We start from the raw sequence: 55,589 nt of genomic DNA on the forward strand, positions 1-55,589 counted from the left end.
ATGGGCCACAGGGCGTGGGGTACGGGACGCGGGGTCGACCGCGACCAGACTAGCCGGGCCTTTCACCACGAATACCGGCAGTGGGGAGGGACCGCGAACTCCCACGTCCTCGTGAACTCCCGGGCGCTCCCCGGCGCTCCCCGGCGCTTCCGGACTCCCGGACGTCCCCGCGGACGACGGCGGCGGAGGCCGTACCCCGCGGAGGTCCCGCGGAGGTCCCGGGCCCCACACCGGAAGGAAACGGGAAGGACCGCCCCGGCGGTCCCGGACCAAAAGGACGAGCCGGGCGGACAGGGTGCCATCCCGCTACACCGGAAATGCCTTCGGAAACAAATTGTCGCGGGCCGGAAGGAAAACATTCCGGCCCGCGCGGGCGATTTCCCGTACATCGGGAAAGGGGTTGATGAATTGCTGGGACGCCGAGCCCACCAAGGTTCGAACAGGTACAACGCGGCCCGTGCGACGGGGATGGGAAATTTTCGTTTACCCTTTTAAAAACACGATCGCTCACCCGCCGAATGGATGGCTTATATATTTTTCATGCCGTCAAGATCGCACCGCGGGTGGAAATGGCGACGAAGTCCTCCCGTGGCGCGCTGCTTTGATAAGGAGCATGCCGCATGTCATTGAAGAACCGTTTCACCCGGGTCACCTCCAGCTGCGCCGTCGCGGTCGCGGCCGTCCTGACCCTCGGCGCCTTCTCCCCGGTTCCGCCCATCGGCCCGGACGGCGCGTACTCCCCGCAGGCGGGGATCTCCCGCCCCTCCTGGGACGGCGCCTCCCAGGCCGCCGCCCGGAACACCCCCCAGGACGCCCCCGAGGACACCGGCCTGGCCACCGACCGGGTCACCGGCCAGATCGCCTCCCCCGCCGACCGTTCCGCCCGTTCTCCCCGCCCGGACCGGCCGGCGTGGAACGCCCCCCCGTGGGCCACGTCCACCCGCCCGGCGTGGAGCCCCGACCTGCAGGCCGCGGTGCCGCCCCCGACGCCCAGGGTGCGTTCCCTGACGGCCGGGGAGATCCGGACGAGGGGCCTCGACAGGTACATCGACATGTCGCGTCAGCGCCAGACCGCCCCCCGGGTGATCGACGCCTCGCGGGGTGCGTTCGCCGGGAGCGTCCCCACCCCCTCCAGGCGGCTCGCCGGCAGCGCGATCAGCGCCGGCCCGTCGGGCTGCTGGTACCTGACGACCACGTACGGCCCTCCCTCGATGCGCGGGGCGGCCCACCACACCTGGTGCGGTGACGGCGTCCGGGTCACGTACACCTCGGCGGGCTGCACCGGGAGCACGGGCGTTCCCACCTACCTGTACGAGGGATGCCAGACGATCGAGGCGTACGGGGTCGGCTGGAACATCTGGGACGTCACGGACAGGTGGCGTTTCTGCACCTCCTACAACCCCTACGGCGGCACGTGCGGCTCGCGGATCCATCCGTGGCAGCAGAACCGCTACGGCGCGAACGGCCAGGTCTGGCTCCTGGCCTGGGGCGACTAGGGGAACGCCGCGGCACCGGACGGGACCCTCGGTCCCGCGGCCGCGGCACGCGTACCGGCACCGCCGGTGACGCGAGCAGGACGGGGGCGGCCATCGCGCGACCACCCGGGTTCCAGGAACCGGGCCGGCGCGGTGGCCGTCCGCCGTCGTACCCGACCCCGAGGGGTTATTTCATCAGTTGTTGATTTATTCGTCACCGCGGCCTATCGTCGTCCCAGCCATGGCGCTCTTCGTCGAGGCCCCAAGGAGACGCAACCGATGCCCACCCCACTGGTCCTGCGATTCGACGACCCGCGAGCCCGCTCGCTGTCCCTGGCCGGCGGGAAGGCCGCCAACCTCGGCGTGCTCACCGCCGCCGGGCTGCCCGTCCCGGTGGGCGTCTGCATCACCACCGAGGCCTACCGCAGGGTGACCGAGCGGGCCGGTCTGGAGGAGGTGCTCGGCGCGCTGGCCACCACGCCCGCCGGGGACGTCCCCGCCCTGAACGCGCTGGCCTCCCGGGCGCGCGAGCTCGTGCTCGCCGCCCCGGTCCCCGGTGACATCGCGGACGCCGTACGGGCGAGCGCGGACGGCCCGGTCGCGGTGCGCTCCTCGGCGACGGCGGAGGACCTGCCGCACGCCAGTTTCGCCGGTCAGCAGGACACCTACCTCAACGTGATCGGCGCCGACGCGGTGCTGGACGCGGTACGGCGGTGCTGGGCCTCGCTGTGGACCGACCGGGCCGTCGCCTACCGGGCGGCGAACGACATCGACCACGGCTCGGTGCTGCTGGCGGTGATCGTCCAGGAGATGGTCCGGTCGCGGACGGCCGGGGTGATGTTCACCGCCAACCCGGTCACCGGACGGCGGCGCGAGGCGGTGATCGACGCCGCTCCCGGGCTGGGCGAGGCCGTGGTCTCCGGCGCGGTCAACCCCGACCACTTCGTGGTCGACACCGCCACCGGACGGATCACCGAACGCCGCCTGGGCGACAAGCGGCTGGTCGTACGGCCGCTGGCGGGCGGCGGGGTCGAGCACGTGCCGGCCGGCACCGGAGGCACCGGAGGCACCGGAGGCACCGGAGGCACTGACGGGACCGGCTCGGCCGCGGGCGCCTGTGTCACCGACGCGCAGCTGCGGGCGCTGGCGGCGCTCGGCGACCGGGTCGAACGGCACTACGGGGCACCGCAGGACACCGAGTGGGCGATCGACGCCGACGGTGTCCTGTGGCTGACCCAGGCGCGTCCCATCACCACGCTCCACCCGATCCCGCGGCACGCGGAACCGCCCACGTGGACCACGACGGCGGCGGACGGGCCGGGCGAGCCGGACCGACGGGACCGGCCGGGCGAGCGGGACGAGCCGGAGGGACCGGGCGGCACGCGGGTCTACTTCTGCTTCAGCCTGGCCCAGGGCCTCTACCGGCCGATCACCCCCATGGGCATGTCGGCCTTCCGGCTGCTGTCGTCGTCGGTGTACCGGATGCTGGGGATCCCGGTGCCCGACGGCCCGGCCGGGGCTCCCGTCGTCGCGGAGGCGGGCGGGCGACTGTTCTTCGACGTCACCGGCCCCGTACGCGGCCGGGTGGGGCGCGCGCTCTTCCCGCGGATCCTCGACGTGATGGAGGCCAGGTCCGCCCGGGTGCTGCGCGGCCTGTTCGACGATCCCCGGTTCGGCGTCACCCACACCTCACCCCTGCCCGCGCTGCGCCGGGCGGCCCGGCTCGCGTCCCGCTTCCACATCCCGAGCCGCGCCGTACGGGCCCTGCTCGCCCCGGCCTCGGCGCACCGGGACGTGCGGACGGTGACCCGGCTGATCAGGAGCCGCCTGGCGGCGCCGGAGGGTGCCACCCCGCTGGAGCGTCTCGACCACGTCGAACAGGTGCTCGGTCACCGCGTCATGCCGCTGCTGCCGTCCGTCGCGCCTTCGGCGGCGGCCGGGTTCGTCATGCTCGGCCTGGCCGCCAAGGCACTGGGCGGCCGGGCGCGCCCCGGTGAGCTGCAGACCGTGCTGCGCGGCCTGCCGCACAACGTGACCACCGAGATGGACCTGGCGCTGTGGCGGCTGGCCACCCGCATCCGCCGGGACCCCGAGAGCACCGCCCTGCTGCTGGGCACTCCCGCGGCCGAGCTGGCCGGGCGCTTCGCCACCGGGTCGCTGCCCGGCGTCGCGGGCGACGGCCTGGCGGAGTTCCTCTCGGTCCACGGCGGCAGGGCCGTCGCCGAGATCGACCTGGGACTGCCGCGCTGGTCGGAGGACCCGACGCACATCATCGGCGTCCTCACCAACTATCTGCGGCTGGAGGACCCGGCTCTGGCCCCCGACGTCCTGTTCGCCAGGGGGGCCGCCGAGGCCACCGCCATGATCAGGACGCTGGGCCGGCGCGCCGGGGGCCTTCGCGGGCGTTTCGTCCGCTTCGCCCTGGGCCGGGCCCGCGCGCTGGTGGGGTTGCGTGAGATGCCCAAGTACATCCTGGTGACCGCGCTGGCCGTCATGCGGGCCGAGCTGCTCGTCGTCGGGGCCGAGCTGGCCGCCCGGGGCGTGCTCGACGACGCCGACGACGTGTTCTTCCTGACCGTCCGCGAGGTCAGGAGGGTCCTGACCGGCCCGCCGCCGTCCGGGGAGGGCACGCCCGCGGCCCTGGTGGCGCGGCGGCGCGCGGAGGCCGCCCGCGAGCTGCGCCGCAGGCACGTTCCCCGCGTGCTGCTCTCGGACGGCACCGAGCCGGAGGCCGTCGCCGTACGGGCACCGGTGGAAGGCGCGCTGACCGGTACCCCGGCGTCGGCGGGCACCGTCACCGGTGTCGCCCGGGTCGTCCTGGACCCGGTCGGCGCGCACCTGGAGCCCGGGGAGATCCTGGTCTGCCCCTCCACCGATCCCGGCTGGACCCCGCTGTTCCTGACCGCGGGCGGCCTGGTGATGGAGATGGGCGGCGCCAACTCGCACGGCGCCGTGGTGGCCCGCGAGTACGGCATCCCGGCCGTCGTGGGGGTGAGCGGCGCGACCGAGCACATCGTCACCGGCCGGTCGGTCACCGTGGACGGCACCTCGGGCAGCGTCCTCACCGCCCCGACCGACGGGGAGCATGTCGTGGCCCCGTCATGAGCCCGACGGGGAGCCCTGGCCCCGTCGTGAGCCCGACGGGGCCTCGTGGTGAGCCCGGCGCGGCCCCGTGGTGAGCCCGTCGTGAGTCCGTCGCGGACGCCGTCACCCCCGGGGGCCGTCACCCGGGAGGCGCCGGGGGCTGACGGTCCTCGCCCGGAGATCGCGGTGACCGCGATAATGCCCGCGACGACGTGACCCATCGGCGACGCGGCCGGGCATCCGCCGCGTCCCTCCCCGGAAAGGCGACGATCATGCCCTCCAGCCAGGTCGCCGTGCTCGGCGAGTGCGTCGCCGACGCCTTCGTCACGAACCCCCTCGCCGCCCAGGACGGGCGGGACGGCGGGCCGGGCGGTGAGCTCCTGCTGCGGGTCCTGCCCGGCGGCGGCCCGGCGAACACCGCGGTGGCGCTGGCCCGGCTCGGCACCCCGACCCGTTTCCTCGGACGGCTCTCCGGCGACACCTTCGGCGCGCTCTTCCGCTCCCACCTGGCCGCCTCCGGGGTCGACCTGACCGGCTGCGTCGACGCGGCCGAGCCGAGCACGCTGGCGGTGGCCACCCTGGACCCCGCAGGACAGGCCCGGTACTCCTTCCACGCCGACGGCTCCGCCGACTGGGGATGGAGCGTCGCGGAGCTGACGGCCGGGCGGATCGGCGACGTCGCCTGCCTGCACACCGGCTCGCTGGCCCTGGTCCGCGCGCCGGGCGCGGAGGCCGTCGAGGAGGCGCTGTCCGCGACCGCCGCCCGCGCCACGATCTCGATCGACCCGAACGTACGGGCCGCGCTCGTCGATCCGGCCGTCTACCGGGAGCGGATGCCCCGCTGGTGCGCGGTGGCCGACATGATCAGGCTCAGTGACGAGGACCTGGAGCACATCCGGCCCGGCGAGCCGGTCGAGCGGGTCTGCGACGCCTGGCACGAGGCGGGTGTGCGCCTGGTCGTGGTGACGCGCGGCCCGCTGGGAGCGCTGGTCTCCGTGGACGGCGAGCGCGCCTCCGTGCCCGCGCCGCCCACCCGGGTCGTCGACACCGTCGGCGCGGGGGACTCCTTCACCGCGGGGCTGCTGCACCGGCTGCGCGCCGGCGGCCTGCTCGGCGGCCGGCTCGACCGGCTCGACCTCGAACGCGCGGCCGACGCCGCCGCCTTCGCCGCCCGGGTGGCCGCGCTCACCTGCTCGGCTCCGGGGGCCGACCCGCCCTGGGCCCGTGACCTGGGTGAACCCGATCCGCGCTGATGGGCACGCGACCTGGACGAACCCGATCCGCGCTGGCGGGCACGCGACCTGGGCGAACCTGATCCGCGCCAGGCCGTCCGCAGAGGCGCGTCATCCCGTACCGGTCGTGACCTTGTCGTCGAAGTCGATGCGGTGGTCGTACAGCCAGCTCAGGGCCTGTGGGCCGCCGAGCCGCTTCATGAGCACCGGGAACATCGCGTCGCGCAGAACGCGGCTCAGGCCGGTGGCGGACTTGCTCCGGTTGACCTGCCGGGCGCCGGCGTGCACCTTGCGCAACCGTCCTTCACGCAGGCGCTGGTAGGCGGGGAACGCCTGGTCCGGAGGCAGGTTGCGAAGGCATCGGGCGAGCTCGACGGCGTCCTCCACGGCCATCGCGGCACCCTGCCCCGAGCTGGGGGACGTGACATGGGCGGCGTCACCGATCAGTACGGCCCGGCCCCGGTGCCAGGTCTTCGGCGCCCTCATCTGATGGGAGACGAACCAGTCGTGACCGGGCGGCGAGGCCTGGACGATCCGGGCGGCCGGGGAGGTGTCCACCGCGAGGAGCTCGTGCAGCCGGTGCCGCCACCGCTCGGCGGGGATCGCGGCGAGTTCGGCGGGCGTGGGCTCCCTGGAGGAGGGGATGTTGACGAACCACCACACCTGGCCGTCCTCACGCCGCACGTAGCCGAAGAACGCCCGCCTGCCGAACACCATGTGGAAGGTGCCGCACTCGTCGTCGAGGCCGAGGTCGCCGAGGTCGCCGAGGTCGAGGTCGCGCGCGAACCCGTTGGTGCCGACGATGCCGCAGTAGCGGGGGTGCGGGCCGTCGGGAGCGACGAACCGCCTGGTCGTGGAGCGCATGCCGTCGGCGCCGATGAGCACGTCGCCCGTGGCCTCGCCGCCGTCGGCGAAGTGTGCCACGACCTGGTCCCCGCGGTGGTCGATCCGGACGAGACGCCTGCCGTACTCGGTGGGCACGCCCCTGGCGGTGGCCTGCTCGTGCAGTGCGGCGTACAGATCGGCGCGCAGGAGCTGGACGGCCGTCGTGCCGTCCGGCAGCGGGGTCGGGACGTCCTCGCCGAGCCGCCGGCCGTTCCCGAGCCACATCACCCCCCGGGGGCAGGAGAACCCGGCGGCGGCGACGGCGCGGTGCGCGTCGAGGACCCGCAGTGCCGCCAGCCCGTTGGTGGACAGGCCCATCGTGGCGCCCGCACCGTACGCCCCCGTGGGATGCGCCTCGTAGACGACCGAGTCGATGCCGGCCTTTCGCAGTGCCATGGCCATGGCCGGTCCGGCGATGCCGCCACCGATGATCAGAGCTTTCATGGTCTACCCTTCAGCCGAATCCACGCCTCAAGAAGTAGCTTCTTCAAGAAGTTACTTCTTCTAGAAGCTAAACCGGAGGGGATCGGATGTCAACGGAACGAGGGGAGCTGGAGGCCGCCGCCTTCGCGGAGATCCCGCAGTTCGTCAGTGCGACGACGCTGTTCCAGCACGCCGTGGCCGACCAGCTCGGCGTACCCGTCAACGACCTGCACTGCCTGAACCTGGTGAGCTCGGGCCGGGCCGTGACGCCCACGCAGCTCGCCGAGTACATGGGCATGACCACCGGCGCCGTCACGAAGATGCTCGACCGGATGCAGGAGCAGCGGCTGATCCGGCGCGAGCACGACCCCCGCGACCGCAGGCGCGTGGTCGTCGTCCAGCTGCCCGACAGGCTCGCCGAGATCGCCGAGTTCTACCGGCCCATGGCCGCCTTCCTGCAGGAGCGGCTGGCCGCCTGCACCGTCGACCAGCTCCGGTTCATGGCCGAGTTCGCCGGCGCGGCCGGGAACGTCGCCCTCGGCCAGACCGCCCAGTTGCGCAGGAACGGCAAGCCGCACGCCACCCGCAGGAGCGCGCGCGAGAGGCAGGCGCGACCGGAGACCCCCGGCTGAAGCCCGCCGGGCACCTCCGCGACCAGCCGTTACGCCATCTGACGCACAGCCGGCGTTCATCTTCCGTTCCGGTGTTCCCTCCCGGGCGGGGTAGGGGGACCGGATGCGATATCACGTTCTGGCATGTGACTACGACGAGACCCTGGCCACCGACGGCCGGGTCGACGACGACACCTTGGCCGCCCTCGAACGTCTCGTCCGCACGGGACGCCGGCCGGTCCTGGTCACCGGCAGGGAGGTCGGCGACCTCACCGCGGACTTCCCCCGGCTCGACCTGTTCGACCTGGTGGTCGCGGAGAACGGGGCCGTCCTCTACCGGCCCGGCGAGCAGGAGACCACCTCTCTGGCCGAGGCGCCGCCCGAGGCCCTCGTCGAGCGGCTGCGCGAGCTGGGCGTGGAACCGCTCAGCGTCGGCTCGGTGATCGTGGCCACCCGGGAACCGCACGGCGAGACCGTGCTCGGCGCCATCCGCGACCTGGGCCTGGAGATGCAGGTCATCTTCAACAAGGGCGCGGTGATGGTGCTGCCCTCCGGCGTCAACAAGGCGAGCGGCCTGACCGCGGCCCTGGCCGAGCTCGGCGTGTCCGAGCACAGCACGGTCGGCGTGGGCGACGCCGAGAACGACCACGCGTTCCTGTCCCTGTGCGAGTGCGCGGTCGCGGTGGCCAACGCCCTGCCCGCCGTCAGGGAACGCTGTGACCTGGTGACCGGGAACGAGTGCGGCGCCGGGGTCGTCGAGCTGATCGACCGGCTCGTCGAGAACGACCTGGACGACGTGGACGTGACGCGCCGCCACCTGCTGCTGGGCACCACCGGCGAGGACGACGACAAGAAGGAGGTGCGCTTCCCGCCGTACGGGACGCGCATGCTGATCGCCGGGCCCTCGCACAGCGGCAAGTCCACCGTCACCGCCGCGCTGCTGGAGCGGATCACCAAGGCCGGGTACCGGTTCTGCCTGATCGACCCCGAGGGCGACTACACCGAGGGCATCGAGGGCGCCTCCGTGCTGGGCGACGTCACGAGCGCCCCCACCGAGGAGGAGATCCTCCAGGTGCTGCAGGACGCCGGGCAGAGCGTGGTGGTCAACCTGCTGGGCGTGCCCATCGACGACAGGCCCGGGTTCTTCCAGGACTTCCTGCCCCGCCTGTCGGCGCTGCCGGCCCGCTACGGGTACCCGCACTGGCTGGTGGTCGACGAGGCCCACCACATGATGCCCGACGGGTTCGGCCTGCAGTCGGTGGAGCTGCTGCGCGAGATGGGCGGGCTGGTGCTGGTCACCGTGCACCCCGACGCGGTCAGCGAGCCGGTCGTGCAGACCCTGAACGCGGTCGTCGTGGTGGGCGACGGTCCCGGAGGGGTGCTGGAGGCGTTCGCCGGTGCCGCCGGCATCGACGTCCCCGGCGGTGACCTCTCCGACCTGCCGACCGGGGACCTGCTGTTCTGGCGGGTCGAGGACGAGCCGATCCGGGTACGGCTGGCCCCGCCCGAGGAGGAGCGCCAGAGGCACCGCCGCAAGTACGCCGCCGGTGAGCTCGGCGAGGAGAGCAGCTTCTTCTTCCGCGGCCCCGAGAACATGCTGAACCTGCGGGCCGGGAACCTGACCTCGTTCTGCCGCATGGCCGAGGGCGTCGACGAGGGGACGTGGAACTACCACCTGGAGCGGGGCGACTACTCGCGCTGGCTGGCCGGAAGCGTCAAGGACGAGGAGCTGGCGGCCGAGGTGGCCGAGGTCGAGCAGAGTTCGGGCGACGCGGCCGACGAGACCAGGCGCCGGGTGCGCGAGCTCATCGAGGCCCGCTACACCGCGCCCGCCGAGCCGAGCGGGCTCGTCTGAACGCGGAGGGCCGCGCCACCGGGCCGGGCGGATTCGCCCGGGTGCGTCGCACCGGTGTCGCGGCCCGGGCGTCAGGCGGACGCCGCGAGGATTTCACCCCGTTTTTGGCGATCTTTACCTTTACCTGACCCGGCTTGACGGTGATCCTGACAGGGTTCGACATCTCGGCACCCCTCACAAGGAGACCCCGTGCGCGCTTCCGAACGTTCCCGGCCTTCCTGGGCGGCACGACTCGCCCTCGTCATCGCCGTCGTCACGTCCATGAGCGGCGTGGTCACCGTCACCCCCGCCGACGCGGCGGTCCACGGCTCCTGCACCGTCTCCCGCTGCGCGGACGCGCGCTCGGCCAGGTCGATCTGGTCCGGGAAGGGCTACCCCACCGACCGCGGCTGGTACTCCTGGCCGGACGGCAGGTACAACTACACCGGCGGGCGCTTCTACAACCGGGAGGGCCAGCTGCCCGCGGGCGCCACCTACCAGGAGTACGACGTGTACTCCCGGGCCCGGGGCGCCGCGCGTGACGCGTACCGGATCGTCGTCAACCGGAGCACCGGCGTGGCCTGGTTCTCCCCCAACCACTACACCGACTTCTACCGCCTGTAGGGGCCCGTGGCGTCCGCCGCAGGCCCGGGCGGTGGCATCTCCGCCCCGGCCTGACCGGCGGGCCGGAAGGGGATCTCGACCGGAGGTCCCGGGGAGAGCATGATGGCCTGATGCCGTACGCCGACGCCTTCGCCCGCAGCATCGCCGATCCCGAGGACTTCTGGGGCGAGGCTGCCGAGGCGGTCACCTGGATCAGGCCCCCGCGCGAGGTCCTGGACGCCGGAGCGCCCCCCTTCTACCGCTGGTTCCCCGACGGGGAGCTGAACACCTGCCACAACGCGCTGGACCGGCACGTCGAGGCCGGTCACGGCGACCGGCTCGCGCTGGTGTACGACAGCCCGGTGACCGGCACCGGGCGGTCGTACACCTACGCCGGGCTGCGCGAGGAGGTCGCGAGGTTCGCCGGGGCGCTGCGCTCCCTCGGCGTGGAGCAGGGCGACCGGGTGGTGGTCTACATGCCGATGGTGCCCGAGGCGGTCGTCGCGATGCTGGCGTGCGCGCGGCTCGGGGCGGTGCACTCGGTGGTGTTCGGCGGGTTCGCACCCAAGGAGCTGGCGGCCAGGATCGACGACGCGCGGCCCAAGGTGGTGGTCTCGGCCTCCTGCGGGATCGAGCCATCGCGCGTGGTGCCGTACAAGCCGATGCTGGACGCCGCGCTGGAGCTGGCCGCGCACGCGCCCGCGCACTGCGTGGTCCTCCAGCGCGAGCAGGCGCCCGCCGGGCTGGTGCCCGGGCGCGACGTCGACTGGGCGGACGCGCTGGCGAAGGCCGAACCGGCCGGGTGCGTGCCGGTCAAGGCGACCGACCCGCTGTACATCCTCTACACCAGCGGCACCACCGGCACGCCCAAGGGCGTGGTGCGCGACAACGGCGGGCACGCGGTGGCGCTGCTGTGGAGCATGGCCAACGTCTACGACGTCGCGCCGGGCGAGGTGTTCTGGGCGGCCTCCGACGTCGGCTGGGTGGTCGGGCACTCCTACATCGTGTACGGCCCGCTGCTGCGCGGCGCCACCACCGTGCTGTACGAGGGCAAGCCGGTCGGCACCCCGGACGCGGGCGCGTTCTGGCGGGTGATCGCCGAGCACCGGGTGAACGCGCTGTTCACCGCACCGACCGCGTTCCGGGCGATCCGCCGGGCCGACCCCGAGGCGCTGCTGCTGCGCGACCACGACGTCTCGTCGCTGCGGACGCTGTTCCTGGCCGGGGAGCGCCTGGACCCCGACACCTACCACTGGGCCGCGGGGAGACTCGGCGTCCCGGTGGTCGACCACTGGTGGCAGACCGAGACCGGCTGGCCCGTCGCGGCCAACCTGCGCGGCCTGGAACCCATGCCGGTCAAGCCGGGCTCCCCCACCGTGCCCGTCCCCGGCTACGACGTGCGCGTGCTGCGCGCCTCGGGCGAGGAGTGCGCGCCGGGCGAGGAGGGGGCGATCTGCATCCGGCTGCCGCTGCCGCCCGGCACGCTCCCCACGCTCTGGCAGGACGACGAGCGCTACGTGCGGTCCTACCTGTCGGCCTTCCCCGGCCACTACCTGACCGGCGACGGCGGCCACCTCGACGAGGACGGCTACCTGTACGTGATGGGCCGCACCGACGACGTGATCAACGTGGCCGGTCACCGGTTGTCCACCGGGTCCATGGAGGCGGTGCTCGCCGCGCACCCGGCGGTGGCCGAGTGCGCGGTGATCGGGGTGGCCGACGAGCTGAAGGGACAGGTCCCGCGCGGTTTCGTGGTCCTCAAGAGCGGGGTGGCCATCGACCCGGAGACGCTGCGCGCCGAGCTGATCTCGGCCGTACGCGACCAGGTGGGCGCGGTGGCGGCCTTCCGGCAGGTGGACGTGGTCCCGGCGCTGCCGAAGACCAGGTCGGGGAAGATCCTGCGCAAGACCATGCGCGGCATCGCCGAGGGCGCCGACGAGCCCGTCCCGTCGACCATCGAGGACCCGGCGGTGCTGGAGGTGCTGCGTCCCATCATCGGGCGCCCCGCCGTGGACGGACCGCTCACCGAACTCCCCACCACGGACGAACCGCTCACCGGACTCCCCGCCGTGGACGGGCCGCCGCGGTGACCCGCCCGCCGCCGGGGAGCGACGCCCGGCATCAGGACGGTCACGATCGGTTCCGCGCCGGAGCTCGCGGGGTCATACCGTCATTAAGGTCGTGTCGTGGCGAATGACACCGGAAGGCTGATCTCCGGCCGATACCGGTTGATGGAAGTGCTCGGCCGTGGCGGAATGGGCACGGTGTGGCGGGCGCGGGACGAGAGCCTGCACCGCGAGGTGGCGATCAAGGAGCTCACCCTCCCCGATCAGCTGGACCTTCCGGAACGCGAGATGCTGCACAAGCGGGTGCAGCGTGAGGCGCGGGCCGCGGCGCGGCTGAAGCACCCGTCGATCATCACCGTCCACGACCACGTCGTCGAGGCCGACGGCAGCCCGTGGATCGTGACAGAGATCATTGACGGGCCGTCGCTGGACGGGGTGCTGAGGACCCGCGGGCGACTGCCCCCCTCGGAGGTGGCGGAGATCGGGACGCGGATCCTCTCGGCGCTGGAGGTCGCGCACGCCGCCGGGATCACCCACCGCGACATCAAGCCCGCCAACGTCCTGCTCGAAGGCGAACGGGTCGTGCTGACCGATTTCGGCATCGCCGCCGTCGAGGGGGACGTCGCCCTCACCGGCACCGGCGTCACCCTGGGCACCCCGGCCTTCATCTCCCCCGAGCAGATCAACGGCCACCGGGCCACCGCGGCGTCGGACCTGTGGTCGCTGGGGGCCACCCTGTACGCCGCGGTCGAGGGCCGCCGCCCGTTCACCGGCACGACGGCCGGTTCGATATACGTCGCGATCGTCACCCGGCCGCCCGACCCGCCCGTGCACGCCGGCCCCCTGGCCCCCCTGCTGGAGGGGCTGCTGCGCAAGGACCCCGCCCGCCGTCTCACCGGCGCCCAGGCCGCCGGGATGCTCGCCGAGATCACCGCCACCCCGGTCTCCGGCGTGCCCTTCACCGGTACGTCCGCCTCCGGCGCGCCTTCCGGTGGCGGGCCCTCCTCGGTCACGCCTTCCAGCGGTTCGGGAGACGGCAGGCCTTCCGGGGGGACGCCTTCCGGAGGAACGCCTTCTGGGGGAACGCCTTCCGGGGGGACGCGACCGCAGGGCACCACCCCGGCCGACGTCCGGTCCGGCCCCGGCGAACCGCCCCCCGCGCCGACGGCCGCCCTGCCCGCCGTCGAACACCACCGGGTCCCGCCGCCCGCCACCGTGCTCCCCACCGTCCCGTCGCCCGGGACCCCGTCGTCCGGAATCGAGCCGTCGAGGATCGAACAGGCCGGGATCGAACCGGCCACCGCCGCCGGCGTCTCGCCGACCGTCGTCGCCCCGCCCGGCGTCTCGCCGACCGTCGCCGCTCCGGCCGGGACCGCCTCGCTCGGCACCGCTCCTGCGACCGCCCCCGCCGCCCTCGGGGACACGCAGGTCGCGGTTCCCGCCCCCCGGCGCGGACGCGGATCCCGTACGGCGATCGTCGTGGCCGTGGTGCTCCTGGCCGTCGCGATCACGGGCTACCTGCTCCGGCCCATGACCGACACCGCCGGGGACCCGATGCGCGTGACCGCCGTCGCCCGGCTCGGCGGCCACACCGAGACGGTGAACGCCGTGACGTTCAGCCCGGACGGAAAGACCCTGGCCAGCGGTGGTGGTGACGGCTCGGTCATCCTGTGGAACGCCGAGACCCGGAAGCCGATCGGCAAGCCGCTCACCGGCCACACCAGGGCGGTGGAGTCGGTGGCCTTCAGCCCGGACGGAAAGACCCTGGCCGCCGGTGGCAGCAACGCGCAGGGGACCGACTCCGGCGACCACACCGTGGTCGTATGGGACGCGGCGACCCGCGAGGCGACCGGCGGCCCGCTCACCGGCCACACCGACTGGGTACGGTCGGTGGCCTTCAGCCCGGACGGGAAGATCCTCGCCAGCGGAAGCGCCGACAGCTCGGTGATCATGTGGGACACGGCGACCTGGGAGGCGACCGGCGACCCGCTCACCGGCCACAGCGACTGGGTGCAGTCACTGGCCTTCGATCCCGACGGCAAGACCCTGGTCACCGGAAGTGACGACAACACGGCGATCGTGTGGGACGTGAAGACCCGGCAGCCGATCGGCGACCCGCTCACCGGGCACACCGGGCTGGTGCGCTCGGTGGCGTTCTGCTCGGACGAGAAGATCTTCGCCACCGGGGGCGAGGACAGAAAGGTGATCGTCTGGGACGCGGAGACCCGCCGCCCGGACGGGGCCCCGCTCACCGGGCATCCGGGCGAGATCTACGCTCTCGCGTTCAGCCCGGACGGCGACACCCTGGCCGTGGCCACCGGCTCCGCCGTCCGGCTCTGGGACATGCGGACCCGGAAGACGATCGGCGGCCCGCTCACCGGCCACGCCGACTCGGTGTGGTCGCTGGCCTTCAGCCCGGACGGAAAGACCCTCGCCACCGCCGGCGCGGACCGCCAGGTGATCCTGTGGAAGGTCTCCTGACCGCCGGCACGGGCATGGTCAGGGACGGCCGGCCCCGGCGACGGTGATCCGGATCGAGTACAGGTCGCCGCCGGAGTTGGTGATGAACAGGTTGTTGCGCCGGAGACCGCCGAAGGTGAGGTTCGACGCCGACTCGGGCAACGGGAGCCTGCCGATCAACGTGCCGTCCGGGTCGTAGCAGTGCAGGCCGTCGAGGGCCGCGGCCCAGACCCTGTCGTGACTGTCGACCCTGATGCCGTCGAACCAGGCGCCGGCGAACACCTCGCCCCCGGACAGTCCGCCCTCCGCGGTCACCTCGAACACCCGCATGAGGCGCCTGCGGGTGTCCACGACGTACAGCCGCCTCTCGTCGGCGGAGAAGGCCAGGCCGTTGGGGCGGACGAAGTCGTCGGCGACGATCCTCAGGTCGCCGGTGCCCGGGTCGAGCCGGTAGACGTGGTCGGCGCCGATCTCGCTCTCGGCCGGGCTCCCCTCGTAGTGGTCGCTGATCCCGTAGCGCGGGTCGGTGAACCAGATCGAGCCGTCCGAGCGTACGACGACGTCGTTGGGGCTGTTCAGCCGCTTGCCGTCGTAGGTCTCCGCGAGAACGGTGACGGAGCCGTCGTGCTCGGTCCTGGTCACCCGCCGGGCACCCTGCTCGCAGGTGACCAGCCGGCCCTCGCGGTCGACGGTGTTGCCGTTGGCGTGACCGGAGGAGTGGCGGAACACCCCGACCGTCCCGGTCGTCTCGTCCCAGCGGAGCAGCCGGTCGTTGGGGATGTCGCTCCACACCAGGTAGCGACCGGCCGGGAAGTAGGCGGGCCCCTCGGTCTTACGGCTTCCCCGGTGCAGCACCTCCACGTACTCGTCGCCGGAGTACACGGAGAAGCGGTCGTCCAGGACTTCGAACTCCGCCTTGAACCTGTCGATCATGACAAGACCTCCTTTGGCGAGAGAATATCTCGATCGAATGAGATATGGTCAAGTTCGACTTTTGCAAGTTGTCGTTCAGAGGAGGACGAGGCGTGGACAGGATCGACCGGGCTCTGGTCTCCGAGCTGCAACGGGACGCGACCCGGTCCTACGCGGCCCTGGGGCAGATCGTCGGGCTGTCCGCCGGCGCCGCTCACGAGCGGGTCCGCAAGCTCCGCGAGCGCGGCGTCATCCGGGCCACCACGATCGACGTCGATCCGGCCGCGCTCGACCGGCGCGTGCTGGCCTACGTCATGGTCGAGGCGAACGCGTGGATGGGCGACTCGGGGGAGGCGCTGGCCGCCCTCCCCGAGATCCAGGAGGCGCATGTCATCGCCGGGGCGGCGTCCGTGCTGGTCAAGGTCCGCACCGCGACCACCGAGGCCCTGCAGGACGTACTGCGCCGGATCTATGACATCCCCGGCGTCAGCGGGACGCAGGCCATCGTCGTGCTGGAGACGTTCTTCGAACGCCCGGTGGATCCCGGCCACCGGGACGCCGCCGGCCGGGATCCCGGTCAGCGGGATTCCGGCCACTAGGGTCGCAGGTCCTCGGCGCCGCGACCCGGGACCGCGGTCCCGGGCACCGCGACCTCGGACACCCCTCCCGGCGTCGCGACCGCGCGTCGCGGCCCGTCGCGGCGTCGCGTCCTACCGGTCGGTGGAGCCGGTGGAGACCCGCGCGTCCCCGCCGGGGCTCTTCGAACGCCTCTGCGGCGCCAGGTAGGCCCACTGCCACAGCGCCTCGACCGGGCCGCGCTCGAAGCGCCGCAGCCAGAGCGTGGACAGCGTCATGAAGAGCGCGCAGATGCCCAGCCAGGCCACCGGCACCCACCACGGCCGCAGGTCGTCCAGGCGCGCGGCCAGGCCCAGACCCCAGCCGTAGCAGAGCACGGAGGCGACCAGGTTCTGGAAGATGTAGCAGCTCAGCGCCGTGCGGCCGACGTTGGTCAGCCCTCGCCTCAGCACTCCGGGAGCGCCGGTCGCCCGCCGCGCCAGGGTCGCGACGAGACCGAGCAGGCCCAGCGCCACCAGCGGGGGCAGCAGGTAGCGGTCCACCAGGAACCAGCCGGGCCCGGCGAAGGAGGTGAGCAGGTTCAGCGGCACGCCCACGGCGAACCCGGCGACCATGAGCCGCCTGCGGAGCGCGTCGCCACGCTCGGAGTCCTCGAACACCCCGGCGCGCATCAGCCGGGAGCCGAGCAGGAACAGCACGATGCCCAGCGGGACGATGACGACGATCTCGATGCGGTACAGGCCGAACGACTGGATCCGGGCCGTGACCTGGTCGAGGTAGCTTCCGTCGGAGAAGAGCGTGGACGGCGCCGGGGCCGTGCCCGTGCCCGTTCCCTCGGCGAGCATGACCGCGGTGAGCAGGCCGATCAGCACGGTGAACACCGACCCGACCGTGACCATCCATATCGTGATCGCCCGCTCGCTCCTGCCGATCAGGTACGCCACGATGACGGAGGTCAGCGCGTACCCCATGAGCACGTCGAACTCGAAGATCAGCAGATAGTGGATCAGTCCCTCGACGAACAGCAGGCCGGCCCGCCACAGGTACCAGCCGGGCCAGGGTGCGTTCCGGCGCGCGGCCGAGCGGTACTGCAGTTCCAGGCCGACCCCGAAGAGCAGGGTGAGCAGCGCCAGGAACTTGCCGTTGGTGACGAAGCGGAGGAGGGTCTCCATCGTCCCGGGCGTGCCCAGCGCGTTCAGGACCTGCGCGGGCCCGCCGGGATCGGTGAAGATCCAGATGTTCGTGCCCAGGGTGCCGGCGATGGCGATCCCCCGGAGCAGATCGAGCGTTTCGATACGGCGTTGTGTCACGCCTTCCACGATCCCGTCTGGCCGGGCCCGGGACATCGTCGCTCAGGCCCATCCGGGGCGTACATCGATGTATGTACCCGCCCCGGACCCCGGGCCGTCCGGTCCACGGGCATCCGGTCCACGGGCATCCGGTCCACGGGCATCCGGTCCACGGGCATCCGGTCCACGGGCATCCGGCGCGGGAGGACGGCGCCTACCGGCCGAAGGCGACGCGGGCGTGCAGCAGCGCGGCGGTCGCCGGGTCCCAGCCGAACGCCTCCCGCCCGGCCAGCCACGCCGCCGCACCGGCACCGTCGCCCGCGGGCACCGCCCCGGAACCCAGCCTCTCCCGTACGGCGGCACCGACCGGGCCGTCACCGGCCAGCACGCCACCGGCCAGCACGATCGGGCCCGTCCCGTCCGCGGGGCGGACCTCGGCCACCGTCTCGCAGAGCAACCGGGCCGCGGTGGACACGATCTCCCGGGCGACCGGATCTCCCTCGGCCGCCGCCCGCGCGACCAGCGGGGCGAGCCTGGCGAGTTCCAGCGGGGGGCGCGACTGGGCGCGGACCACCAGCCTGATCGCCAGCGCCCGCATCTCCCCGGCGGCGCCGTCGCCCATCTCGCCGACGACCCCTCTCCCCGGGGCGGGCGTCTCCGGGTCGGTCGCCTCCGGACGGGGCGGCGTGTCGTCCAGCAGGGCGTCCATGACCAGGCGGGTCAGCGTCCCGCCCGCGTCGCCCCGGCTGAGGGCTCGGGCGGCGGCCCGGGCCGCCCGCCTGCCCAGCCAGAACCCCGACCCCTGGTCGCCCAGCAGCCAGCCGAGCCCGTCGGCGACGGTCACCGGCTCCCCGTCCTCGATCCGGGCGGCGATCGCCCCGGTACCGGCGATGAGCACGGTCCCGTGCGGCTCCGCCGTACCGGCGGCGAAGGCGATGCCGAGGTCCCCGACGAGGCGGGGCGCGACGCGCAGTCCCGTCGCGGCCCACATGCGGTCGAACACCGGCCGCTCCAGCGCGCCCGAGCCCGCCAGGCCGACGACCGCCCCGGCCACCAGGGCCGGATCCGTCCCGCGCAGGGCGGACCCCAGCGCCAGGCCGATGTTGGCGACGGCCGCGGCGTTGCCGTGGGCCGCGGGATTGCCGCCCGCGGCGTGGCCGTACCCGGAGCGCCGCCCGGAGGCGTCCAGCAGCAGCGCCCGCGAGGAGGTCCCGCCGACATCCATCCCGAGGACGTACACGGCGCTCAGAGGTGTTCGCCGAAGAACGCGACGACGGCCTCGACCGCCCGGGTGACGTGCGGCTCGTTGTCGTAGAGGTCGATGTGGACCTTGCTGTCCAGCCAGACGACCCTCCTGGGCTCGTCCATCCGCCGGTAGGCCTCCTCGGCGCCCTCCGGCGAGCAGAAGCGGTCGACCACCCCGTGCACGATCAGGCCGGGCGTGGGCGAGAGGAAGTCGGCGCCCGTCATGTTGTCCATGGTGATCAGCTCGCGGATCGAGGCCCTGGTCACCGTGTTGCGCCAGTGCTCCGAGGCGCCGCGCCCGGTGCCGTAGTAGGCCCACGGCTCGTCGCCGGGCATGGCCGCCTCCCCCTCCTCGGCCACCGCGGGCAGGTACTCCGTCCCGCCACCCGTGTCCTGGCGCTCCAGCACCTCGGTGAAGGACGCCAGCGCCCGCCGGTACCCGTCGGGCGACATCCCGGCCCGCATGCCGTAGGGGTTGTTGTACGCCCCGGCGATGCCCGCGAACGCCCTCACCCGGGGGTCGAACGCGGCGAACCTCAGCGCGTACCCCCCGCCGAGGCAGATCCCGACCGCGCCGATCCTGTCGCCGTCCACCTCGGGTCGCGAGCGCAGCAGCGACACCGCGGCCCGCAGGTCCTCCAGCTTGCCCTGCGGGTCCTCGTGGCAGCGCGGCTCACCGCCCGACTCGCCCCAGTTGCGGTGGTCGAAGGCCAGCGTCGCGTATCCGGCCTCGGTCAGCCGGGCGGCGTACCGGCCGGTCACCTGGTCGCGGACGCCGGTGAACGGCCCGGTGAGGACCACGGCGGGGTGCGGCCCCGGCGCCGCGGGGACCCGCAGGTCACCGGCGAGGGTGACCCCTCCGGCGGTGAACGTCACTTTTTCCGACATGGCGCAAGTCTGTACGGCCCGCCGGGCGGAAGCCAACACGCGCCCGGCCGGGACGCGGGCCGGCTCCCGGGAGCCGGCCGGAAACCGCCCCGGACACGCGACGGCACCCGGGAATCCGGCCGGACCGGCCCCGAACGCGGGACGTGGTGCGTCCCGGAGGCGGGACGGTGCCCCGGGCCCGGCGCGGGGCCGGGTGCCGGGGCGCCGTCCGGCGCGCTAGGAGTCGAACCCCAGGCCCATCCGGTCCAGGGTGCGCAGCCAGAGGTTGCGCCGGCCCTGGTGCAGGTCGGCCTGGGCGATCGACCAGCGGGTCATCTGGATCCCGGCCGACCGGACCGGCTCGGGCGGGAACGGCACGGGCTTCTCCTTCACCATCCGCAGCTCGGTCCGCTCGGTCCGCTCTCCGGCGAGCAGGTCGAGCATGACGTTGGCCCCGAACCGGGTCGCGCCGACGCCCATGCCGGTGTACCCGGCGGCGTAGGCGACCCGCCCGCCGTGCGACCGGCCGTAGAAGGCGCTGAACCGGCTGCAGGTGTCGATCACCCCGCCCCACCGGTGGGTGAAGCGCACCCCGTCGAGCTGGGGGAACGTGGTGGCGAAGTGCTCGGCCAGCGTGACGAAGGTCTCGTCGCGCTGCTCGTACTCGGGCTTGATCATGCCGCCGTTGTAGTAGACCGCGTCGTAGCCGCCCCACAGGATCCGGTCGTCGTCGGTGAGCCGGTAGTAGTGGAACTGGTTGGCCGCGTCCCCCACCCCCTGCCGGTTGTGCCAGCCCACCGAGGCCAGCTGCCCGGCCGAGAGCGGCTCGGTCACCAGCGCGTAGTCGTAGACCGGCACCAGGAAGTGCCGTAGCCGCCGCAGCAGCGGCTGGAACACCCCGGTGCCCAGGGCGACCTTGCGCGCTCTGACGGTGCCGTGCGGGGTGATCAGGTCCATGCTCGTCGGGGTGTCCTTCATCGCCCGTACCGGCGTGCGCTCGAAGACGCGCACGCCCAGCGCCAGGCAGGCCTGCCGGAGCCCCCAGGCCAGCCGGGCGGGATCGACCATGGCGCAGCCGTCGCGCTCCCAGTGACCGCCGATGTAGGTGGGCGAGTTCACCTCCGCCCGGACCTGCTCGGTGTCCAGGACGTCGACGCGGGCGCCCATCTCGCGGGCGATCTCGACGTGCCGGTTCATCTCCTCCAGCTGCCACGGCTCGGTGGCCACGTGCAGCTCGCCGGTACGCCGGTAGCCGCAGTCGATGCCGTACCGTTCGACGGCCTCGCCGATCTCGTCGAGGTTGTCGACACCGAGGCGTTCCAGGGTGGCGATCTCCTCGGGCCAGCGTTCCAGCCCGTTGGCGATGCCGTGGGTGAGCGTGGCCATCGCGAAGCCGCCGTTGCGGCCCGACGCCGCCCACCCGACCCGGCGTCCCTCCAGCAGGACGACGTCGAGCGACGGGTCGCGTTCCTTGGCCATCAGGGCCGCCCAGAGCCCCGAGAAGCCTCCGCCGACCACCGCCAGGTCCGCGGTCGTGTCGTCGAGGAGCCGCGGCAGCGGCTCCGGTTTCGCCGTACTGTCGAGCCAGTACGGCTTGCGCTCCGCGTCAGCAAGAGCCTTCAGCGGATCCACAGATCTCACTTCCCTACGTGAGTCAGTACGTCTTTAGGTGTGTCGCGTGGTCACGGGGACCACGCGCGGGTTCCCCCCGCCTGAATCCGATCTCGCCTCCCTGTTCTGTGCCGGAGCCTCCCGTACGGGAGTACGTGTACACCGAGGCCCCGTACCGCCCGACGGGGGCAGGGGGCCCGGCGTCGGTCAGGTACGGCGGCGCGCGGTGACCGAGTTGACCACCGCGATGGCGACGCCTACCGCGAATATAAGCGTTCCGACGATGTTGACCTGCGGCGGAACCCCGTTCCTGGTCGCACCGAAGATCCACAGGGGGAACGTCTGGAGCGCGCCGTTGGTGAACTGGGTGATCACGAAGTCGTCGATGGACAGCGCGAAGGCCAGCAGCGCACCGGAGACGACGCCGGGCAGGATCATCGGGAAGGTGACCCGCCAGAAGGTCACCCAGGTGGACGCGCCGAGGTCGCGCGCGGCCTCCTCGATCGACCGGTCCAGCCCGACCACCCGGGCGCGCACCGTGATCGCCACGAAGGACAGCGAGAACAACACGTGCGCGATGACGACGGTCACGAAGCCGGTCTTGACCCCGGCGCTGATGAACAGGGACAGCAGCGAGGCGCCCATGACGATCTCGGGCGAGGCGATCGCGGCGAACATCACCAGGTTGGTGGCGCCCTGCCCGCGGAACCGGTAGCGGCCCAGGGCCAGGCCCAGGAGCGTGCCGATCGCCGTCGTGATCAGCGTGACGAGCGCGGCGACCTGCAGCGAGCTGACGACCGCCTCGATCATCTGGGGGTACTCGTCCAGCCGGCCCCACCATTTGAGGGTGAAGCCCTGCCAGGTCACGTTGGACTTGCTGCGGGTGTCGTTGAAGCCGAAGACGACCATGACGGCGATCGGCACGAACAGCCAGGCGAGGACCAGCCAGACGTAGCCCTTGAGCAACCGGTCCCCGAGCCGCGACCTGCCGCGCGCGACGGGACGGGCGTTCGTCTCCGCGATGGTCTGCGCGCTCATCGGGCACCCCCGCAAAGGTCGGTGGTCGTCCTCGCGGTCACCGGGTCTCCGGGGACGTTCACGGTCGTCCGCGCGCTCATCGGGCCGCCGCCTCGAGGACGTTCTCGGTGCCGAGCGCCCTGGCGTAGGCGAAGATGCCGATCAGCATCGCCGCCATCAGCGCGAACGACAGCGCCGCGGCCGTCGGGTAGTCGCCGTTGGTCAGGTACTCGACCTGGATGATGTTGCCGATCATGGTGTTGTCCGGGCCGCCGAGGATGCTCGCGTTGACGTAGTCGGCGGTCATCGGGACGAACGTCATCAGCACCCCGGCGAACACCCCCGGCAGCGAGAGCGGGAGCACGATCCTGGTGAAGGCCTGGCGTCTGGCCGCGTACAGGTCCTGGGCGGCCTCGATCACCCGGGGATCGACCCGCTCCAGCGCCACGTAGATCGGCAGGATCATGAACGGCAGGTAGTTGTAGACGAGGCCGCCGATCACCGCCGCGGTCGTCTGGAGCACGTGGAAGTCCTCGGGCAGCAGCCCCGCCGACTTCAGCGGGCCCAGCACCATGCCGTCGTCGGCCAGCAGGAACTTCCACGACACCGTGCGCAGCACGAACGAGACGAAGAACGGCAGCAGCACCAGCAGCAGGTAGGTGGACTTGCGCTCACCCCCCTTGAACGCGATCCAGTACGCCATCGGGTAGGCCAGCGCGATGGAGATCAGCGTGCCGATCAGGCCGTACTCGGCCGAGCGCAGGAACTGCGTCCGGTACTGGCTCAGGACGTCGCCGTAGATGCCGACGTTGAAGGTCTGGACGAACCCGTTCAGCGAGTCGCCCTCCTGCAGCGAGACCGAGGCCATGAAGACCATCGGCACCACCAGGAAGATCACCAGCCACAGGCCGCCCGGCAGGATCAGCAGGTAGGGGGTGAGGCGTTTCACGAGCGTGTCACCGTCAGCCCTGGGTGATCGGCTGGAAGATGTCCTGGAAGACCTTCTCCTGCGCCGGGTTCAGGGTCTTGTACGAGCGCAGCTTGGCCAGGTCCGCCTCGGACGGGAAGATCAGCGGGCTCTCGGCGATCTGCTTCAGCGACGCCTTCTTCTCGCCGGTGGCCTTGTCCGCGTCGGCCAGGACCAGTTCCCTGGCCGAGGAGACCGGGGTGATGTAGTTGATGTACTCCACCAGCATCGTGGCGATCTTGGGCTGGTAGACGTAGTCCATCAGGGTCAGCGCGTCGACCGGGTTCTGGGCGGTCTTGGGGATGCACATGTTGTCGGTCCAGATCGTGCCGCCCTCCTCGGGCACCACGAACCTGAGGTCCTTGCCCTCGGCGACCTGCTGGAAGATGTCGCCGGACCAGGCCATGGTGATCCAGATGTCGCCCCGGGCGAGGGCGTCGACGTAGTCGTTCTCGTAGTACTTGCGCACCAGGCCCGCGTCGCGCTGCTCGGTGAGCTTGGCCCCGGCCTTCTTCCAGTCGGCCTCGGTGGAGGCGTCGGGGTCGATGCCCAGGGCGAACATGCCGAAGTTCGCGACCTCCTGGGTGTCGAGCATCATGCCGACCTTGCCCTTGTACTTGGGGTTCCACAGGTCGGCGATGCTCTTGACCTCGTCGACGTACTTGGGGTTGTAGGCGATGCCGGTCACCCCGACCGTCCACGGGATCGTGTGGGCGTTGTCCGGGTCCCAGGTGGGGTCCTTGACCGCGGAGGTCGCGTTGGCCGCGAAGTTGGGCAGCTTGGAGTGGTCCAGCGGTACCAGGTACCCCAGCGCGATGGCCCGGTTGAGCTGGAAGCCGTTGGTCAGCACCATCAGGTCGTAGCCGATGTCGTTCCCGGCGGCCAGCAGCGGCTGGATCTTGCCGAAGAACGTGCCGACGTCCTGGATGGCCTCCTGGTAGGTGACCTTGATGCCGGTGTCGGCGGTGAACATCTCCAGCGAGGGGTACTTCTTGCCCTCCTTGTCGATGTACAGCGGCCAGTTGGCGAAGCGCAGCGTGCCGGTCTTCTTCTTGGAGGCCCAGTACTCGGCGACGGCGTCCCGCGCGGGCGGGGCCACCTTCTTGCCCTCCACCCCGCAGGCGGCGAGGGCGAGACCGGCGGCCGACAGTCCCCCCAGGCGGAGGGCGTCACGACGGGTGACGGAACGGCTCTGCGTCATGCCTCGCAGGAAGGCGGTGTCGGTGCGGGGGTACATAGCTGACTCAACTTCCGATCGCGTACGAGTGGTGCGGCCGCCACGACAGCCAGACGGAGTCGCCACGCTCCGCCGTGCTCGCGCTGTCGAGGGCGTTCTGCTGGAAGACGGTCACCTCTGCCCCGTGGGCCAGTCGGACCGTGTAGCTGGTGTAGAGGCCGAGGTAGACCACCTCCGAGACGACGCCCCGGACCACGCTCAGGCCGCCGGAGGGCCTCTCGGTGCAGATCGTGATCTTCTCCGGGCGGACCGTGATCGCGATCGGCTCCCCGGCGTGGAACGATCCGCCCTCGGCGAGCACGTGGTCGTCCTCCCCCAGCCTCAGGACCGCGAAACCGTCCCTCAGGCCCTCCACGGTGCCGCTGAGCAGGTTGGACGTGCCGATGAACCCGGCCACGAAGGCCGTGGCGGGCCGTTCGTAGATCTCCCGCGGGGCGCCGAGCTGCTCGACCGCGCCGTCGTTCATGACCGCGATGCGGTCGCTCATCGTGAGCGCCTCGCTCTGGTCGTGGGTGACGTACACGAACGTGATGCCGACCTCGCGCTGGATGCGCTTGAGCTCGATCTGCATCGCCTGGCGGAGCTTGAGGTCCAGGGCGCCGAGCGGTTCGTCCAGCAGCAGCGCCCGGGGCCGGTTGACCAGCGCGCGGGCCAGCGCGACCCGCTGCTGCTGGCCGCCGGACAGCTCCCTGGGACGGCGTCTCTCCCGGCCGGTGAGGTCCACGATCTCCAGGATCTCGCCGACCCGGCGCTTGATCTCGTCGCCCGGGACGCGTTTGCGCCGCAGTCCGAAGGCGACGTTCTCCCAGACGTTCATGTGCGGGAACAGGGCGTAGGACTGGAAGACCATGTTGACGTCGCGCCGGTTGGGCGGCACCCCGGTGACGTCCTGGCCGTGCAGCCGCACGGTGCCGCGCGAGGGATCCTCGAACCCGGCGATCATGCGCATGGTGGTGGTCTTGCCACAGCCCGAGGGGCCGAGGAGGGAGAAGAACTCCCCCTCCTCGATGCTCAGGGTGACGCCGCCGACCGCCTGGACGACCTCGCCGCGGGAGACGTACTCCTTGACGACTCCGTCGAGCTCGATCGCGGGCACGGTGGGCGGGCCGGAGACGGCCTCGGCCGCTCCCGTACCCGCCTGAGTTTCGGTCATTCCAGGCTTGTCCCTCTGTTCATACCTACTCGCCGATGTAGTGCATGACGTGCTTCACGCGAAGATAATCGTGCAGGCCGAAAACCGACAGATCCTTGCCGTAGCCGGAGTGCTTGAACCCGCCGTGCGGCATCTCCGAGACGAACGGGATGTGGGTGTTGACCCACACCACGCCGAAGTCCAGCCGGTTCGACACCCGCATCGCGCGGCCGTGGTCGGAGGTCCACACCGAACCGGACAGGCCGTACCTGACCCCGTTGGCCTTGGCGATCGCGTCGGCCTCGTCGGAGAAGGTCTGCACGGTGATGACCGGCCCGAACACCTCGTCCTGCACCATCTCGTCGTCCTGCCGCAGGCCGTCGACGACGGTGGGGGCGAAGAAGAAGCCCTTCTCGCCGATCCGGGAGCCGCCGGTCAGGACCTTGGCGTGGCCGGGGACGCGCTCCAGGAAGCCGGTGATCTTGGCGAGCTGGTCGGGGTTGTTGAGCGGCCCGTACAGCGCCTCGTCGTTGTCCAGGTCACCGGTCACGGTGCCCGCCGCCGCCTCGACCAGCGCGGCCGTGAACTCGTCGTGGACGCTCTCGTGGACCAGCACGCGGCAGGCCGCGGTGCAGTCCTGACCGGCGTTGTACAGCCCCGCGGTGGCGATGGTCTCGGCGGCGGCCTTGAGGTCCCTGACGTCGTCGAACACCACGACCGGGGCCTTGCCGCCCAGCTCCAGGTGGACCCGCTTGACGTCGTCGGCGGCGCTGCGGGCCACGGCCATGCCGGCGCCGACCGAGCCGGTGATCGCGACCATCGACGCGGCCGGGTGGCCGACGACCAGCGCGCCGGTCTCCCGGTCGCCGACGACGACGTTGAACACGCCCTTGGGCAGAATCTCACCGATGATCTCGGCCAGCTTGACGGTGGAGACCGGGGTGGTGTCGGAGGGCTTGAGCACCACGGTGTTGCCCGCGGCCAGCGCCGGGGCGATCTTCCAGACCGCCATCATCATCGGGTAGTTCCACGGTGTGACCTGGCCCACCACGCCGATCGGCTCGTGCCTGATCACGGAGGTGTGCTCGGCGAGGAACTCACCCGAGGTGGGACCCTCCAGGGTGCGCGCGGCACCCGCGAAGAAGCGGAAGTGGTCGGCCGCGACCGGGGTCTCGTCCTCGGCCATCCGGGCGCGCGGCTTGCCGGTGTTGCGGCACTCGGCCTCGTTCAGCTCGTCCGCCCGCGACTCCATCGCGTCGGCGACCTTCAGCAGCAGGTTGGCGCGCTCTCCGGGGGTGATCGTGCTCCACGCCCCGAACGCGGCGGACGCCGCGGCGTAGGCCGCGTCCACGTCCTCCTGCCCCGAGACGGGTGCCTTGAGGTAGACCTCTCCGGTGCAGGGGTCGACGACGTCGGAGAACCGGCCGCTCCCGGACTCCACGAGCTCACCGTCGATGTAGTTCCGCAGGCGGGGCAGATCAACCGGGGTGGTCACCGTCGGCCTCCTCATGAATCGGGGCTGAGTCTCGCGACTCTTACAGAGAGAAAAACCCTGGACAAGGGATTTCGTTGTTAAGATACCAAATTGCTACGAAATCACTTGACAGAAGCACCGGAACTGACAGCATGTCGCATCGGAGCCGCAACGTGACGGCAACAGGCCAGCAACATGACGCCAGGGAGCGCGGATGACGACGCCGCCCAAGGTACGCCGCGAGAACGACGCCCGGCCAGGCCCCGTCGTCCTCGACGATCTCTCCAAGCGGATCATCGAGGAGCTCCAGGCGGACGGGCGCAAGGCGTACGCCGCCATCGGCAAGGCCGTCGGGCTCTCCGAGGCCGCCGTACGCCAGCGGGTCCAGCGCCTGCTCGACGCCGGGGTCATGCAGATCGTCGCGGTGACCGACCCGCTCACCCTGGGCTTCTCCCGACAGGCGATGATCGGCATCAAGTGCGAGGGCGACCTGGAGACGGTCGCCGACGAGCTGTCGGCGATCAAGGAGATCGACTACGTCGTGCTGACCGCCGGGTCGCTCGACATCATGGTCGAGGTGGTCTGCGAGAGCGACCAGCACCTGCTGGAGATCCTCGGCAAGATCCGCGCCATCCCCACCGTGCGCGCCACCGAGACCTTCGTCTACCTCAAGCTGCACAAGCAGACCTACTCCTGGGGCACCCGCTGACCTCCTGAGGCACCCACCGACACCGCCTCCCGGGGCACTCCGCCGGCGCCGCCTTCCGGGACGTCCCGTCGGCGCCGCCTCCCGGGCACCCTGCCGACGCCGCCTTCAGAGGCGTTCACCGGCCGAGGTGGGCCTCCATCACCCCCGCCAGGTCGGCCAGGAACTCGTCGACCTCGGCGACCGCGTAACCCGGCCGCAGCATCACCGTGGCGAACCTGGCCTCGCGCACGTCATCGGCGCTGAGAGGCCGTTCGGTGGTGCCGCGCAGGGTGGCCACGACCCGGTCGAGGAAGGCGTCGACCTCCTCCTCCCGGTAGCCCATGCCCAGACGTCCGGGCCGGAACGCGACCCGCTCGATCCGGGCGGCGTGCTCCTCGGCGTCACCGGGACCGAAGAGGCCCGGCGAGCCCGCGTCACGGGGGGATGCGCCGGGCTCCGGGTCCGGGTCGTCGTATCGCGGGTCCCGCGCGCCGGCCGCCGGCCCCCTTCCGCCGGCCTCTCCCGACCTCGGGCCCGGCTCACCGGCCCCTCGATCCCGGTCGTCATACGCCGGACCTCGCTCGCCGTACACCGGGTCCCGAAGCGTCGGCTCCGCATCCGTGCCCGATGTCCCGGGGTCGGGCCACTCCGTCACCCCGGGCGCGGCCTGCCAGGGCACCGAGGGCTCCTGGCCACCGGGCGGACGACCGTCCCACGCGATCTGTACGGTCTCGGCCTGAGCGGCCTGAGCGGCCCGAGCTGCCTGGACCGCCTGAGCGGTCTGGGCTGGCTGGGCGGTATGCGTGACCCCTTCATCCCCCGTGACCTGGCCGGTCCGCGCAGGCTGTGCCACCTGCGCCATCCGTGCGCCTTGCCCGGCCCGCGCGTTCAGCCCGGCCTGGGCGGTCTGTCGCGTCTCGATCGCGACGATGAACGCCTCCAGCGCGAAATCGACGGCGATCTCGTGGTAGCCGCCGAGCTTCGTGCGAAAACGGGCGTCGCGGATCTCGTCCGCGATGATCGGCTCCCCCTCCAGGGAGCCCCTGCCGAGGGTGCCCTCGATCCGGCGAATCAGCAGATCCACCTGATCGGGGTCATATCCCATACGCACCCCGAGAACCCGTGGAAAGCGGTTCAATCCCGCATCCTTTCGCCTTTTCCCGATCGGCCTTTACCGGAGGGAATCCATTCTGAGGGGAATCACCGGGCAAAAGCGAGAGATCCCGTCGGTATCCCGCACGGGCGTGGATTCCGGGCCTGCCCGCCCGTCCATTCGTCCGGACGGGCCTCGTCCCCCAAGACCGGACAGGGTCTCGTACCGGAAGACCGGACGGGGCTTCGTACCGGAAAGGCCGGGTGGTTTCGTCCCGGAAGGCCGGACGATGAAAGGATTGATCACGGTAAGGTTGCGGCTTATGCGGCTCTCCACGGTGTCCTTTCGATACTCGCGTCGTGGCCCGTGGATCCTCAAGGACGTCGAGCTCACGCTCCCCTCCGGCTCCGTCGTCGAGGTCACCGGCCGCAACGGAGCCGGGAAGTCGACGCTGCTGCGCCTGCTGGCGGGATTCGTCCCTCCGTCCCGCGGCACGATCCCCGACCGGCCCGCCGTCGTCGGCTACGCCCCCGACGTGTTCCCGGTCGGCCAGCCGTTCACCGCCGCCGACTACCTGGCCCACATGTGCAGGATCCGGGGCGTGCCCCCGGCTTCCGCCGCGGACCTGGCGGTACGGCTGAACGCGACCCACCTGCTCGGGCAGCCGCTCGGCGACCTGTCCAAGGGCAGCGCACAGAAGATCGGGATCATCCAGTCACTGCTGGCCCCTCCGGACCTGCTGATCCTGGACGAACCCTTCGCCGGGCTCGACGAGCAGACCCGGGCCGAACTTCCCGTGATCATCGGTGAGATCGCCGCCCGCGGCGGGGCGGTCGTGGTCAGCGACCACCAGAACCAGCTCCGCGACTTCCCCGGCGCCGAGCACTGGCTCGTCGCCGACGGCCGCGTCACCGTCGGAGCCCTCCCGGCCCCTGCCCCGTCCGATGCCCGGACGTCCCCGTCCCCACCGATCCCGTCGGCGGAACCGTCGCCCTCGTCCCGGGACGTCCCGCAGGGACCGTCCCCGCGGGTGGTCATCGAGGTGATCGTGGACGCGGACGAGGCCGACGAGGTCGAGCAGAAGCTCCGCGCCGGCGGCTACCTCACCAGGCGGTCGTCGTGATCCACCTCGTACGCTTCAAGCTCGCCGCCTACGGCCGCTCGCACCGGTTGCTCCAGCCGACGATCGGTCTGTTCGTGATGCTGGTGATCTTCTACTCCACGCTCACCCCTCCCGGCAAGGAGCTCACCGCCTACGCCGACTCGGCCGGGCTGCTGATCCTCGTCTTCGCCTGGGCCGCCCGGGGACTGCTCGACACCGAGCCCTCCACCCAGCGGCTGATCTCCATGACGGCGGCCGGACGTCCGGGCCGCGAGATCGGCGCGGGACTGCTCGCCGCGCTGATCGTCAACCTCGGTCTCGCCGCGATCGCGGTCGGGTTCCCGCTGCTCCACGGCTTCGCCGCCATGCCGGCCCCCGCCGACCTGGCACGCGGCGTCGCGCTGCACCTGCTCGGCCTGGGCACCGGGACGGCCCTGGGCGCGCTGACCAGCCGCCCGGTCCTGGCCTCCCCCGCCGTCTCGATGCTCGTCCTGTTCGGCGGCTACGTCGCGCTCCTGCTGATCAGCCTCACCCCCGTGGGCCGCCTCGCGGTCCCGATCATGCCGTGGATGCGCGCCGCCAACGCCGGCGTGCTCGACACCGTCCTGCTGCCCGTCTCCGCCGCCACCCTCTTCTGGATCGCCGCGAGCCTCCTGCTGTACGCGCGCCTGCGCCGCCTGAACCCCTGAACGACCCCGTGGCGTTCGACACGGATGCCCAGGGAGCCGGTGACCCGCCACGAGCGGACCGCCCGGACGTTCACCCCTGTGGGGCGGCGACCTCCCAGAGGGCACTCACCGGCATGGCCCGCATGCGGTCACCGAACGGGAGCGTCCGCGTCCCCGTGTAGAGGACGACCCCCACCGCGAAGTCGTCGCCGAGGCGGGCCGCCAGGTGCCGCAGCCCCCTGAAATCGTCCGGCCGCACCGTCGACGACGCCTTCACCTCTATGCCGACCACCAGCCCCCGGCGGTTCTCCAGGACGGCGTCGACCTCGATCTTGTCCTTGGTCCGGTAATGGAACAGTTCCACGCGCTCGTCCGACCAGGTGAGCTGGCGAGCCAGCTCCATCAGGACGAAACCCTCCAGAAGCGGGCCGAAAACACCTTCGGGACGCACCAGGCTTCTGGCGTCAGCGGCCAGGAGATTGGCCGCGATCCCGGAATCGACGAAGGCCATCTTGGACGTCCCGATCGCACGTCCGCCGAGATTGCGCGACCAGGCGGGGATTCGTTTGATCAGAAAGACCTCTTCCAGCAACCCCAGGTATCGATGGATCGTGCTCGCGGAGAGCCCGATCCCGTTGCCCAGGGACCCCGGGACCAGCAACTGGCCCGACCTGGCGGCCAGCAGCCGGATCAGGGCCCGCATCTCCGCCGTCCGCTCGATCTCCGCCAGCTGGCTCACGTCACGCGCGATGAGATCCGCGACGTACGCGTCGAGAAACCGCTCCCGCCTGCGGGCGTTGGAGCGAGAGACCGCCTCGGGGAAGCCACCCCGGACCAGCCGTTCCGCGTATTCGATGCGGCTGATGTCGGACGTGTGGTGAAGATCGTCGCGCTCGGCGAAGAGCGCGTCCACGAATCCGTCGGCCCCACCGTCGATCTCCCCCTGCGAGAACGGCCACAGCTCGATGGTCTCCATCCGGCCGGGCAGAGCGTCGGGAAGCGTCCGGAGCCCCAGTACCCGCGCCGATCCTGTCAGCAGGTAGCGGCCGGGCCTCGGATCGTCGTCCACCTGCTCCTTGATGGCGAGCAGCAGCTCCGGGACCCGCTGGATCTCGTCGATGACCATGAGCTCAGGGAACTCGACGAAACCCGTGGGATCGGCGATCGCGGCTTGGCGGACGGCGGGGGCATCGAGGTTGCGCCACTCTCCGGTGCGTTCTTTGGCCAGGAGCCGGACCAGAGTGCTCTTACCGCACTGGCGTGCCCCCGTCACGAGGGTGACACGAGTATCGGACAGGGCCTCCTCGACAGTTTTCCCCGCGCGTCGCGGGAGGACTTTCCCCAGAGGCGTCCGTGAGTCGCTGACCATGGGAAGAGCATGGCACATCTCCGGCTCCCTGACAGGATGGTCGCAGGTGTGCTGACAGGATGGTCGCAGGCTCGCTGACAGGATGGTCGCTATGTGACCAATTCTCTGGCCGCCGTTCCGTGAGGAACCCGGCCGGGAGCGGCGCACAGGAATCCCTGCCGGTCACCCAGGCCTAATATCCTGTCGCACAGGATATGCTGTTCGCATGAGCCAACGCACGATGACGGAACCCGCGTTCCTCGTCCTCACGGCGCTGGTCGACGCTCCGCGGCACGGCTACGGCATCGTGCAGGAGGTCGAGAAGCTCTCGGACGGGCGGGTGGAGTTGAAGATCGGCACACTGTACGGCGTGCTGGACCGGCTGGCCGCCGACGAGCTGGTGGTGCTGGACCGCGAGGAGGCGCAGCAGGGGCGGCTGCGCCGCTACTACCGGCTCACCGAGTCCGGGGCACGGGCCCTGGAGGCCGAGGCCGCACGGCTGGCGGAGAACGTCAGGAGCGCGCGCGAACGGCTGCGCCTCCGGCACGCGGGAGGTGTGGCGTGAGCCTGCTGGAGGACCGCTACCGGCGCGTGCTGCGCCTGCTGCCCGCCTCCTACCGCGCCGAGCGGGAGGAGGAGATGGTCTGCGCCTTCATGGAGGGTTCGGCCGGCCTCACCGACGCCGACGACCCCCGGCCCCGCTGGCCGGAGATCGCCAGCGTGGCCGCCCTGTCCCTGCGGGTACGGCTGGGCGGCGCCGGCGCGGCACCGCGCTTCCTCGCCTGGGGCCGGGCGGTCCGCCTGGCGGCCGTGCTCGGGCTGCTCTTCCACGCCACGATGAGCTGCGCCTGGTTCCTGGAGGCCGTGCGGGGTTCCCTGAGCACCGGCCGGCCGGCCGTCCCCGGCGAGGTCTGGTCCGAGCAGTGGCTGTCGGGCACCGCGCAGATCCTCGGCTACCTGCTGTGGATCGCGGTCTTCGGCACGCTCGTGCGCGGTCACCCCCGCACCGCGAAGATCCTGGCACTGCTCGCCCTGGTGTCGTTCTACGGCCCCCTCGCCCAGGACGGGCCCGGGACCGGCGACGCCGTCGTGTACGGCCTGCTGTTCGCGGTGCCCGTCCTGGCCCTGGTGGCCGGGTTCCACCGCGACGCGCCGCCCCCGCGTCGCTCTCGCTGGACGGCCGCCCTGCCCGTCCTCGCCGGCGTCCCGCTGCACGTGCTCCTGAGCGCGCTCGGCTCGCTGGGAATGTCACGGACCGTCGACTGGCACCTCTGGTCGTGGCTGTGGCCGTGGCTGAGCAGCTCGGGGACGGCCTGCCTGGCGTTCCTGGTCGCGAGCGCGATCTGCCTGGGAAGGCGTCCGCGGGCTCCGGGCGGGCGTGACCCCGCGCTGCCGCTGGCGCTGGCCGTCCTGTCCGTGCCGGTGATACTGGCCCGCGTCGCCTTCCTGACCGTCGACGCCGTCGACCCGGCCACCCGCGTCATGGCGGCCGTGAACATCGGCCAGCTCGTCGCGGTGCTGCTGTGCGGCCTGGTACTCACCCGCGTGGCGGCCAGGGCCTTGCCCGCGCCGCCCATGCCGCCCGCGCTGCCCGCTCAGCCACGGGTGCCCGACGTGCCTCCGTCGTCGCCCTCCGGTTGAGGACCACGGCCGACGAGAGGGGCTACTCGGCGGCGGCGAGCTGGCCGCAGGCGCCGTCGATCTCACGGCCCCGGGTGTCGCGGACCGTCACCGGCACCCCGTGGAACTCCAGGCGCCGGACGAAGGCCCGCTCGTCCTCCGGGCGGGAGGCGGTCCACTTGGAGCCCGGGGTCGGGTTGAGCGGGATGAGGTTGACGTGCACCAGCTTGTTCTTGATCAGCTTGCCGAGCAGGTCGGCCCGCCACTCCTGGTCGTTGATGTCCTTGATCAGCGCATACTCGATGGAGACGCGGCGCTTGGTCCTCGCCGCGTAGTCCCAGGCCGCGTCCAGGACCTCGGCGACCTTCCAGCGGGTGTTGATCGGCACCAGGGTGTCGCGCAGCTCGTCGTCGGGGGCGTGCAGCGAGAGCGCCAGCGTGACCGGCAGGCCCTCCGCGGCGAGCTTGCCGATCGCCGGGACCAGGCCGACCGTGGAGACGGTCACGCCGCGGGCGGAGATGCCCAGGCCGTCGGGGGCGGGCTCGACCATCCGGCGGACGGCGCCGATCACCGCCTTGTAGTTGGCCAGCGGCTCGCCCATGCCCATGAAGACCACGTTGCTGACCCGCCCGGGACCGCCCGGGACGTCACCGGCCGCGAGGGCCCGCGCACCGGCGACGACCTGCTCGACGATCTCGGCGGTGGTCATGTTGCGGGTCAGGCCCGCCTGCCCGGTGGCGCAGAACGGGCAGTTCATGCCGCAGCCCGCCTGCGACGAGACGCACATGGTCGTCCGGTCGGTGTAGCGCATCAGGACCGACTCGACCAGAGCGCCGTCGAAGAGCCGCCACAGCGTCTTGCGGGTGGTGCCGGCGTCGGTGGTCATCTCCCGGACCGGGGTCAGCAGGGTGGGGAAGAACGCCTTGGCGAGCTTCTCCCTGGCCGCGGCCGGCAGGTCCGTCATCAGCCCGGGGTCGCCGGTGAGCCTCTCGAAGTAGTGCCGGGAGAGCTGGTCGGCGCGGAACGGCTTCTCGCCCAGCTCGGCGACGGCCGCCCGGCGCTCGGCCATGGTCAGGTCGGCCAGGTGGCGGGCGGGCTTGGCCCGGCGCGGCGCCACGAAGGTGAGCTGGCCGGGTACGGGGGTCCCGGGCGGGCTGACACTCGACAAGTCCAACGCCTTCTCTCGACGGTTACGCGAATACTCGAAGCGGTGCCCGACCGTGATCTAAAGTCCGAAGATATGGCGACAAACCGCCCTACGGGAGAGCGGGGAGACGGCGTCGAGGTCATACTCACCGACGTCAATCCCTACGGGAGCCGCACCCTGGTGGTCGAACGCGACGAGACTTCCTCGGTAGCTTACCTGTGCGGGTCACAGGGAACGGTGCACGGAGCCGTCTGGCTGGCCAACCACGGCCCGGCACCGGACACGATCGACCCGGCCCGGCTGACCTCCGAACTGCCCCCGGTCGTGCCCCGGGCCGACACCCGGCACCCCGGCGGCAGAGGCCCCCTGGGCACCCTGCGGGCCCTGTGGTTCGAGGAGGGCGACGGCGTCGCCCTGTACGAGAACGACGATCTGCTCGCGGTCATTCCGGGCTGGGCGGACATGAGCAGGGGGATGCCCGGCTACTCCCGGGACGCGGTGGGCGAGTCCCCGTTCGCCTGGCCCCTGCGGGAGGCCGAGGACGGCCTGGCCCCCAGGATCGCCCAGGCCCGCTCCTACTGGGAGTGGCGCCGGGGCGACGGCGCCTGGGCCACCTTCCAGCAGTTCGTGATGGGTCACCTGGACCGCGCGGTCGGCCCCGCCGGCAGGTTCTGGGACGCCGCGGGCGAGCGGCTGCCGACCGTGGGCATCACCGAACGGCCCCCCGAGGGGGACAGGGGCCACACGATCCTGTCCACGGTCGGGATGAGCTGCCAGCGGATGCCCACCGTGGAGCAGTACATCGACCGGCCCGACGCCTGCGCCCGGGTGGAGCTCGCCGTCGCCACCCCCGGGGACGCCCGCGACGCGGCCCGGCTCTTCCTGTGGCTGGGACAGTACCCCTGGCACTCGGTCACCTGGCTGGGCCACGGCCACACCGCCCGCTGGTACCACCGGCCCGAGACCTTCCCGCTCGGCCCCGCCTACGGCGGCGTCATGATGCTGACCGGCCTGCCCGGTCTGCCCGACCTGTCGGGCTTCTCGTTCGGCGGGGACTCCGTCCGATGGCTCTGGCTCGTCCCCCTCACCCCCGGCGAGCTCGACCTGGTCTCGGCACGGGGCCACCGGGCGGTGCTCCCCCACCTCTCCGCGACCCGGCTGACCGGCGACGGCTGACCGTCCGTCCTCCGCTCGGGGCCGTACCGGTTACAGGTACGGCCCGGAGCGCGGGACGGCGGGGACGGACGGCGCGGTCCGTGACGGGTGGTGCGGCCCGGCCGGTGGCGCGGGCGGGCTCAGGCCAGCAGCATGAGCAGCACCCAGACCGGGATCAGCGCCGCCACCATGGAGTCCAGGCGGTCCATCATGCCGCCGTGGCCGGGCAGCACGCTGCCCATGTCCTTGACGCCGAGATCGCGTTTGATCACCGACTCGACCAGGTCGCCGAGGGTGGCGAAGACCACGATCACCGCGCCGATCAGGACGCCCTTCCAGATCTCCTCCTGCAGCAGCCACGCCACCAGCCAGCCGCCCACGGCCATGCAGGCCAGCGCCGACCCGGCGAAGCCCTCCCAGGTCTTCTTGGGGCTGATCACCCGTGCCATCGGGTGGCGGCCCAGCGATATCCCGGCGAAGTAACCGCCGATGTCGCTCGCGGCCGTGGTGGCGATGAAGACCACCACTCGTCCCGGGCCGTCGTCCGGGTTGGCGAGGAGCAGCGCGACGAACCCGGCGAGCAGCGAGGGATAGACGACGACCAGGATCGTCGCGGTGATGTCGCGGACGTAGTTCTCGGTGCCCTTGAACATCCGCCAGATCATCAGCACCAGCACGGTCATCGCGAAGACACCGACCAGCCAGGTGGCCCCGCCCCAGGACGAACCGGTCAGCTCCGAGCCCCAGTACGCTCCGGCCAGCATGGCGGCCATGCCGGCCAGCACCGGGATCAGCGGCACCTTGATGCCCCGGACCTCGAACGAGCGCACCAGCTCGGTCACGCCGATGCCCACCGCCGCGATCACCACCGCGAGGAAGAGCACCTTTACGAAGTAGAGGGAGAGGATGATGACCGCAGCCAGAGCGAGCCCCACCGCCACGGCGACGGGAAGGTTCCGGCCGGTACGGCTACTGCCCGCCACGGGTTCCACAGGGGTCCTACTTTCCTACACGCACAAAATCCCTGTCCCGCACGGGGCCCGCGCGGGACAAGGATCAGGACTCAGACCTCGAGAAGCTCGGCTTCCTTGTGCTTGAGCAGCTCATCGATCTTGGCGACGTGCTTCTGGGTGAGATCGTCGAGCTCCTTCTCCGCGCGGCGCACCTCGTCCTCACCGGCCTCGCCGTCCTTGATCATCTTGTCCAGGGTCTCCTTCGCGCTGCGACGGATGTTACGGATCGAGACCTTGGACTGCTCCGCCTTGTTCCTGGCGACCTTGATGTACTCCCTGCGGCGCTCCTCCGACAGCTCGGGGAAGGCCACCCGGATCACGGCTCCGTCGTTGCCGGGGTTCACCCCCAGGTCGGAGTTGCGGATCGCCTTCTCGATCGCGGCCATCGAGCCCTTGTCGAAGGGCTGGATGATGACCATGCGCGCCTCGGGCACGTGGAACGAGGCAAGCTGCTGAATGGGGGTGGGCGTCCCGTAGTACTCAGCGCTGATCTTGTTGAACATCGACGGGGTGACACGGCCCGTGCGGATGGCCGCGAAGTCGTCCTTCGCCACCGAAACGGCCTTGTCCATCTTTTCCTCGGCTTCGAGGAGGGTTTCGTCGATCACAGCGGCTCCCTGTCTTCTCGGTCACTCCCCATCCTCACGCACTTCGCGGGACGCCATCACCGCGGTGGCCCACCCGGGGCCGCCGTGGCTCGCGTACCACTCCGCTCGCTGCGTCAGGTTCGCATCCTGTCTTCTCGCTCGCTCACCGCCGGGGCACGCCGGGCTCACGCCCGTTCCGCCCGCCCCGGGGTTCGCTCCCGCGCTAGTGCGCCGGGCTCACCAGCGTCCCGATCTTCTCACCGCGCACCGCGCGCAGGATGTTGCCCTCACCCATGAGGTCGAAGACCACGATGGGCAGGTTGTTGTCCATGCACAGGCTGATGGCGGTGGCGTCCATGACCCCGAGACCGCGGGTCAGCACCTCACCGTATTCGAGGTGATCGAACCGGACGGCGTCGGGGTTCTTGCGGGGGTCGTCGTCGTAGACGCCGTCCACCTGGGTGCCCTTGAGCAGCGCCTCGGCACCGATCTCCAGCGCCCGCTGCGCGGCGCAGGTGTCGGTGGAGAAGAACGGCGAGCCGAGCCCCGCCCCGAAGATGACCACGCGGCCCTTCTCCAGGTGACGGATGGCCCGGCGGGGCAGGAACGGCTCGGCGACCTGCTGCATGGTGATCGCGGTCTGGACGCGGGTGTCGACGCCCCGCTTCTCCAGGAAGTCCTGGAGGGCCAGGCAGTTGATGACCGTGCCGAGCATGCCCATGTAGTCGGCCCTGGCCCGGTCCATGCCGCGCTCGGCCATGGCGGCGCCGCGGAACATGTTCCCGCCGCCCACGACCACCGAGACCTGCACGCCACCGCGTACGGCCTCGGCGATCGAGTCGGCGAGGTGCCCGACGACGCCGGGGTCGATGCCCAGCGGCTCACCGCCGGCGAACGCCTCACCGGACAGCTTCAACATCACCCGCTTCCAGCGGAGCGGGTCCGGATACGAAGAAACCGCCGGCGTAGCGGGTCCTGGGTTCTCCTGCACGACGGCGGCCTCCTCGTTCGGTGCTCTGCGTGAAGAGCGGATGTCAGGGACCGGTCAGGGACTAGGCCTGGCCGACCTTGAAACGGACGAAGGCCTGGACCTTGACACCGTTCTCGTCCGCGAACTTCGCCACGGACTTCTTGTTGTCCTTGACGAAGGACTGCTCAAGGAGCGTGAAGTCCTTGTACCAGCCGTTGATCCGGCCATCGACGATCTTGCCGATGGCCGCCTCGGGCTTGCCCTCGTCGCGGGTCATCTCCTCGAAGAGCGCCCGCTCCTTCTCGACGACGTCGGCCGGGACCTCGGCGGGGCTGAGGTACTTGGGGGCCATCGCGGCGGCGTGCTGCGCGATGTCCTTGGCGACGTCGGCGTTGGCGGTGTCGAGCTGCACGAGCACGCCGACCGCCGGGGGGAGCTGGGGGTCGGTCTTGTGCATGTACGAGCCGATGAAGCCGCCCTCGAGCACGGCGAACCGGCGGATCTCGATCTTCTCGCCGAGCGCGGCGTTGGCCTCGTCCAGGTGCGCCTTGACGCTCCTGCCGTCCAGCTCGGACTCGAGCAGCGAGGGCACGTCGGCGGGCCTGGAGGCCAGGACGTGCGTCACGACCTGGGCCGCGAGCTCCTGGAACCGCTCGCCCTTGGCGACGAAGTCGGTCTCGCAGTTGAGCTCCAGCAGCGCCGCGGCGGAGTCGCCGTCCTGCTTGAGGGCGACCAGGCCGTTGGAGGCGGTACGGGCCTCACGCTTGCCGACGTCCTTGGCACCCTTGAGACGGAGGAGCTCGACCGCGCGGTCGAAGTCCCCCTCGGACTCCTCGAGAGCCTTCTTGCAGTCCATCATGCCGGCGGCGGTCAGCTCACGAAGCCGCTTGACGTCGGCCATGTTCACGGAAGCCATTGTCTTTTCCTCGTGGGAATCGTCGTGGATCGGGTGGGTGCCCCCGACTGGGCGGCACCCACCCGGAAGGGTCGTGCGGGTCGTACGGCCGCACAGGGCCGTACGAGGAGGAACTAGGCCTGCTTCTCGGTGTTCTCGCCGTTCTCGGTGCCGTCGCCCTCGGCGGCCGGGGCCGTCTCGGCGGGGGCCTCGGCGGCCTCCGCGGGGGCGTCGGCCTCCTCGGTGGCCTCGGTGGCATCGGTGTCGGTGACCTCGGCCGGAGCCTCGGCGGCCGGGGCCGTCTCGGCGGGGGCGGGGGTCTCGTCGCTGCGGGTCAGCAGCTCCTGCTCCCACTCGGCCAGCGGCTCGGCGCCACCGGCGACGGCCGGCTTGTCGTCGCCGCCGCGGTTGGCACCGGCGCGGGCCATGAGCCCGGCGGCGACGGCGTCGGCGACGACGCGGGTCAGCAGGCCGACGGCGCGGATGGCGTCGTCGTTACCCGGGATCGGGTAGTCGACCTCGTCGGGGTCGCAGTTGGTGTCGAGAATGGCCACGACCGGGATGTGAAGCTTGCGAGCCTCGCTGATCCCGATGTGCTCCTTCTTGGTGTCGACGATCCACACCGCGCTGGGGATCCGGGACATGTCGCGGATGCCGCCCAGGGTGCGCTCCAGCTTCTCCTTCTCGCGGCGGCGCATGAGGAGCTCCTTCTTCGTGAGCCCCGAGGCGGCCACGTTGTCGAAGTCGAGCTCCTCCAGCTCCTTCAGGCGCTGGAGCCTCTTGTGCACGGTGGAGAAGTTGGTCAGCATGCCACCCAGCCAGCGCTGGTTGACGTACGGCATCCCGACGCGGGCGGCCTGCTCGGCGATGGCCTCCTGGGCCTGCTTCTTCGTGCCGATGAACATGATCGTGCCGCCGTGCGCGACGGTCTCCTTGACGAAGTCGTAGGCCCGGTCGATGAAGGCCAGCGACTTCTGCAGGTCGATGATGTAGATGCCGTTGCGCTCGGTGAAGATGAAGCGCTTCATCTTCGGGTTCCAGCGGCGCGTCTGGTGGCCGAAGTGCACGCCGCTCTCGAGCAGCTGTCGCATGGTGACGACGGGGGTGGACATTGATTGTCCTCCAGGTCGGGGCGCCCATCGCTGGGCGCTGTTCTCGGTTGGACGCGACGGCCAGCGGCCGTCGCCCTGATGCCCCGCACCGGACCCGGCCGGGCTCTCACCCGGACCGAAGGGACCGCGGTTCTCGACGGGGCATGCGAAGTCGGCCCGTGACTCACAGGCCATCAAAAAGTGTACCCGCAACCGGGCCTCCCCCCGACCCGTGACCTCCGGGCCGGTCCGGCCCCCCACAGGTGACGCCCGGACGGGTCCGGTCCCCGGGAACAGGCCGTACGGGCCCCGGGCGGCTCGGGGAGGCCGTGCGCGCGGGTGCGGGGCCCTCCGGGAGGCGTACGGCGGACTCGGGCACCGCCGGACATACCGCACGTGCCGCGCGAGCGGGTCAGCTGTCCCTGGGGATGCCGTGCGGACGTCGCCGGGCACGCGGGAAGAGACTGACCTGAGCCTCGGCGACCCTGGCCCCGGCGGGAGCGTCCGCCCGGTCCCTGACCGTGGTCTTGTACGGGGCGAGCAGCTCGTCGATCCGCTCGTTCAGCCACCTCAGCTCCTCGGCGTCCACCAGCAGGATCGCCCGGTTGAACATCGCGGCCTCCCGCCACTGCCTGGACTCCCGCTCCAGGGCCTCCAGCCCCCGGGTGGCCTCGTCCGCCGCCTGGTCCCGGAACGCCTTGATCAGGAACTCCTTGGCGGCCCGGACGTCCGGGCCGTCGTCGGGGTCGGGGCTGACGCTCAGGCCCGGCCCGCTGGAACGCCACAGGCGCTCCCTGCCGTCACCGCGGTCGGGCGCGTCCTCGACGAAGCCGTACTTGGCGAGCATCCGCAGGTGGTAGCTGGCCGCGCTGGGCGTGACCCCGACCACCTCGGCCATCTCGGTCGCGGTGCAGGGTCCCTCGGCCTGGAGGCGGTTCAGGATCGCGAGCCGCGCGGGATGCGCCAGCGCGCGCATCGCCGTGGGGTCGGTGAGGGACTTGCGCTTCGGCACCTCGGTCATGTGCAGACCGTACCCACTCCAGATGTGAAGGGTTGTCTTCATATGTGTGAAGGATTACCTTCACACATATGAAGCATTTCCTTCAGACTTCCCGGCGGGCCTCCCGGAGCCCGGAGGACCCCGCACCCCCCGCCGGCCGTCCCGTACCGCTCAGGAGGCAGCGCGACTACCGGCTGCTGTTCACCGCCCGCGCCGTCACCGAGACCGGCACCGAGATCTCCCGGCTGGCGGTACCGCTGACCGCCGCCGCCCTGCTGGGCGCCTCCCCCGCCCAGATGGGCGCGCTCACCGCCGCGACCTCGCTGCCCCACCTGCTGTTCGGCCTCCAGGCCGGGGCCCTGGCCGACCGGCTGAGACGGCACCGCCCGGTCATGGTCGGCTGCGACCTGGTCTCCGCGCTCGCCATGGCGACCGTTCCCGCCGCCTGGGCCGTGGGCGTGCTGACCGTCCCCTGGCTGGTCGCGGTGGCGTTCGTCGTCGGCACCTGCTCGGCGATCTTCCGGGCGGCCGCCTTCCCGCACCTGACCACGGTGGTGCCCGAGAACCGGCGGACCGAGGCGCTCGCGGGCTTCCAGTCCGCCTTCGCGGTGGCCACCGTCGGCGGTCCCGGCCTGGCCGGCCTGCTCGTCCAGCTGATCACCGCGCCGTTCGCGCTCCTGGTCGACGCGCTCTCGTTCCTGGCCTCGGCGTTCCTGATCCGGTCGATCGCGGCACCGGAGAACCACGTCCCGGCTCCCCCGCGCGGCATGTGGACCGAGATCCGCGAGGGTCTGGGCGCGGTGGCCCGCAACCCGGTGCTGCGCGCGCTCTGCGGCGCCGGGGTCACGATCAACTTCTTCGGCGGCGCGTTCATGGCGCTGTTCGTGATCTACTCCCTCACCGTGGTGCACCTGCCGGCAGGGCTGGTCGGCGCGGTCACCGCCTGCTTCGGCGTCGGCGGCCTGCTGGGCGCGGCCGTCGTACCACGGCTGACCAGGCGGTTCGGCGAGAACGCCGTCGTGACCTGTGCCGCGCTGCTCTTCCCGATCGACTTCGCGACCACCGCCCTGGTCTCGGGACCGCCCTGGCGCAGCTTCCTGTTCCTGGCCGTCAGCGCGGTGATCTCCGGCCTCGGGGTCGTGGCCTTCTCCATCTGCATGGGCACCATCACCCTGCGCGAGGCCCCCGCCGAGCTGCGCGGCCGGGTCAACGCCACCCAGTCGTTCATGATCCAGGGCGTCGTCACCCTGGGCGGCCTCGGCGGCGGCCTGGCCGGCGAGCTGCTGGGGCTGCGCCCGGTGTTCTGGATCTCCGCGGCCGGAGTGCTGACCGCGACCGGCTGGATCCTGCTCTCCCCGCTCCGCCACTTCTCCGCGGCGCGTACGCCGTGATTCCCGGGATCCTCGGGAGCTTCCGGGAGCCCGGGGGTTTCGGGGGTTCCGGGGTTCCGAGGGTTCCCGGGATCCTGCGCGGGTGGGCGCGACCTGCCGGACCCGGGTCGGCCCGGCAGACCGGCGGACCACCGGCCGGCTCACCACCAGGCGGGCGGGTGTTCTCCCTGCCGGGGAGGGGGGCTCGACCAGTACGGCGATCTTCCGCCGACCGTGCCCGGGGGCCGGAGGTGGGTGAGGCGCCCGAAGGCGCTCTCCGTCTCCTGGAGCAGATCGGCGACGTCCGGCTCCGGTGTCGCCGCGCCGTCGACGCGGCCCAGACCGTCCAGCCAGTGCGCGGTACGGGCCAGGGAGAGCTCCACCCTCCAGGAGCCGCCCTCGACGGACCGGCGAAGCAGCCCGGCCACCGCGCCGAAGGCCGCCAGATGGCCGGTGGCGTGATCGAGGACCTGGGCGGGCAGCGGACACGGCCGCGAGCCGTCACCGCCCTCGTGGGCGATACCGCAGGCAATCTGCACCAGGCTGTCGAACCCCCGCCTGCCCGCCCAGGGCCCGTGCCCGCCGTACGCCGAGATGTCCACGCACACGATCCCGGGCCTGATCGCCGCCAGCTCCCGGGGACCGAACCCGAGCGCTTCCAGCGCCCCCGGCCGGTATGACTGCACGAACACGTCCGCCCCGGCCACCAGGGCGCGCAACCCGGCCCTTCCCTGTCGCGTCCTGAGGTCCAGGTGACAGGAGCGCTTGCCGAACGCGGAGCCGATCACCGCCCCGGGCACCTCGGGAAGGTGCCCGGCCCCGACCCTGAGCACCCGGGCCCCGTGCGAGGCCAGCACCCGCGTGGCGTAGGGACCGGAGAGCACCCTCGTCAGGTCGAGCACCCGGACCCCTTCCAGCGCCCGCTCGCCCCGGGTCCCAGGCCGCGCGCCCGTCCCGCCCTTCGCCTCGATTCCGCCTCTCGTCTCGAAGCCGACGGGGCCGATGGGTCGGTCGGGGCCGTCAGGGCCGTCAGGGCCGTCAGGGCGGTCGAAGCCGTCGGGGCCGTCGGGGCCGTCAGAGCGGTCAGGGCCGTCGGAGCCATTAGAGGTGTCGGGGCCGTCGGGACCATCAAGGCAGTCGGGGCCGTCAGGGCGGGCAGGGCCGTCGGAGCCGTCGGGGCCGTCGATGCGGGTCAACCGGACGAGCGGTGACGCGGCCACCGCCCGGAACTGCGGGTGCCCTCGCCACTCGGCGCGGTCGCGCATGGCCGCGGCACATCCTCCCGCCCTCGTCACCGCCTCTTCGATCTCGACGGCGCCGCGACCGGCGCAGGCGCGGATGACGGCGTCCGCGTTCGCGCCGGCCGGTAGGTCCAGTGCCATAAGGGCGGCATCGCGGTGGTGATCGAAATTGCAGTGCAGCCGGACCCAGCCGTCCGCGGTCCGGTAGTCGCCCGACAGGGGAGCCCACAGATCCACGGGTGCCCCATTGATCCTGAGATGACGCTCGTCCCGGAAGGCCACCGCCGCCTCCCGCACGTCCACCGCGGCCTCGCTCCCGTCACCCCGGAACGCCGCGACCGCCGCGGTAGCGGCTCCGACCGCGATGGCCGCGGCCGTCCCCACCCGGAAGACCGAGGGCAGCACCGGGTCGCTCCCGCTCACCCGGAGCGGCGGCAGCGTGATCCCCAGCTCTGCGGCCAGCTTACGAACATGGTCTTCGACCACGTGCCCCTCCTTCCGGCGGCCTGTCCACAGAATCGTGTTCGGCGCCGTCGTCCTGCTGTGGAATCCCCATGCTCACACTCATGAGATCCGTCCACGCTCTGGGGCTGCCGATCCTGCTGTGCCCACTGGTCCTGGCATCGGCGTCGACGTCGGCACCTGCGTCGGCCGACGTCCACCTGCCGACCTCCCGGCCCGGCATGCGAACGACCGGCCACGTCGCCACTTCGGACGCGGCCTCCACCCCGATGGCGACGAACACACCGGGAACGACGCCCCCGGCAGGAACGACCCTGGCAAGAACGACGCTGACGACAGGAACAGCCGCGGTGAGAACGACGCCTACGGCAGGAATGAGTCCGACGAGAACAACGCCCCCGGTGGGAACGGCCCCGGCGAGAAGGACGCTCACGACAGGAAGGACCGCGGTGAGAACAACGCCCTCGACAGGAATGGGCCTGGCGGGAACGAGGCGCCCGGATCGGGGCTCCGCCTCGCGATGGGGGTGGCCGCTCGCCGGGCGGCCACGGATACCTCGCGGGTTCGCGCCACCGCCGCGACCGTGGCTGGCGGGCCACCGGGGCGTCGATCTCACCGCCTCCCCCGGGGCCGAGGTGTACGCCGCGGGGGCGGGAACGATCGGTTACGCGGGACGGCTCGCCGGGCGGGGAGTGGTGACCGTGCTTCACCGTTCCGGCCTGCGAACGACCTACCTGCCGGTCCGGCCCACGGTGCGACGCGGGCAGACGGTCGGCGCCGGGGACGTGATCGGTGTTCTCGAGGACGTCCCGGGCCACTGTGCCACCACCTGCCTGCACTGGGGGCTGCTCAGAGGCCGCGCCTACCTCGACCCCCTGCTCCTCCTCGGCCACGGCCAGGTCCGTCTGCTCCCCCTCCGCCCCGCCACCCCGCCCTCATCCCCGCTCCTTCTCGGCGTACAGCCGTGACCGGAAAAGCGACACCGGACGGCCTCGTGTCCGAGCGATCACCCCGTCGGAGACGAGCGATCACCCCCGTAGAAAAGGCCGACCGCGTCTCCCGTTGCCCGGCCTGCCGGGCACCAGGCACGGGCACAGGCACGTCTTCGGGCACGGGCGCAAGCACGTCTTTGGGCACGGCACAGGCACGTCTTCGGGCAGAACCGCCGCACGCGGCCACCGGGGCTCATCGGGGCTCATCGGGGCTCATCGGGGCTCATGGGGGCTCATCGGCCTGTGATGGAGCGCAAAGATCGACCGAGGCGTGGGGCCTTACCGGCCCGGCGCGCGGGAGCCGTACGCCGGGCCGAACACCACCAGCAGCGACAGGTCCTCGGTCACCTCGTCGAACCGGTGCTCCTCACCCGCCGGTACGAAGATCACCGCACCGGGGCCCACCTCGGCCGTACCGCCGGGTGTCACGATCCTGGCCCGCCCCGCGGTGACCACGTAGATCTCGTCCTCGGTGTGCGGGCTCTGGTCGTCGATCCCGCCGGCGGGGATGCAGTACGTTCCCACCGACAGATCCGGCGTCCTCAGCTGCTCCACCCAGTCATTGACCGCTCCGGCGGCGGGTGGCGCCCATGTCCCCGCACCTTCGATGATCTGCATGGCGGAAGCATAGTCACAGCCTGCCTCCGGCCATCGCGGCGTGCGCGACCGGGCAGCACGCCCGACCGGACAGCCTGCCCGACCGGGCGCACCCTCGTAGGGCAGCCTGCTCGACCGAGCCCCCTGGAGTCCACTCGGCCACGTACCGATGATGCCGACGCGTGCCGATCCGCTCGAAAGAGGGACTACCCGCCGGCGGGCCGGTCGGGGCGGAGGCGCCAGCCCCGGGAGACGCGTTCGACGTAGCCCGCCGCGGCCAGCCCGCCGAGACAGGAGATCGCGGTGTCCAGGTCGACCCCGGCGGCGACCGCGATCGTCGCCGGTCCCACGCCGATCCGGGTGGGCATGGCCTCGACGACCCTGCGGCTGTCCGGATCGAGGCTATCGCGGGGAAGGACCGGACCACGTGGCTCGGGAGCCAGATCCACGCCCATCGTGCCCATGAGTTCGATCACCTCCTCGGGGCCGGTGACGCAGGTGGCTCTGCCCTGGCGAATCAGCCGATGACACCCGATCGAGGCCTCCGAGGTCACCGGGCCGGGCACGGCGGCCAAGTGGCGGTTGAGCGCGACCGCGTGCCCGGCGGTGTTGAGGGCCCCGCTGCGCACGGCCGCCTCGACGATCACGGTGCCCCGGGACAGGGCCGCGATGAGGCGGTTCCTGACCAGGAACCTCGGCCGGGTCGGGTGGGCACCCAGGGGAGACTCGCTGACCAGCACTCCCCGCGTACGGATGGCGGCGAAAAGCTGCTGGTGCGAGCTGGGATAGGCGACATCGGCGCCACACGCGAGCACGGCGACGGTCGGCGCCTCACAGGCGAGGGCGCCGCGGTGGGCCGCGCCGTCGATGCCGTGGGCGCCACCGGATGGTGGCGTCCGTAAATGGGACATGATGGGGCGGTGTTGGCGGCCGCGAACCGTACACGAGCATGCGGGTGGTTCAGGTTAGTAGCAAACCCCTTCTTTACTGGTGACATAACTCATGGGGGCGGCTACGATTCAAACCCCCGTGAGATCACGTGGCGAGGGATGGGCAGCCGCACCGTTGCCAGTCCATCCGAGGCGAACGGTAGCGGTGCGGCCCTCACGGGCAAGCGGGCCACCCCGGCAGGGTTAGTGCCGGGGTGGCCCTGTTCATGAGACGCCTGACTCAGCCCCTCGAGGCCTCATCGACGATCGGCGGCACCGCAAGCCGGGCCCGGTCCGCGGGAATCACCTCCGGCTCACCGCCCGGATGCTCCACCACGAACACCGGCACCCCCGGTGGAAGGTTCCAGCGGATCCGCTCGGCCGGCGTGGGCATGCGACTGGTGACCTGCCCGCCCGCGGGGAGCTCAACGACTTCCATCTCACGGTTTGCGCGCACCCGCGTCCCTGAGCCTCTCGTCGTGACGACCCGGCCCTCGGCACGCAGGACGCTGAGCGCGTCTCTGACGGTGTCGCGGCCGACCTCATGGATCTGAGCGAGACGCCCCTCGCTGGGGAGCTTCTCACCCGGACCATACTCGCCGCGCTCGATCGCGTCTCTGAGGAGGCTGGCGAGCCGCTCGTAGACGGAGTCGGGCGGGGACTGATCGATCACGATCATGAAGGCTAGGGGTAGTCGACAGCCCTTCAAGTTCTGGCCATAGGGCCACAACTTGGGATGTGAACAACCCGTTGTATAAGCGATTTCCCGCTCACAGCAGGCATTACGTGCGGACGCCCCCCTTCCCTGACAGGAAATGGGGCATTCCGGTTCGACGTCCTACCCGGCGCCAGCCCTCCGGCCGGGCGCACGAGAGCCCCGGCCCGGGCTCACCAGGTCGGGGCTCTCACGGTTCACGCTACTCGTCGGCCGGCGGCGGGGAGACGAACGTTCCGAGGCCGCGCACCGAGTAGGCGATGCCCTGCTCGCGCAGCCGGGTCAGAACCTTCCGGGCGGTGCCGCGCGCCACATCGAACTCCTGCACCAGCAGGTGCTCCGACGGCAGGGGCGTGTCGACCGGGTAGGTGCCGTCGGCGATCCTCGCTTTGAGGATGTCGGCCACCTGCTCCCACTTGGGCGCGTTGGGCCGCCATTCGATCATCACGGTAGAACCGTAGGCATCCCTACTGACCTGCGGATACCCAGGGTGATCTAAGAATCACTATGGTGAACCATGGTGATGCTCGCCTACGATGACCCCATGGAGCCGATCCCTCACTCCGCGTACGACGAGATGGTCATCGCCGCCCGCCAAGCCCTCGGCCGCGGCAACATCAAGGCCTTCCAGCTCACCCCGGCCGCGCTCCAGCTGGCCGAGGAGATGGGCATCGACCCGGCCGTGATTCGCACCGACTTCCTGCTGCAGGTGTACCGGGAGACGCTGGCCGGCCGCCCCCGCTACCTCTGAAAAGCCTCCGCCGGACGGTGCACGCCCGCGTCAACCGGGGTCCGGCGGAACCGGTGGCCCTCTCACTTCTGGAGGGGGGCGGAAGGGCCACCGGACACGAAGGGCCCCCACCGGCGCGGCGGGGGCCCTTCTCGTGCAACGCGGGAAAACTACGGGCGCGCCAGAAGCGCAAGCAGATCCTCGCGGCCATACGCTGCCGCAAACACCACCACCACGATCGCGATGATGACAACCCGCACCTGCCGCCCCCAGCTCTCGGGGACGGACACGCTCATCATGAAGTTCTTGCTGCCCACAGGGCGGCTCCTCGCTGTCGTTGGACATGATCGCCGGACCCGGGGACCGCTCAGCGGCAGAGCGCTACACTGGACATTGTTGACATGCCAGAACAGCGTTCGGACCCAGGTCCAGCTTGTTCTACAGAAGCCCGGCCCCTCGCCAAAGGGGTCGGGCTTTCTTGTTGGCCGTAATAGTAGCGCTTCTTCAACGCTGCGCCGCATCAAGTCGCATATGACTCGACAGACCCGGCGCCGACTTAATACATACTGCTACCACCTGCTGCGATGCATTAAGTTCGACGGTTTACGCCAGGCCCGAGGTTTTGAGGTTTTGGCTTTTCACGGAAAAACCAAAACTCCAAAACCCCATTGAGCTGCGATGGGCGACATCAGACCTCGTCGTCCGTCACCCCACCCAGAGGACGTCCACCACCCGAACCACCTCGACCGAGTCCAGGATCAGGAACGTCACGAAGCCGCGCCCGCCGCCGAAGTCCGCGCGCCGCACCTGCGGGTCATCGGTGGCCATCGTGGTCAGCGGATCGTAGGGGTTCTCACAGACCTCGGCCATCCCGGCCGCCAAGGCACCGAGCGCGTCGACAGGGAACCCGCCGAGCTGGCCGAGCGCCCGCTCCGACAGGTCAGGGCGGAACGTCACCGGCGGCGGGCCAGCTCAGCTTCCAGCGCCTCCCCCAGCGGCACGCCGGGCCCGGTCTTCGCCTCTTCGATCGCCTCGTAGTAGCCCGGCCGGCTGGCGGCCACCACGACCAGACTCCACCGGCGCAGCAGCCGACCCAGATCCTGGTAGCGGGCCATGTCGTCGCGGGCCGCCTCGAGGGCCTGCCGGTACTGGCGCAGGAACTCCGGCCGCTCCCGCTCCGGCAGGCCCCGCAGGATCGTCTGCGGGTCGTGCGGGTCGTCCTCGACGGGCTGGGCGCTCATGATGCCACGGTACCTGCGGGGGGCGGGCTGCCGCTGGCCGAACACGAAGGGCCCCGCCGGCGTACGGCGGGGCCCTTCTCGTGTGAGCGCGGGAGCCTACGAGTCGACGCCCTCAAGGCGGGCTACGACGCGGGCGAGCAGGTCGCGAATCTCGATCTGGCCGGCCTTCAGGTCGGCCACGTCGTCGCGCATCGTGGCCTGCGTCTGCTCCAGGTTCGCGACGGAGTTCTGCAGCAGGCCGACAGAGGTCTCGATGCCGCCGAGGCGGGTCTTGATCTCGGCGATGTCGGTCTCGACGGTGGAGACGCGGTCCTCGATGTACGGCATGAGGTCAGGATAGGACGATCCCTGCGAACGCGGGCGGACTTGGCGCTGATCGCCTCCGCGCCGGAGATCCCGATCAATCATCCACGTATCCGATCGCGACAACATCGTATTGATCCGGGTTGCTGGGCGGATCATCAGTCCACAATCGAACCAACACGCGGAGCCCTCTGGGCAGATTGAACACCGTGATGGTCCGGTCCGTTGCGTCTATTTTCCAGTTGAATCGACCTTTCTTGGAGGACAGATTTTCGATTGCCTCGAGAAGGTCTTCGACGAGTTGCCGATCCTCCGGCGCGGCTCCGGCTTTCCACTTCATCACTGTTGCCTCAGTGTGCTCACTGATCCGGAGCCTGCGCACTGGCTACTCCCGTAGTCGCCTGACCAGGTCGGCGACGTCCCTCAGGTCCTCGGCGGGGCTGGGCTCGGTCGGCGCGTCGAGGATCGCCTGCCGGATCGCCGGATCGCCGTGAAGAAGGATCGTCGTTTTAATACTTTCCGCGAGGTGGACCAGGTGGTCAATATCACCGGTGCGCTTGAAAGCAGTAGCGGCACGGTAAACCGTTCTGAATATCTCCCGCTGCTCGCGCGAATTAAGGATGTCGTAAACCTGCATTGCCTTGACGACCTGGGGGTCGTCGAGAGGGATTTCGCCGGGATAGAAATTGATATCGGCCATTACGCTGGGCTCCTTGCTCTGCTCGTTCTGTCACGGTAGAGGTTGGGTTCGGCCCCGTCTGGTGGTGCGCCGAACCGGCATATCGGGGCGTCAGGCCGTCAGCGCGGTTCGCTCCTTGGCCAGCTCGGCGGCGAAGATGACGACCTCGTCCCGGCCGGCCGTCTCGCCGAGCTTGTCGCGGGCGACGGCCATCCACTCGAAGTAGTCGCCTCGGCTGTTGAGGTAGCTGCGCGCCGCCTGAGCCGCGGGCGACGGCTCCTCAGGAGCCTGCCGGGGGCGCAGGACGCGAGCGGGCCCCTTCCCTCCCGAGCGGACGTGGGCGCCACCCAGCGCTTCCCGGATGGCAGCGATGGCGGCCTCCCGCTCCTCGGGCGTTACCGAAGGCTCGTCAGGGTCCGCCGCCTGCTCGGCGGCGGGCTGCGGCTGGGCCTTGCGGACGGCGTAGGCGGCGGCGCGTTCGGCGTTGGCTCGGACCCGGTTGAGGTAGTCGGGCAGGTCGCCGCGTGCGGCGATCGTCCGGAAGTAGCTGTTCGGGTTTTCGATCTTGCCTTTGATGGCTTGTCGAATCTCCTTGATCACTTCTCTCATCTCGTCCACGGTGACCCCGGCCGAGGCCAGCGCCTCCATGACGACGCGCTCGTGGCTGAGGAGAGATGAGGAGTCGTGAGGAGACTGAGGAGATGGGTCCCCCGCTGGGGGGACCTTCAGGGACCAGGCGGGGGAGCTTCCCGCACCAGGCGGGGGACCTTCAGGACCAGGCGGGGGACCTTCAGTGGCGAAGCTCCCCCCAGCGGGGGGGCTTCCGGGAGGGGAAAGGTCCCCCGCCTCAGACTGAAGGTCCCCCGTGCGGGGGGCCTTCAGTGCCGGGCACTCCTGTCCAGGGACATGGAACTCCAGGGCGTGGCCGTTGCAGGCGAACAGCACCCGACCGCTCTTGTCGGTGACCACGTTCCCGCGTGCGTCACGAATCGGCACCCGGAGCTCGAGGCCCTTGCCGGCGAGCTTGCCCAGCACCTTGCCGAGCTGCTTGTCGTCGGCGAACCCGGTTCGGCGGATCACAGCTGCGAGGGTGTCCTTGCCGTACGCGCGACGCGTGTCGTCATGCGCCTGGTCTGCGATCTCGAGCGCGACCAGCCGCTCTCCCGAGGAGAGGCCGGCAGGAAGTCGGTCGGCAAGCCAGCGCCGTAGCTGGTAACCCATCAGGCGTCATCGCCTGATCGTGTGCGGGCGCACAGAGACGCCCGCGATGTTGCAACCACGGATCTCCTCCTGTTGTGGCAGGTACAGGGATCTAGAGCTCGTCCGGCGCCGTAATCGCCAGGGCGGGCCCGTCTTATTTAGTTGATCAACTACTAGATCAAGGCCCCGCCTGCATGGCCTTAGTCAAGACGAATCCGGTAGTTGAGAACTGCCCGATCAGCTGGGATAACGATCGGATCCGCCACCTCTACCACCCGGCCGCCGGACAGCATGCGGCGAGTGATGGTGAACACCGGCATCCCGGAACCGATGCGCAACGCCGCCTTCTCCTCTGGCTTCGGCATTCGTGACGAGACGTCCTCATCGATCTCGTCCACCTCGATGCCGATGCTGCGCAGCTGCGCGATCGTTCCACCAGGCCACGGCTCCCGATCCGGATCGGCGACAGGCGTCCCCTCGACGTCGGAGGCGAGTAGGCACGGCCTCGACATCTGCGACGGCTCCCCCTTGGCGTAGAAGACGAACCGCCGCTCCAGGATCCGCTCGCCCGCCGGGACTCCGAAGAGGCTGGCCAGACGCTCGTCTGCCTCAATCCACCGGTACGCCTTGTCCAGCCGGTACTCATGCCAGGTGATGCCCTGGTCGGCGGTGAACGAGGTCTGCGGAGTTTCCTGGGGCCCGGCGTCGACCCGGTAACGCTCGGAAGAGATGCGCTTCACGGGCGGACGCTTCGGAACGAACACACCCCGGCCGCGGACGCTGACCACCGCCCCAGCTTCCTTGAGGATTCCGATGGCCTTGGCGACGGTGCCCTTGCTGACACCGTAGCGGTCGATCATCTGCCGCTCCGATGGAAGTGCAGCCCCAGGAGACAGCTCGCCTGACTGGATCTCGGCACGCAGGTCGTCCGCGATGTTCTGAGCGGTGAATCGTGCCACGGCTTCGTCTCCTGTGCATGGGGGCTGATCACTCTCGCTTCAAGAGTAGGGGGATCTCCTCATGGAGGGGCAATCCGGGATCCCGACTTCCCTGTTTTCACAGACAGCTTGACACACCTCCCTATGGAGGTGCATCGTCTTCCTTAGTGAAACTTCCCTATGGAGGGTTCATCTTAGCCCTTACCCGTCTCGTGTCCGATTTGGAGGTGTCTTCTGTGCGTACCGCCCCGGCTGCCCAGCCGAAGCCGCTGATGAAGGTGGTCGAGGTCGCCGATCTGTGCGAGGTCGATGAGGAGACGGTCCGGGTCTGGTTCCGCGAGGGCAAGCTCAAGGGCCGCCGCACGCCGGGCGGCCGAGACCTCCGCTTTCGCCGGACGGCCGTGTACGCCCTGATGGGCCTGCTCGACGACCCCTCTCACAACGAAAACGGGCCCGCCCTGGCGATTACGGCGCCGGACGAGCCCTAGGTCCCCACACCCGCCACAACAGGAGGAAGACCGTGCTTCACCTTACCGCCGGTATCAGCCCCATCGAAGCCGCCTTCCAGGCCGGCTACGCGTCCTGCGCCCAGACCGCCTCCGACCTCGTCGAGCTCGCCGGCGCCGACCCCGAGCGGTGGATGGCCGCCAGCCGCAACATCCTCAGCGAGACCGAGCTGGCCGAGCTCGCGCAGGCCGCCGCTCAGATCCTCGCCCGCCGCGGCGGAATGGCGGTGGCCGCGTGAACGCCGTCCAGATCGAGCAGACGCTGGCCATCCTCACCGCCGCCATGGTCCCCGCCCAGCGGCCCGCCATCTCCACCGGCAGCTGCACCACCCCCGGGTGCACCAGCTGCGCGAAGGGCGGCAAGCGATGAGCACCCCGCCGCACACCCCGGCCAAGCCGCTCTACACCTCGGACCGCGCCACCAACGCGCAGGACGCCCGCCAGCCGCTCCAGACCAGCAAGCCGAAGGAAGGTGGCAAGTGATGGAGTTCCTGGTCATCCTCACCCTCAACCAGCCCGTCGGCAGCGACTTTCGCCAGATCACCATCTCCCAGATCGTCAAAGCGTCGCCCGGTTCGACCCGCGTGGGGCTGCTGAGTTGGGCCATCGCCGAGCTCGGCGAGGACTGGAAGGGCTCCAACGTGCTGTTCTTCAGCGCCGAGCCCAACACGCTGCCGACCTCGCTCGGGGCGGTGAAGAGCTGATGCCGCGCTTCACCTTCAACACGCCCAAGGGCGAGCGAGCCGTCTGGGCCACCGACGAGGCCACCGCCCGCGCCTACCTCGAGTCGCTGATCAACCACCCTCACCCCGACAAGAGGGACGACCAGCCGTTCACCTCCTCCCAGCTCGCCCGGATCCAGCGGGAGCGGGAGGCCCGCGCCGCCCTGCTCACCCTGCGGGCGGAGCAGTGACGCCGGCCGAGCGGCTCGCCACCGCTCTCCTCGCCCTCAACACCCTCGACGCCGCGATGGTGCAGCCCGAGCCGCAGCCGCGCCAGGACGACCCCGCCCGCACCAAGCCGAAGAAGCCCTGAGGCGGACGGCATGGACACGATCACACCGGACACCGCACGGAAACTCCTCATCGCCCGCTCCTACACCGCCACCGGCGACACCGCCGCCCAGCTCCGCCGCCAGGCCGCCACCGTCACCCCAGGCCAGACCATCCACCTCGGCACAGATCAGCTCGTTGTCCGCTGACGTTGCGGATGCCGCCCGGCCCACCCGCCGGACGGCTTCCGGAGCACCAGCTCCCCGCCGAAAAGAAGGAGACCGACATGACGATCCACACGACGACGTACAAAGGCCACAACTACAGCGGCCCCATCAACACCCTCGGCGACCTGCGCGCCGCACTCGCCAGGATCACCGACATGCCCGACGACACGCCGGTCCTTCGCGCCGAGGACGACGGCAACGAGCCCGACTCCTACACCTCCGTCCGCGACATGGAGATCACGTTCTGGGACGGAGAGACCCAGTGCGACAAGGGCGACGAGGACGCACGCGAGGCCCTGTTCGTCTGGTGACCCCCGAGCTGACGTTGCGGATCCTCGCCCGCCCGCCGGGCGAGGCGTCCGGAGCAGCAGCTCCACCGCACCCACCCCGGGCGCGGAACAACCCAGAACGATCCGGAACACCCCGGAACGAAGGAGAACACCCATGAACAAGAAGGAACTCATCGACGCCGTCGCCGAGCACGTCGAGCTCCCCAAGGCCACCGTCGCCAAGGTTCTCAGCGGACTCCTCGACGTCATCCCGATGGCCGTCGCCGCCGGCGAACCGGTCGCCATCGTCGGCTTCGGCACCTTCGAGGCCGCCTACCGGCAGGCCCGCGCCGGCCGTAACCCGCACACCGGCGAGCCGCTGAAGATCGCGGAGACGTGGGCGCCGAAGTTCAGCCCCGGCTCGGTCTTCAAGGAGACCGTCCGTACCAGCAACGTTCTCACCTCGGCCTGACCGCAGCTGATGTTGCGGGTCCCCGCCCGACCAGTGCGGGCGGGGCGCCCGGAGCAGCAGCTCCCGCACCACACCAGCTGGCCCCGGACCGCGACTCCACCGCGGTCCGGGACCTCGACCCCGCACCACCCAAGAGCAGGAGAAGGATCTTATGGAGCACGCTACGGACACGGCCCCGGCCGCGCCAGAGCGCGCCGAGCCTCCGCGACGGTGGCGCTCCCTCGCCGAACGCCGCGCCGACGCCGCCCGCGCCCGCATCGACGAACAGCGCGCCCGCCTCCAAGCCGAGCGCGAGCGCCTCGAAACCGAAGCCGAGCACGCCCGCCTGCGCGCGCTGCTCGACGAGCAG

At 71.1% G+C, this 55,589-nt stretch carries 62 protein-coding genes (1 of these 62 only partly in view); 29 read left to right on the forward strand and 33 right to left on the reverse strand.

Going from position 1 to position 55,589, the window contains the following annotated elements; translation table 11 throughout:
• Positions 1-620 precede the first annotated feature (620 nt).
• The 3 genes from ABD832_RS39035 to ABD832_RS39045 all read left to right on the forward strand — a co-directional run bounded on the left by ABD832_RS39035 (position 621) and on the right by ABD832_RS39045 (position 5,812).
• Positions 621-1,496: a hypothetical protein gene (locus ABD832_RS39035; protein WP_344906863.1), complete on the forward strand. Its 876-nt coding sequence runs from the start codon at positions 621-623 to the stop codon at positions 1,494-1,496.
• A gap of 258 nt (positions 1,497-1,754) precedes the next feature.
• The gene (locus ABD832_RS39040) at positions 1,755-4,580 is read left to right on the forward strand and encodes a PEP/pyruvate-binding domain-containing protein (RefSeq protein WP_344906866.1); all 2,826 of its coding nucleotides are present in this window, start codon (positions 1,755-1,757) and stop codon (positions 4,578-4,580) included.
• A 251-nt stretch (positions 4,581-4,831) separates the two neighbouring features.
• The gene (locus ABD832_RS39045; protein WP_344906869.1) at positions 4,832-5,812 is read left to right on the forward strand and encodes a carbohydrate kinase family protein; all 981 of its coding nucleotides are present in this window, start codon (positions 4,832-4,834) and stop codon (positions 5,810-5,812) included.
• A gap of 90 nt (positions 5,813-5,902) precedes the next feature.
• Here the strand turns inward: ABD832_RS39045 and ABD832_RS39050 are convergent, their stop codons facing one another.
• Positions 5,903-7,120: an FAD-dependent oxidoreductase gene (locus ABD832_RS39050; protein WP_344906872.1), complete on the reverse strand. Its 1,218-nt coding sequence runs from the start codon at positions 7,118-7,120 to the stop codon at positions 5,903-5,905.
• A gap of 86 nt (positions 7,121-7,206) precedes the next feature.
• Here ABD832_RS39050 and ABD832_RS39055 point away from each other — a divergent pair, with 86 nt between their 5' ends.
• The 5 genes from ABD832_RS39055 (at position 7,207) to ABD832_RS39075 (ending at position 14,694) form a co-directional block, all read left to right on the forward strand.
• Entirely contained in the window at positions 7,207-7,731 is a 525-nt protein-coding gene (locus tag ABD832_RS39055; RefSeq protein ID WP_344906875.1) for a MarR family winged helix-turn-helix transcriptional regulator, read from the forward strand.
• Between the two features lie 103 nt (positions 7,732-7,834).
• Positions 7,835-9,565, forward strand: a complete 1,731-nt coding sequence (locus tag ABD832_RS39060) for an HAD-IIB family hydrolase (RefSeq protein WP_344906878.1) — start codon at positions 7,835-7,837, stop codon at positions 9,563-9,565.
• Between the two features lie 189 nt (positions 9,566-9,754).
• Complete coding sequence (locus ABD832_RS39065) at positions 9,755-10,168, forward strand: ribonuclease domain-containing protein (RefSeq protein ID WP_344906881.1); 414 nt, start codon at positions 9,755-9,757, stop codon at positions 10,166-10,168.
• A gap of 110 nt (positions 10,169-10,278) precedes the next feature.
• The gene (locus tag ABD832_RS39070) at positions 10,279-12,237 is read left to right on the forward strand and encodes a propionyl-CoA synthetase (protein ID WP_344906885.1); all 1,959 of its coding nucleotides are present in this window, start codon (positions 10,279-10,281) and stop codon (positions 12,235-12,237) included.
• A gap of 96 nt (positions 12,238-12,333) precedes the next feature.
• Positions 12,334-14,694 carry a WD40 repeat domain-containing serine/threonine protein kinase gene (locus ABD832_RS39075; protein ID WP_344906888.1) on the forward strand — a complete coding sequence of 787 codons (2,361 nt, stop codon included), beginning with the start codon at positions 12,334-12,336 and terminating at the stop codon, positions 14,692-14,694.
• Positions 14,695-14,712: 18 nt separating this feature from the next.
• On the opposite strand, the gene ABD832_RS39080 is transcribed toward ABD832_RS39075, so the two are convergent.
• Positions 14,713-15,606, reverse strand: a complete 894-nt coding sequence (locus tag ABD832_RS39080; RefSeq protein WP_344906891.1) for an SMP-30/gluconolactonase/LRE family protein — start codon at positions 15,604-15,606, stop codon at positions 14,713-14,715.
• 92 nt (positions 15,607-15,698) lie between these two features.
• Here ABD832_RS39080 and ABD832_RS39085 point away from each other — a divergent pair, with 92 nt between their 5' ends.
• Positions 15,699-16,184, forward strand: a complete 486-nt coding sequence (locus tag ABD832_RS39085; RefSeq protein WP_344906894.1) for an Lrp/AsnC family transcriptional regulator — start codon at positions 15,699-15,701, stop codon at positions 16,182-16,184.
• 111 nt (positions 16,185-16,295) lie between these two features.
• On the opposite strand, the gene ABD832_RS39090 is transcribed toward ABD832_RS39085, so the two are convergent.
• The 9 genes from ABD832_RS39090 to ABD832_RS39130 form a co-directional block, all read right to left on the reverse strand.
• Complete coding sequence (locus tag ABD832_RS39090) at positions 16,296-17,471, reverse strand: DUF418 domain-containing protein (protein ID WP_344906897.1); 1,176 nt, start codon at positions 17,469-17,471, stop codon at positions 16,296-16,298.
• Positions 17,472-17,664: 193 nt separating this feature from the next.
• Positions 17,665-18,675 (reverse strand): N-acetylglucosamine kinase, encoded by a 1,011-nt coding sequence (locus ABD832_RS39095; protein WP_344906900.1) that lies wholly within the window; start codon positions 18,673-18,675, stop codon positions 17,665-17,667.
• A 20-nt stretch (positions 18,676-18,695) separates the two neighbouring features.
• Positions 18,696-19,583, reverse strand: coding sequence for an alpha/beta hydrolase (locus ABD832_RS39100; RefSeq protein ID WP_344906903.1), 888 nt, complete (start codon positions 19,581-19,583; stop codon positions 18,696-18,698).
• Positions 19,584-19,799: 216 nt separating this feature from the next.
• Positions 19,800-21,194: an NAD(P)/FAD-dependent oxidoreductase gene (locus ABD832_RS39105; RefSeq protein ID WP_344906906.1), complete on the reverse strand. Its 1,395-nt coding sequence runs from the start codon at positions 21,192-21,194 to the stop codon at positions 19,800-19,802.
• A 186-nt stretch (positions 21,195-21,380) separates the two neighbouring features.
• A complete protein-coding gene (locus ABD832_RS39110; protein WP_344906909.1) occupies positions 21,381-22,211 on the reverse strand; it encodes an ABC transporter permease in 831 nt (276 codons plus the stop codon).
• Between the two features lie 76 nt (positions 22,212-22,287).
• Complete coding sequence (locus tag ABD832_RS39115) at positions 22,288-23,139, reverse strand: ABC transporter permease (protein WP_344906912.1); 852 nt, start codon at positions 23,137-23,139, stop codon at positions 22,288-22,290.
• Positions 23,140-23,152: 13 nt separating this feature from the next.
• Entirely contained in the window at positions 23,153-24,394 is a 1,242-nt protein-coding gene (locus ABD832_RS39120; protein ID WP_344906915.1) for a polyamine ABC transporter substrate-binding protein, read from the reverse strand.
• 7 nt (positions 24,395-24,401) lie between these two features.
• Positions 24,402-25,547, reverse strand: a complete 1,146-nt coding sequence (locus ABD832_RS39125; protein ID WP_344906918.1) for an ABC transporter ATP-binding protein — start codon at positions 25,545-25,547, stop codon at positions 24,402-24,404.
• 25 nt (positions 25,548-25,572) lie between these two features.
• A complete protein-coding gene (locus ABD832_RS39130; RefSeq protein WP_344906922.1) occupies positions 25,573-27,021 on the reverse strand; it encodes a gamma-aminobutyraldehyde dehydrogenase in 1,449 nt (482 codons plus the stop codon).
• 193 nt (positions 27,022-27,214) lie between these two features.
• Here ABD832_RS39130 and ABD832_RS39135 point away from each other — a divergent pair, with 193 nt between their 5' ends.
• On the forward strand, positions 27,215-27,709 hold the full coding sequence (locus ABD832_RS39135) for an Lrp/AsnC family transcriptional regulator (protein WP_344906925.1): 495 nt from the start codon (positions 27,215-27,217) through the stop codon (positions 27,707-27,709).
• 115 nt (positions 27,710-27,824) lie between these two features.
• On the opposite strand, the gene ABD832_RS39140 is transcribed toward ABD832_RS39135, so the two are convergent.
• Positions 27,825-28,772: a DivIVA domain-containing protein gene (locus ABD832_RS39140; RefSeq protein ID WP_344906928.1), complete on the reverse strand. Its 948-nt coding sequence runs from the start codon at positions 28,770-28,772 to the stop codon at positions 27,825-27,827.
• A 331-nt stretch (positions 28,773-29,103) separates the two neighbouring features.
• On the opposite strand from ABD832_RS39140, the gene ABD832_RS39145 reads away from it, so the two are divergent.
• Both ABD832_RS39145 and ABD832_RS39150 read left to right on the forward strand, forming a co-directional pair.
• Positions 29,104-29,904, forward strand: a complete 801-nt coding sequence (locus ABD832_RS39145) for an ABC transporter ATP-binding protein (RefSeq protein ID WP_344906931.1) — start codon at positions 29,104-29,106, stop codon at positions 29,902-29,904.
• On the forward strand, positions 29,901-30,572 hold the full coding sequence (locus ABD832_RS39150) for a hypothetical protein (protein WP_344906934.1): 672 nt from the start codon (positions 29,901-29,903) through the stop codon (positions 30,570-30,572). Before ABD832_RS39145 ends, ABD832_RS39150 begins: the two co-directional genes overlap by 4 nt.
• Before the next feature lie 70 nt (positions 30,573-30,642).
• Here the strand turns inward: ABD832_RS39150 and ABD832_RS39155 are convergent, their stop codons facing one another.
• Positions 30,643-31,938, reverse strand: a complete 1,296-nt coding sequence (locus ABD832_RS39155; protein WP_344906937.1) for an ATP-binding protein — start codon at positions 31,936-31,938, stop codon at positions 30,643-30,645.
• 187 nt (positions 31,939-32,125) lie between these two features.
• On the opposite strand from ABD832_RS39155, the gene ABD832_RS39160 reads away from it, so the two are divergent.
• Positions 32,126-32,464 carry a PadR family transcriptional regulator gene (locus tag ABD832_RS39160; RefSeq protein WP_344906941.1) on the forward strand — a complete coding sequence of 113 codons (339 nt, stop codon included), beginning with the start codon at positions 32,126-32,128 and terminating at the stop codon, positions 32,462-32,464.
• Positions 32,461-33,540: a hypothetical protein gene (locus tag ABD832_RS39165; protein WP_344906944.1), complete on the forward strand. Its 1,080-nt coding sequence runs from the start codon at positions 32,461-32,463 to the stop codon at positions 33,538-33,540. The genes ABD832_RS39160 and ABD832_RS39165 overlap by 4 nt, the downstream gene beginning before the upstream one ends.
• 22 nt (positions 33,541-33,562) lie before the next feature.
• On the opposite strand, the gene rlmN is transcribed toward ABD832_RS39165, so the two are convergent.
• Positions 33,563-34,687 (reverse strand): dual-specificity RNA methyltransferase RlmN, encoded by a 1,125-nt coding sequence (gene rlmN, locus ABD832_RS39170; protein ID WP_344906948.1) that lies wholly within the window; start codon positions 34,685-34,687, stop codon positions 33,563-33,565.
• Between the two features lie 72 nt (positions 34,688-34,759).
• Between rlmN and ABD832_RS39175 the strand changes: the two genes are divergently transcribed.
• Positions 34,760-35,842 carry a suppressor of fused domain protein gene (locus tag ABD832_RS39175; protein WP_344906951.1) on the forward strand — a complete coding sequence of 361 codons (1,083 nt, stop codon included), beginning with the start codon at positions 34,760-34,762 and terminating at the stop codon, positions 35,840-35,842.
• 119 nt (positions 35,843-35,961) lie between these two features.
• On the opposite strand, the gene ABD832_RS39180 is transcribed toward ABD832_RS39175, so the two are convergent.
• The 6 genes from ABD832_RS39180 to ABD832_RS39205 all read right to left on the reverse strand — a co-directional run bounded on the left by ABD832_RS39180 (position 35,962) and on the right by ABD832_RS39205 (position 41,398).
• The gene (locus tag ABD832_RS39180) at positions 35,962-36,804 is read right to left on the reverse strand and encodes a phosphatidate cytidylyltransferase (RefSeq protein ID WP_344906953.1); all 843 of its coding nucleotides are present in this window, start codon (positions 36,802-36,804) and stop codon (positions 35,962-35,964) included.
• A gap of 80 nt (positions 36,805-36,884) precedes the next feature.
• On the reverse strand, positions 36,885-37,442 hold the full coding sequence (gene frr / locus ABD832_RS39185; RefSeq protein ID WP_344906956.1) for a ribosome recycling factor: 558 nt from the start codon (positions 37,440-37,442) through the stop codon (positions 36,885-36,887).
• A gap of 202 nt (positions 37,443-37,644) precedes the next feature.
• A complete protein-coding gene (gene pyrH / locus ABD832_RS39190) occupies positions 37,645-38,412 on the reverse strand; it encodes a UMP kinase (protein WP_399187232.1) in 768 nt (255 codons plus the stop codon).
• A gap of 61 nt (positions 38,413-38,473) precedes the next feature.
• Positions 38,474-39,307 carry a translation elongation factor Ts gene (gene tsf, locus ABD832_RS39195; protein ID WP_344906962.1) on the reverse strand — a complete coding sequence of 278 codons (834 nt, stop codon included), beginning with the start codon at positions 39,305-39,307 and terminating at the stop codon, positions 38,474-38,476.
• A 113-nt stretch (positions 39,308-39,420) separates the two neighbouring features.
• A complete protein-coding gene (rpsB, locus tag ABD832_RS39200) occupies positions 39,421-40,398 on the reverse strand; it encodes a 30S ribosomal protein S2 (RefSeq protein WP_344906966.1) in 978 nt (325 codons plus the stop codon).
• A gap of 391 nt (positions 40,399-40,789) precedes the next feature.
• Complete coding sequence (locus ABD832_RS39205; RefSeq protein WP_344906969.1) at positions 40,790-41,398, reverse strand: ArsR/SmtB family transcription factor; 609 nt, start codon at positions 41,396-41,398, stop codon at positions 40,790-40,792.
• A 68-nt stretch (positions 41,399-41,466) separates the two neighbouring features.
• On the opposite strand from ABD832_RS39205, the gene ABD832_RS39210 reads away from it, so the two are divergent.
• Positions 41,467-42,768: an MFS transporter gene (locus ABD832_RS39210; RefSeq protein ID WP_344906972.1), complete on the forward strand. Its 1,302-nt coding sequence runs from the start codon at positions 41,467-41,469 to the stop codon at positions 42,766-42,768.
• 140 nt (positions 42,769-42,908) lie between these two features.
• Here ABD832_RS39210 and ABD832_RS39215 read toward each other — a convergent pair whose 3' ends face one another.
• On the reverse strand, positions 42,909-44,474 hold the full coding sequence (locus tag ABD832_RS39215; RefSeq protein WP_344906975.1) for a CoA transferase: 1,566 nt from the start codon (positions 44,472-44,474) through the stop codon (positions 42,909-42,911).
• 449 nt (positions 44,475-44,923) lie between these two features.
• Between ABD832_RS39215 and ABD832_RS39220 the strand changes: the two genes are divergently transcribed.
• Entirely contained in the window at positions 44,924-45,418 is a 495-nt protein-coding gene (locus ABD832_RS39220; protein WP_344907140.1) for a murein hydrolase activator EnvC family protein, read from the forward strand.
• A gap of 303 nt (positions 45,419-45,721) precedes the next feature.
• On the opposite strand, the gene ABD832_RS39225 is transcribed toward ABD832_RS39220, so the two are convergent.
• The 4 genes from ABD832_RS39225 to ABD832_RS39240 all read right to left on the reverse strand — a co-directional run bounded on the left by ABD832_RS39225 (position 45,722) and on the right by ABD832_RS39240 (position 48,128).
• Complete coding sequence (locus tag ABD832_RS39225; RefSeq protein ID WP_344906977.1) at positions 45,722-46,060, reverse strand: cupin domain-containing protein; 339 nt, start codon at positions 46,058-46,060, stop codon at positions 45,722-45,724.
• Positions 46,061-46,245: 185 nt separating this feature from the next.
• Complete coding sequence (locus ABD832_RS39230) at positions 46,246-46,950, reverse strand: DNA-processing protein DprA (protein ID WP_344906979.1); 705 nt, start codon at positions 46,948-46,950, stop codon at positions 46,246-46,248.
• A gap of 259 nt (positions 46,951-47,209) precedes the next feature.
• Entirely contained in the window at positions 47,210-47,647 is a 438-nt protein-coding gene (locus ABD832_RS39235; protein WP_344906982.1) for a GntR family transcriptional regulator, read from the reverse strand.
• A gap of 238 nt (positions 47,648-47,885) precedes the next feature.
• Positions 47,886-48,128: a GntR family transcriptional regulator gene (locus ABD832_RS39240; protein ID WP_344907143.1), complete on the reverse strand. Its 243-nt coding sequence runs from the start codon at positions 48,126-48,128 to the stop codon at positions 47,886-47,888.
• A gap of 99 nt (positions 48,129-48,227) precedes the next feature.
• On the opposite strand from ABD832_RS39240, the gene ABD832_RS39245 reads away from it, so the two are divergent.
• Complete coding sequence (locus ABD832_RS39245; RefSeq protein WP_344906985.1) at positions 48,228-48,434, forward strand: hypothetical protein; 207 nt, start codon at positions 48,228-48,230, stop codon at positions 48,432-48,434.
• Between the two features lie 149 nt (positions 48,435-48,583).
• On the opposite strand, the gene ABD832_RS39250 is transcribed toward ABD832_RS39245, so the two are convergent.
• The 7 genes from ABD832_RS39250 to ABD832_RS39280 form a co-directional block, all read right to left on the reverse strand.
• On the reverse strand, positions 48,584-48,730 hold the full coding sequence (locus ABD832_RS39250) for a hypothetical protein (protein WP_344906992.1): 147 nt from the start codon (positions 48,728-48,730) through the stop codon (positions 48,584-48,586).
• Positions 48,731-49,118: 388 nt separating this feature from the next.
• Positions 49,119-49,370 carry a hypothetical protein gene (locus tag ABD832_RS39255; RefSeq protein WP_344906995.1) on the reverse strand — a complete coding sequence of 84 codons (252 nt, stop codon included), beginning with the start codon at positions 49,368-49,370 and terminating at the stop codon, positions 49,119-49,121.
• Positions 49,367-49,654: a DUF6247 family protein gene (locus ABD832_RS39260; protein WP_344906998.1), complete on the reverse strand. Its 288-nt coding sequence runs from the start codon at positions 49,652-49,654 to the stop codon at positions 49,367-49,369. Before ABD832_RS39260 ends, ABD832_RS39255 begins: the two co-directional genes overlap by 4 nt.
• 96 nt (positions 49,655-49,750) lie before the next feature.
• Positions 49,751-49,981, reverse strand: a complete 231-nt coding sequence (locus ABD832_RS39265) for a hypothetical protein (RefSeq protein WP_344907001.1) — start codon at positions 49,979-49,981, stop codon at positions 49,751-49,753.
• 73 nt (positions 49,982-50,054) lie between these two features.
• Positions 50,055-50,339, reverse strand: coding sequence for a hypothetical protein (locus ABD832_RS39270; protein WP_344907004.1), 285 nt, complete (start codon positions 50,337-50,339; stop codon positions 50,055-50,057).
• 3 nt (positions 50,340-50,342) lie between these two features.
• Positions 50,343-50,657 (reverse strand): hypothetical protein, encoded by a 315-nt coding sequence (locus tag ABD832_RS39275; RefSeq protein WP_344907007.1) that lies wholly within the window; start codon positions 50,655-50,657, stop codon positions 50,343-50,345.
• Positions 50,658-50,747: 90 nt separating this feature from the next.
• Entirely contained in the window at positions 50,748-51,284 is a 537-nt protein-coding gene (locus ABD832_RS39280; protein ID WP_344907010.1) for a hypothetical protein, read from the reverse strand.
• A gap of 258 nt (positions 51,285-51,542) precedes the next feature.
• On the opposite strand from ABD832_RS39280, the gene ABD832_RS39285 reads away from it, so the two are divergent.
• Positions 51,543-51,845, forward strand: a complete 303-nt coding sequence (locus tag ABD832_RS39285) for a hypothetical protein (protein WP_344907013.1) — start codon at positions 51,543-51,545, stop codon at positions 51,843-51,845.
• 191 nt (positions 51,846-52,036) lie between these two features.
• Here ABD832_RS39285 and ABD832_RS39290 read toward each other — a convergent pair whose 3' ends face one another.
• The gene (locus tag ABD832_RS39290; RefSeq protein WP_344907016.1) at positions 52,037-52,795 is read right to left on the reverse strand and encodes a GntR family transcriptional regulator; all 759 of its coding nucleotides are present in this window, start codon (positions 52,793-52,795) and stop codon (positions 52,037-52,039) included.
• A gap of 215 nt (positions 52,796-53,010) precedes the next feature.
• On the opposite strand from ABD832_RS39290, the gene ABD832_RS39295 reads away from it, so the two are divergent.
• The 10 genes from ABD832_RS39295 to ABD832_RS39340 all read left to right on the forward strand — a co-directional run.
• Positions 53,011-53,262: a helix-turn-helix domain-containing protein gene (locus ABD832_RS39295; RefSeq protein WP_344907019.1), complete on the forward strand. Its 252-nt coding sequence runs from the start codon at positions 53,011-53,013 to the stop codon at positions 53,260-53,262.
• 32 nt (positions 53,263-53,294) lie between these two features.
• Complete coding sequence (locus ABD832_RS39300; RefSeq protein WP_344907023.1) at positions 53,295-53,519, forward strand: hypothetical protein; 225 nt, start codon at positions 53,295-53,297, stop codon at positions 53,517-53,519.
• Positions 53,516-53,650, forward strand: coding sequence for a hypothetical protein (locus tag ABD832_RS39305; RefSeq protein ID WP_344907026.1), 135 nt, complete (start codon positions 53,516-53,518; stop codon positions 53,648-53,650). Before ABD832_RS39300 ends, ABD832_RS39305 begins: the two co-directional genes overlap by 4 nt.
• A gap of 112 nt (positions 53,651-53,762) precedes the next feature.
• Positions 53,763-53,984 (forward strand): hypothetical protein, encoded by a 222-nt coding sequence (locus ABD832_RS39310; RefSeq protein WP_344907029.1) that lies wholly within the window; start codon positions 53,763-53,765, stop codon positions 53,982-53,984.
• Positions 53,984-54,193, forward strand: a complete 210-nt coding sequence (locus ABD832_RS39315; protein ID WP_344907031.1) for a hypothetical protein — start codon at positions 53,984-53,986, stop codon at positions 54,191-54,193. Before ABD832_RS39310 ends, ABD832_RS39315 begins: the two co-directional genes overlap by 1 nt.
• Positions 54,190-54,315, forward strand: a complete 126-nt coding sequence (locus tag ABD832_RS39320; protein WP_344907034.1) for a hypothetical protein — start codon at positions 54,190-54,192, stop codon at positions 54,313-54,315. Before ABD832_RS39315 ends, ABD832_RS39320 begins: the two co-directional genes overlap by 4 nt.
• Positions 54,316-54,325: 10 nt before the next feature.
• The gene (locus tag ABD832_RS39325) at positions 54,326-54,481 is read left to right on the forward strand and encodes a hypothetical protein (protein WP_344907037.1); all 156 of its coding nucleotides are present in this window, start codon (positions 54,326-54,328) and stop codon (positions 54,479-54,481) included.
• 77 nt (positions 54,482-54,558) lie between these two features.
• Entirely contained in the window at positions 54,559-54,810 is a 252-nt protein-coding gene (locus ABD832_RS39330) for a hypothetical protein (RefSeq protein ID WP_344907041.1), read from the forward strand.
• A gap of 133 nt (positions 54,811-54,943) precedes the next feature.
• Positions 54,944-55,240, forward strand: a complete 297-nt coding sequence (locus ABD832_RS39335; RefSeq protein WP_344907044.1) for an HU family DNA-binding protein — start codon at positions 54,944-54,946, stop codon at positions 55,238-55,240.
• 151 nt (positions 55,241-55,391) lie between these two features.
• Positions 55,392-55,589: the 5' end (the start) of a hypothetical protein gene (locus tag ABD832_RS39340; protein WP_344907047.1), read on the forward strand. Its footprint extends 1,224 nt past the window's final position; only the first 198 of its 1,422 coding nucleotides appear in the window; the start codon lies at positions 55,392-55,394; its stop codon lies off the right edge, out of view.

The organism is Streptosporangium longisporum (genome assembly GCF_039534895.1).
GTDB lineage: Bacteria > Actinomycetota > Actinomycetes > Streptosporangiales > Streptosporangiaceae > Streptosporangium > Streptosporangium longisporum.

Coding starts and splice junctions, on each gene's coding strand:
- ABD832_RS39310 (WP_344907029.1), top strand. CDS start 53,763: ATGGAGTTCCTGGTCATCCTCACCCTCAACCAGCCCGTCGGCAGCGAC.
- ABD832_RS39035 (WP_344906863.1), top strand. CDS start 621: ATGTCATTGAAGAACCGTTTCACCCGGGTCACCTCCAGCTGCGCCGTC.
- ABD832_RS39060 (WP_344906878.1), top strand. CDS start 7,835: ATGCGATATCACGTTCTGGCATGTGACTACGACGAGACCCTGGCCACC.
- ABD832_RS39055 (WP_344906875.1), top strand. CDS start 7,207: ATGTCAACGGAACGAGGGGAGCTGGAGGCCGCCGCCTTCGCGGAGATC.
- ABD832_RS39070 (WP_344906885.1), top strand. CDS start 10,279: ATGCCGTACGCCGACGCCTTCGCCCGCAGCATCGCCGATCCCGAGGAC.
- ABD832_RS39155 (WP_344906937.1), bottom strand. CDS start 31,938: ATGTGCCATGCTCTTCCCATGGTCAGCGACTCACGGACGCCTCTGGGG.
- ABD832_RS39235 (WP_344906982.1), bottom strand. CDS start 47,647: ATGATCGTGATCGATCAGTCCCCGCCCGACTCCGTCTACGAGCGGCTC.
- ABD832_RS39135 (WP_344906925.1), top strand. CDS start 27,215: ATGACGACGCCGCCCAAGGTACGCCGCGAGAACGACGCCCGGCCAGGC.
- ABD832_RS39205 (WP_344906969.1), bottom strand. CDS start 41,398: ATGACCGAGGTGCCGAAGCGCAAGTCCCTCACCGACCCCACGGCGATG.
- ABD832_RS39325 (WP_344907037.1), top strand. CDS start 54,326: ATGGACACGATCACACCGGACACCGCACGGAAACTCCTCATCGCCCGC.
- ABD832_RS39220 (WP_344907140.1), top strand. CDS start 44,924: ATGGGCCTGGCGGGAACGAGGCGCCCGGATCGGGGCTCCGCCTCGCGA.
- ABD832_RS39175 (WP_344906951.1), top strand. CDS start 34,760: ATGGCGACAAACCGCCCTACGGGAGAGCGGGGAGACGGCGTCGAGGTC.
- tsf (WP_344906962.1), bottom strand. CDS start 39,307: ATGGCTTCCGTGAACATGGCCGACGTCAAGCGGCTTCGTGAGCTGACC.
- ABD832_RS39230 (WP_344906979.1), bottom strand. CDS start 46,950: ATGTCCCATTTACGGACGCCACCATCCGGTGGCGCCCACGGCATCGAC.
- ABD832_RS39280 (WP_344907010.1), bottom strand. CDS start 51,284: ATGGAGGCGCTGGCCTCGGCCGGGGTCACCGTGGACGAGATGAGAGAA.
- ABD832_RS39110 (WP_344906909.1), bottom strand. CDS start 22,211: ATGAGCGCGCAGACCATCGCGGAGACGAACGCCCGTCCCGTCGCGCGC.
- ABD832_RS39210 (WP_344906972.1), top strand. CDS start 41,467: ATGAAGCATTTCCTTCAGACTTCCCGGCGGGCCTCCCGGAGCCCGGAG.
- ABD832_RS39045 (WP_344906869.1), top strand. CDS start 4,832: ATGCCCTCCAGCCAGGTCGCCGTGCTCGGCGAGTGCGTCGCCGACGCC.
- ABD832_RS39160 (WP_344906941.1), top strand. CDS start 32,126: ATGAGCCAACGCACGATGACGGAACCCGCGTTCCTCGTCCTCACGGCG.
- ABD832_RS39275 (WP_344907007.1), bottom strand. CDS start 50,657: ATGGCCGATATCAATTTCTATCCCGGCGAAATCCCTCTCGACGACCCC.
- ABD832_RS39330 (WP_344907041.1), top strand. CDS start 54,559: ATGACGATCCACACGACGACGTACAAAGGCCACAACTACAGCGGCCCC.
- ABD832_RS39245 (WP_344906985.1), top strand. CDS start 48,228: ATGGAGCCGATCCCTCACTCCGCGTACGACGAGATGGTCATCGCCGCC.
- ABD832_RS39315 (WP_344907031.1), top strand. CDS start 53,984: ATGCCGCGCTTCACCTTCAACACGCCCAAGGGCGAGCGAGCCGTCTGG.
- ABD832_RS39285 (WP_344907013.1), top strand. CDS start 51,543: ATGGAACTCCAGGGCGTGGCCGTTGCAGGCGAACAGCACCCGACCGCT.
- ABD832_RS39145 (WP_344906931.1), top strand. CDS start 29,104: ATGCGGCTCTCCACGGTGTCCTTTCGATACTCGCGTCGTGGCCCGTGG.
- ABD832_RS39225 (WP_344906977.1), bottom strand. CDS start 46,060: ATGCAGATCATCGAAGGTGCGGGGACATGGGCGCCACCCGCCGCCGGA.
- ABD832_RS39265 (WP_344907001.1), bottom strand. CDS start 49,981: ATGCCGTACATCGAGGACCGCGTCTCCACCGTCGAGACCGACATCGCC.
- ABD832_RS39100 (WP_344906903.1), bottom strand. CDS start 19,583: ATGTCGGAAAAAGTGACGTTCACCGCCGGAGGGGTCACCCTCGCCGGT.
- rpsB (WP_344906966.1), bottom strand. CDS start 40,398: ATGTCCACCCCCGTCGTCACCATGCGACAGCTGCTCGAGAGCGGCGTG.
- ABD832_RS39335 (WP_344907044.1), top strand. CDS start 54,944: ATGAACAAGAAGGAACTCATCGACGCCGTCGCCGAGCACGTCGAGCTC.
- ABD832_RS39260 (WP_344906998.1), bottom strand. CDS start 49,654: ATGAGCGCCCAGCCCGTCGAGGACGACCCGCACGACCCGCAGACGATC.
- ABD832_RS39095 (WP_344906900.1), bottom strand. CDS start 18,675: ATGGATGTCGGCGGGACCTCCTCGCGGGCGCTGCTGCTGGACGCCTCC.
- ABD832_RS39040 (WP_344906866.1), top strand. CDS start 1,755: ATGCCCACCCCACTGGTCCTGCGATTCGACGACCCGCGAGCCCGCTCG.
- ABD832_RS39240 (WP_344907143.1), bottom strand. CDS start 48,128: ATGATCGAATGGCGGCCCAACGCGCCCAAGTGGGAGCAGGTGGCCGAC.
- ABD832_RS39080 (WP_344906891.1), bottom strand. CDS start 15,606: ATGATCGACAGGTTCAAGGCGGAGTTCGAAGTCCTGGACGACCGCTTC.
- ABD832_RS39120 (WP_344906915.1), bottom strand. CDS start 24,394: ATGTACCCCCGCACCGACACCGCCTTCCTGCGAGGCATGACGCAGAGC.
- ABD832_RS39050 (WP_344906872.1), bottom strand. CDS start 7,120: ATGAAAGCTCTGATCATCGGTGGCGGCATCGCCGGACCGGCCATGGCC.
- ABD832_RS39125 (WP_344906918.1), bottom strand. CDS start 25,547: ATGACCGAAACTCAGGCGGGTACGGGAGCGGCCGAGGCCGTCTCCGGC.